The organism is Enterobacter sp. FW301-JW81, from assembly GCF_058788735.1.
Genome location: NZ_JBYTBA010000004.1, coordinates 115,344 through 173,014, shown reverse-complemented (window position 1 = coordinate 173,014; position 57,671 = coordinate 115,344). Strand labels below are relative to the sequence as shown.

The window sequence follows — 57,671 nt, the reverse complement described above, 5'->3', positions numbered from 1 at the left end:
CCATTATCTCCCGCGCGCGCGATGTGGATCACTATATCCGGCTGCGACAGGCGGGTGTAGACGCACCGGAGCGTGAAACGTTCGAGGGCGCGCTGAAGTCTGGCCGTACGGCGCTGGAAAGTCTTGGTCTTGGCGCGTATGAAGCGCGTGAGCGTGCGGACCTGTTCCGCCGCTTTAATACCGAGATGGTGGAAGAGATGGCGGCGATGGCCGGCAGTTCGGCCACGGAGCGCGCGGCGGTGTTCAAGCGCACCAGCGCGATGCTGACGGAAATCATTAACGAGGACCGTAATCACCTTTCGCTGATCCAGCGTCATGGCTGGCAGGGCACGGAAGAGGGCAAGCATACCGGCGATCCGGCTGACGAGCCCGAGAGTAAACCTTCCGCGTGAAGTGGAGTTGCCAGCAATAATAAAAAATTTCTTTATCTTTACCCTGCCGCCAGTCGACGAAAGATTAAGCTTTCCGTATAGTGGCGGCAATTTTTTGCATCCGGGAAATTTTCAATGATCAGTCTGATTGCAGCGCTGGCGGTGGACCGCGTTATCGGTATGGAAAATGCCATGCCGTGGAACCTGCCTGCCGATCTCGCATGGTTTAAACGTACTACGTTAAACAAGCCGGTAGTGATGGGCCGCCTGACCTGGGAGTCGATTGGTCGTCCATTGCCGGGCCGTAAAAATATCGTTATCAGTAGCCAGCCAGGCACTGACGAGCGCGTCGAATGGGTAAAATCAGTCGACGAGGCGATTGCCGCCTGCGGCAATGCCGAAGAGATCATGGTGATCGGCGGTGGGCGTGTGTATGAGCAGTTCCTGCCAAAAGCGCAGAAGCTGTATCTGACCCACATTGATGCGGAAGTGGAAGGCGATACCCATTTCCCGGACTACGATCCGGACGAGTGGGAATCGGTTTTCAGCGAATTCCACGACGCGGATGCACAGAACTCCCACAGCTACTGCTTTGAGATTCTGGAACGTCGTTAAGTGATTTTCCTACCCCCGACCGTCGCCCCTTTGGGGAGAGGGTCGGGGTGAGGGGCAATAGTCAGGAGGCTGCAGCCTCATTTTCACCTAAGTCCAGCTGTCGGTTGGACGGCTGAACAAAGTAAGTTTTATCTTCCCAGCGTAAGCAGGTTAACTCTCCGCCCCAGCAGCATCCGGTATCAAGGCCGTAGATCCCCTCCGGCGTTCCTTTTCCTTCCAGTGCAGCCCAGTGACCAAATACCACGCTGTACTCGCTTGTCACCGGTCCCGGAATGGCAAACCACGGCTTGAGCGGAGCGGGCGCGCTTTCCGGTGTCTCTTTGGAATACATGTCCAGCTGTCCGTTCGGGAAGCAGAAACGCATGCGGGTGAAGGCGTTGGTGATAAAGCGCAGGCGGGCCAGACCGCTGAGCTCTTCGCTCCAGTGGTTTGGCATATCGCCGTACATGGCATCGAGGAAGAAAGGATACGAGTCGCTCGCCAGCACCGCCTCAACGTCACGCGCGCAGGTTTTCGCCGTCTCAAGATCCCACTGTGGGGTGATCCCGGCATGCGCCATGACCAACTTTTTTTCTTCGTCGATCTGCAGCAGTGGCTGACGGCGCAGCCAGTTGATCAGCTCGTCCGCGTCCGGCGCATCCAGCAGTGGGGTGAGGCGATCTTTAGGCTTGTTGCGGCTGATCCCGGCGAAAACCGCCAGCAGATGCAGATCGTGATTGCCCAGGACCATGCGGACGCTGTCGCCCAGCGATTTGACGAAGCGTAATACTTCAAGGGAGCCGGGCCCACGCGCGACTAAATCGCCCGTTAGCCAGAGCGTGTCCTGTCCAGGGGTAAAGTCGACCTGCTTTAATAATGCGATCAGTTCATCGTAGCAACCGTGAACGTCGCCAATCAGATATGTAGACATTAGATTAATGAATGAGTGTTGTAACGGCGAGACGGAACACAGGAATGGCAACGCGGAAACTATTGCCATCGACGTCGACCATTTCATAATGGCCTTGCATGGTACCCATCGGCGTTTCAATCACCGCACCGCTGGTGTACTGGTACTCTTCGCCAGGGGCAATGTGCGGCTGTTCACCAACCACACCTTCCCCCTGAACTTCGATTTCACGGCCATTGCCGTTTGTGATCAGCCAATAGCGCCCGCGCAGTTGCACAGGCATCCGCCCCAGGTTGCGAATGGTCACGGTGTAAGCAAAGACAAAACGTTCTTCATCCGGTGAGGATTGCGATTCAACATAGACGCTTTGTACATGGACACATACGCGGGGCGAATCAATCATGGCTTAACTCTCCTTCGGCGGCGCATTTTCGCTGATGTAATTAGCCAGCTTGCAGTACTGCTCTACGGAAATGTTCTCCGCACGCATTGCCGGGTCGATTCCCAGCTCGGCTAACACCTCAACGGTGAACGAATTGCTCAGGCTGTTACGAATCGTTTTCCGGCGCTGGTTAAAGGCTTCCGTGGTGACGCGGCTCAGTACACGCAGATCTTTCACCGGGTACGGTTTCGTTTTGTGCGGCACCAGGCGAACAACCGCAGAATCCACTTTCGGTGGCGGCGTAAAGGCGGATGGCGGGACTTCGAGCACCGGGATCACGTTGCAGTAATATTGCGCCATCACGCTTAAACGACCATACGCTTTACTGTTCGGGCCTGCAACCAGACGGTTAACAACCTCTTTTTGCAACATGAAGTGCATGTCGGCAATGGCATCAGTATAGCTAAACAGGTGGAACATCAGCGGGGTGGAAATGTTGTACGGTAAGTTACCGAACACGCGCAGCGGCTGGCCCATTTTTTCCGACAGCTCGCCAAAGTTCATGGTCATGGCATCCTGCTGATAAATGGTCAGCTTCGGCCCGAGGAACGGGTGCGTTTGCAGGCGTGCGGCCAGATCGCGGTCCAGCTCGATGACGGTCAGTTCGTCGAGGCGTTCGCCTACCGGTTCGGTCAGGGCGGCAAGGCCCGGGCCGATTTCGACCATCGCCTGACCTTTTTGCGGGTTAATGGCCGAGACAATGCTTTCGATCACGAACTGATCGTTAAGGAAGTTTTGCCCGAAACGTTTACGGGCTAAGTGGCCCTGATGGACTCGATTAGTCATTGAGTATTAACAATCATTTTGATGGCGAGATTAAGCGCCGTAATAAAACTGCCGACATCCGCTTTCCCCTGGCCTGCCAGATCCAGCGCAGTACCGTGGTCAACGGACGTTCGAATAAAGGGTAAACCGAGGGTGATATTCACGCCGCGGCCAAAGCCCTGGTATTTTAGCACGGGCAGGCCCTGATCGTGGTACATCGCGAGCACCGCATCGGCATTATCCAGGTATTTCGGCTGGAAAAGGGTATCTGCGGGCAGCGGCCCGCTTAAGTGCATCCCTTTTGCACGCATTTCTTCAAGCACCGGAATAATGGTGTCGATCTCTTCGGTGCCCATATGCCCGCCTTCACCGGCGTGCGGATTCAGGCCACAAACCAGCACGTGTGGCTGCGGGATGCCGAATTTCGTCTGCAGATCGTGATGCAAAATCCCGATGATCTCACGCAGGAGCTCAGGGGTGATGGCATCAGGAATGGCTTTGATGGGCAGATGGGTTGTCACCAGCGCGACACGCATCTCTTCCGTCGCCAGCATCATCACCACTTTCGGGCTGTGTGAGCGCTCTTCAAAGAACTCCGTATGCCCGGTAAACGGAATACCCGCTTCGTTGATCACACCCTTGTGGACGGGGCCGGTAATCAGAGCGGCAAATTCACCCTTCAGACAACCGTCGCAGGCGCGCGCAAGGGTTTCAACGACATAATGACCGTTTTCCGTGCTGAGCTGGCCCGGGATGACAGGCGTACGAAGGGGAACAGAGAGAAGCGTGAGCGTACCGGCTTGCTGTGGTGCAGGCTGTTGGCCTTCAACGTAAGGGATGAGCGTTAAAGGCAGACCGAGCAGCGTTGCCCGGTCTTGTAACAGTGTTGCATCAGCGCAGACGACCAGTTCTACCGGCCAGCTGCGCTGGGCGAGCTGGACAACGAGGTCAGGCCCAATCCCGGCGGGTTCGCCGGGAGTGATAACAACACGATGCTGTTTCATTAGTTGCTCAGAACTTTCACGTAAGCGCTGGCGCGTTGTTCCTGCATCCAGGTTGCCGCTTCTTCAGAGAACTTACGGTTAAACAGCATACGGTAGGCTCTGTCTTTCTGCGCCGCATCCGTTTTATCAACGTTACGGGTGTCCATCAGCTCAATCAGATGCCAGCCAAACGAAGAGTGTACCGGCGCACTGATCTGGCCTTTGTTCATTTTCATCAACGCATCGCGGAACGCAGGATCGTAGATATCCGCCGCTGCCCAGCCCAGATCGCCGCCCTGGTTAGCAGAGCCTGGATCCTGAGAGAACTCTTTTGCTGCATTTGCGAACGAGGTTTTACCGCTCTTAATGTCAGCAGCAATCTGTTCCAGCTTCGCACGCGCCTGATCGTCAGTCATGATCGGTGACGGTTTCAGAAGGATGTGGCGAGCGTGTACTTCGGTGACGGAAATACTTTGGCTCTGACCGCGCAGATCGTTCACTTTCAGAATATGGAAGCCCACACCTGAACGGATCGGACCGACGATATCACCTTTCTTCGCCGTGCTCAGTGCCTGGGCGAAGATGGATGGCAGCTCCTGAATACGTCCCCAGCCCATCTGGCCGCCTTTCAGCGCCTGTTGGTCCGCGGAGTAGGTGATAGCCAGCTTGCCAAAGTCGCCGCCGTTACGCGCCTGTTCGACAATAGACCGCGCCTGGCTTTCGGCTTCCGCAGCCTGATCGGAGGTTGGGTTCTCTGGCAGAGCGATTAGAATGTGGCTCAGGTTCAGCTCCGTGCTGGCATCGTTCTGGTTACCCACCTGTTTTGCCAGCGCGTCCACTTCCTGAGGCAGGATCGTGACGCGGCGACGCACTTCGTTGTTACGCACCTCCGAAATCAGCATCTCTTTACGGATCTGGTTACGGTAGGTGGCGTAGCTGATACCGTCATAAGCCAGACGGCTGCGCATCTGGTCTAAAGACATATTGTTCTGCTTCGCGATGTTAGCGATCGCCTGATCGAGCTGCTCGTCAGTGACCTTCACACCCATTTTCTGCCCCATCTGGAGAACGATCTGATCCATGATCAGACGCTCCAGGATCTGGTGGCGCAGCGTGGCGTCATCCGGAAGCTGCTGACCTGCTTCGCCCGAATTGAGCTTCACCGATTTCATCAGACCGTCAACGTCACTTTCGAGCACAACGCCGTTGTTAACCACAGCAGCGACTTTATCAACAACCTGGGGGGCCGCGAAGCTGGTATTCGCAACCATAGCGACACCGAGCAGCAGCGTTTTCCAGTTCTTCATACTTTTTCCATTTCAATTAACCGCAAAGCGGATTACGTTGCAAATCAAGCTCATTACAAGGAAGTGCGGTACGGCAGAATGTTCGAGCGCAGCATCTGCTGCGTGCCCAGGCCGTAGTTGGAACTCAGGCCGCGCAGTTCGACATTAAAGCCAATCACGTTGTCGTATTTGCTCTGATTGTTGTCAGTATCCCAGCCGTTAAGCTTGCGTTCGTAACCGACGCGCAGCGCGTAACAGCAGGAGTTGTATTGCAGGCCCACCATCTGGTCAGCTGCTTTACTGGTGTTGGTATCAAAGTAGTAAGCGCCTACGATTGACCAGCGGTCGGCGATTGGCCAACTCGCTGCCGCACCGATCTGAGAAATACCGTCTGAATATTGTGGTAGTTTCCAGTAGTTGATGCTGCTCTGGTCATTGCTTTTCGGTAGCGTTGCCTGAATATATTCTGGGCTAGCATAACGATAACTTACCTGAATCATTCGATCTTCATCACGACGATATTCTATGGCCGCACTACTGTTAGCGACATTGTCGAGACGAGTGTCATATTGCACACCGCCACGCAAGCCCCAACGGTCAGTCATACGCCAGTAAGTATCTCCTGCCCAAACTATCGATCCTGTTTTGTTGTCTTTCTCCCACTGAATATTGTCATCGCCCGTGCGAGACTCTGTGAAATAGTAAATTTGACCAACAGAAACGTTAAAACGTTCAACGGCTGCGTCATCATATACGCGCGATGTGACCCCGGTCGTTAACTGGTTAGCGGATGCGATACGGTCCAACCCACCGTAGGTACGGTCACGGAACAGGCCGCTGTAGTCAGACTGCAGTAAAGAAGAGTCGTAGTTCTGAATATTGCTTTGATCACGGTATGGCACGTACAAATACTGCATACGCGGTTCAAGCGTCTGGGTATAACCATCCGCCAGCAGGCTCATATTTCGCTCGAAGATCAGCTTACCGTCCATTTTGAACTGAGGGAGCGTTCTGTTGACCGACTCCTCCAGATGAGCATTGTTAGCTGTGTTGTAATCATCAACATTTTTTTGCTGATAGTGAGTCGCCATCAGCTTGGCTTCGGTATTCAGGCTTGCCCAGTCGTTAGACCATGGCAGGTTGATCGTCGGCTCAAGGTGAACACGCGTGGCTTCCGGCATGTCCGAATCCGTGTTAACGAAATGCACCGCCTGAGCGTAAACATGGGTGTCAAATGGCCCCACGTCATTCTGATACCAGTTTACGTCGAGCTGTGGCTCTGCCCCATATGTAGGCGTGGACTGGTCAGAAAACACCTGGAATTGCTTGGTCGAGACGGTTGCATCAAAGTTTTGCACCGCATAGCCTACGCTGAATTTCTGCGTGGCATAGCCATCAGTGCTCGAACCGTATTTGGACGAGAAGTCATTAAAATAAGATGAGTCGCTAACTTTGGTGTAGTCAACGTTAAAACGCCACACCTGATTCATCACCCCGGCATGCTGCCAGTAATACAACCAACGGTGTTTGTCCCCTTCGGTCGGATGCTCGTCCTGGAAGACTTTATCCGACGGCAGGTAATCCAGCTCCATCAGACCTGCACCAGCCTGAGTCAGATAGCGGAACTCGTTCTCCCACATGACGTTGCCGCGCTTGTGGATATAGTGCGGCGTGATCGTGGCGTCCATATTGGGCGCGATGTTCCAGTAATACGGCAGGTAGAACTCGAAGTAGTTCGAGGTGCTGTATTTGGCATTCGGGATCAGGAAGCCGGAGCGACGTTTGTCACCTACCGGAAGCTGCAGGTAAGGGCTGTAGAACACGGGCACCGGACCGAGCTTGAAGCGGGCATTCCAGATCTCCGCGACCTGCTCTTCACGGTCATGGATCACTTCGCTGCCAACTACGCTCCAGGTATTTGAGCCCGGCAGACAGGAGGTGAAGGAGCCGTTTTCCAGGATCGTATAGCGGTTTTCACCGCGCTGTTTCATCAGGTCTGCGTCACCGCGTCCCTGGCGACCCACCATCTGGTAATCACCTTTCCAGACGTTAGTATCTTTGGTGTTCAGGTTTGACCAGGCTTTCGGACCTTTCAGGATGACCTGATTGTCGTCATAGTGCACATTACCCAGCGCATCCACCGTTCGTACCGGCTCGGCCGCACCTTCCGGCTGCTTCTGGTGCAACTGCACTTCATCTGCCTGCAGGCGGCTATTGCCCTGGTTAATATCCACATTGCCCGTAAACGTGGCATTGTCAGGATAGGTACCTTTAGAACTGTCGGCAGTAATGGTTACCGGCAAGCTATTAGTATCGCCTTTCACCAGTGGGCGATTATAACTTGGGACGCCAAGCATACACTGCGAGGCGAGATCGGCCGCCAGCCCCTGTTGACTGTACAGGGCGGTGCCAATCATTGTGGCCAGGAGGGTGGGGATACGTTTTTTCATACGTTGTATTTTATTGTTCCGTCATCAGTGGCTACGGCTTACAAACGCTCAGAGACTATCTTACTCATCTGCGCAGTACCAGCGTTAATCCTGCCCGTTTGCGTGCCAGAGTGTTAGGCTCGCTATCGAATGACGAGTATGATAAAGCAAATTATAGGCGATGTCCTTCAATTGACCGTGACTTGAACACAGTGATGATGACGTTGCGTCGGCCAGGAATATGACTATCCGGGGAGTATATGCAGTATTGGGGTAAAATAATCGGCGTTGCGTTCGCCATCATCATGGGTGCCGGGTTCTGGGGGATTGTACTTGGGCTTATTATCGGCCATATGTTTGATAAGGCGCGCAGCCGCAAAATGGCCTGGTTTGCCAATCAGCGTGAGCGTCAGTCCCTCTTTTTCTCCACCACCTTTGAGGTCATGGGGCACTTAACCAAATCCAAAGGGCGTGTAACCGAAGCCGATATTCAGATTGCCAGCGTCTTTATGGATCGCATGAACCTGCACGGTGACTCCCGTCTGGCGGCACAAAATGCGTTTCGCATCGGTAAATCGGATAACTATCCGCTTCGCGAAAAAATGCGTCAGTTCCGCAGCATCTGCTTCGGGCGTTTTGATTTAATTCGGATGTTTCTGGAAATCCAGATCCAGGCGGCCTTCGCCGACGGTTCGCTGCACCCTAATGAGCGCGACGTGCTGTACGTCATTGCGGAAGAGCTGGGCATCTCCCGCATGCAGTTCGATCAGTTCCTGCGCATGATGCAGGGCGGCGCGCAGTTTGGCGGCGGCTATCATCAGCAGTCGTCTGGCGGCACCTGGCAGCAGGCGCAGCGTGGCCCAACGCTGGAGGATGCCTGCAACGTGCTTGGCGTGAAGCCATCGGATGATGTCACCACCATCAAACGTGCCTACCGCAAGCTGATGAGCGAGCATCACCCGGATAAACTGGTCGCGAAAGGCTTACCGCCGGAAATGATGGAGATGGCGAAGCAAAAGGCGCAGGAGATTCAAAAGGCCTACGAGCTCATTAAAGAGAAGAAAGGTTTCAAATAAAAAAAAAGCCCGACGGTGTCGGGCTTTTTTTTAGAAGTCCACCGGGGCCTTAAACGTCATCGTGTTACCGAAGGCCGGATGGGTGATAGTGAGCGTCTGCGCATGAAGCTGCAGACGGGGCGCTAACGCCAGCGCTTCAGGCGGGGCGTAAAACCGGTCGCCCAGAATCGGATGGCCCAGGGCGAGCATATGTACGCGCAGCTGGTGAGAGCGCCCGGTAATCGGCTTAAGCAGGACGCGCGCGGTGTTATCCGGCGCGTACTCCAGCACTTCATACTCGGTTTGCGCCGCCTTGCCGGTTTCATAGCACACCTTCTGCTTTGGCCGGTTCGGCCAGTCGCAGATCAGCGGTAAATCGACCAGACCCTCTTCGCTTGCCGGATGGCCCCAGACGCGCGCGACGTACTGCTTTTTCGGTTCGCGCTCGCGGAACTGGCGTTTCAGCTCGCGTTCCGCTTCTTTATTCAGCGCCACCACAATCACGCCGCTGGTGGCCATGTCCAAGCGATGGACGGACTCCGCCTGCGGATAATCACGCTGAATACGCGTCATCACGCTGTCTTTGTGCTCATCCAGGCGCCCCGGCACGGACAACAGGCCGCTTGGCTTGTTGACCACCATAATATGCTCATCCTGATACAGAATGACCAGCCAGGGATCCTGCGGCGGATTGTAAGGCTCCATCACCATCTTGCGCTCCGTTTACTGATGCGTCACAACGATAAGGCGCAGGGCATCCAGACGCCAGCTTGCCTGATTCAGGCTTTCCAGCACCTGCTGACGGTTGCTTTCAATCGCCGCCAGTTCGTCGTCACGGATGTTAGGGTTGACTGCTTTTAAGGCTTCCAGACGCGACAGTTCCGCAGACAGTTTCTCGTCGGCTTCATTGCGCGCGGCATCAATCAGCGCTCTGGCTGATTTTTCAATCTGGGTTTCGCCCAATTGCAGAATGGCGTGTACATCCTGTTGTACCGCGTTGACCAGTTTACTGCCCGTATGGCGGTTCACCGCGCTCAGCTGTCGGTTGAAGCTCTCGAATTCAACCTGTCCCGCCAGGTTGGTGCCGTTTTTGTCCAGCAGCAGGCGGACGGGGGTCGGCGGCAGGAAGCGGGTGAGCTGCAGCTGTTTCGGCGCTTTCGCTTCCACAACGTAAATCAGCTCCACCAGCAGGGTACCCACAGGCAGCGCCTTGTTTTTCAACAGGGAAATAGTGCTGCTGCCGGTATCGCCGGACAGAATCAGATCCAGGCCGTTGCGGATCAGCGGGTGTTCCCAGGTGATGAACTGAGCGTCTTCGCGGGACAGCGCCACGTCACGCTCGAAGGTAATGGTGCAGCCATCTTCCGGCAGGCCCGGGAAATCCGGAACCAGCATGTGATCGGACGGGGTAAGAACAATCAGGTTCTCGCCGCGGTCGTCCTGGTTAATGCCCACGATGTCGAACAGGTTCATGGAGAAGCTGATCAGACTGGTGTCATCATCCTGTTCTTCAATGCTCTCGGCAAGCGCCTGCGCTTTTTCACCGCCGTTGGAGTGGATCTCCAGCAGGCGATCGCGGCCCTGTTCCAGCTGCGCTTTCAGCGCGTCGTGCTTCTCACGGCAGGATTTGATCAGCTCATCAAACCCTTCTGTGTTTTCCGGCGCGGCGAGGTAGCCGATCAGATCGCCATGTACCCGATCGTAAATCGTGCGGCCCGTCGGGCAGGTATGCTCAAACGCGTCCAGGCCTTCGTGGAACCAGCGTACCAGCACTGACTGGGCGGTTTTTTCCAGGTAAGGCACGTGGATCTGAATATCATGCGCCTGACCGATACGATCCAGGCGGCCGATACGCTGTTCCAGCAGGTCCGGGTTGAACGGCAGGTCGAACATTACCAGGTTGCTGGCGAACTGGAAGTTACGGCCTTCAGAACCGATCTCAGAACACAGCAGAACCTGCGCGCCGCTGTCCTCTTCACCGAACCACGCCGCGGCGCGGTCGCGCTCAACGATGGACATGCCTTCGTGGAACACGGCGGCACGAATGCCCTCGCGCTCGCGCAGGACCTGCTCCAGCTGCAGGGCGGTAGCCGCTTTGGCGCAGATCACCAGCACCTTCTGGGACCGGTGCGCGGTCAGGTAGCCCATCAGCCACTCCACGCGCGGATCGAAGTTCCACCAGGTGCCGGTATCACCTTCAAATTCCTGGTAGATTTGTTCCGGGTAGAGCATGTCGCGAGCGCGCTCTTCCTGAGTTTTGCGCGCGCCCATAATGCCGGAGACTTTAATCGCCGTCTGGTACTGCGTTGGCAGAGGCAGCTTGATGGTGTGAAGCTCGCGTTTCGGGAACCCTTTCACGCCGTTACGGGTGTTACGGAACAGCACGCGGCTGGTGCCGTGGCGGTCCATCAGCATGTCAATCAGCTCTTTGCGCGCCGATTCTGCGTTTTCGCCTTCACTGTTGGCAGCCTGCAAAAGCGGCTCGATGTCCTGCTCGCCAATCAGATCGCTCAGGGTATTGAGTTCGTCGTTAGAGAGACGCTTGCCCGCCAGCAGCATGGCGACGGCATCCGCGACCGGACGGTAGTTATTCTGTTCTTCCACGAACTGCGCAAAGTCGTGGAAACGGTTTGGATCGAGCAGGCGCAGACGGGCGAAGTGGCTTTCCAGCCCCAGCTGCTCCGGCGTTGCGGTCAGCAGCAGGACGCCAGGCACGCGCTCGGCAAGCTGCTCGATAGCCATATATTCGCGGCTCGGCGCGTCTTCGCTCCAGACCAGATGGTGCGCTTCGTCAACGACCATAATGTCCCACTCGGCATCGCACAGGTGCTCAAGACGCTGCTTGCTGCGGCGCACGAAATCCAGGGAACAAATCACCAGCTGTTCCGTTTCGAACGGGTTGTCCGCGTCGTGCTGGGCTTCGGCATAGCGCTCATCGTCGAACAGGGAGAAGCGCAGGTTAAAACGACGCAGCATTTCGACCAGCCACTGATGCTGCAGGGTTTCAGGAACCACAATCAGCACGCGCTCGGCGGCGCCGGAAAGCAGCTGCTGATGCAGGATCATGCCCGCTTCAATGGTTTTCCCCAGGCCCACTTCATCAGCCAGCAGCACGCGCGGGGCGTGACGACGGCCCACGTCATGAGCGATATTCAGCTGGTGCGGGATCAGGCTGGTGCGCTGTCCGCGCAGGCCGCTCCACGGCATGCGGTACTGTTCACTCTGGAACTTGCGCGCGCGATAGCGCAGAGAGAAGCGATCCATACGGTCGATTTGCCCGGCAAACAGGCGATCCTGCGGCTTGCTGAAAACCAGTTTGCTGTCGAGCAGCACTTCACGCAGGATGACATTGGCCTCGTCGGTGTCCAGGCGAGTCCCAATGTAGGCGAGCAGTCCATTCTCTTCTTTTACGTCTTCAATCTTGAGCTGCCAGCCGTCATGGCTGGTCACGGTGTCACCCGGATTAAACATTACGCGGGTCACAGGGGAGTCATTGCGAGCGTACAGGCGGTTTTCACCGGTGGCAGGGAAGAGGAGGGTAACCATGCGCGCATCGACGGCAACGACGGTTCCTAATCCAAGTTCGCTTTCTGTATCGCTGATCCAGCGTTGACCAAGTGTAAAAGGCATAGTTGTTCGGCTCTAATCTTTAATTGCAGGCAATAGTTCGACCCCCGTCAAAAAAGACGGTCATCGAAAAATGGGTCCGGGAATGGAAAGGGCGCTATGGTACTGGATGGCAGCCATTTCGTCACGCGTCAAAATAGGCCAAGTTGCCCTGTCACTAGTGTAGCAAAGTCGTCGTCGATGAAGGGCAAAATTCCGTCTGCGACCGGCTGAAGCTGACGCGTCAGATAGTGTTCGTAATCCAGAGGAGAATGTTGATAATCCACGGGTTCCGGGCCGTTAATCGTCCAGACGTATTTGATGGTCCCCCGGTTTTGATACTGCGGCGCGCGGCCGCGGCGAACGTTTTCTTCATCCGCCAGGCGCGCGGCGCGTACGTGCGGAGGAACGTTGCGCTGGTACTCGGCGAGCGGGCGACGCAGGCGCTTGCGATACACCAGCTGCGCGTCAAGTTCACCCGCCATCAGGCTGGCTATCGTCTCGCGCACGTAGTCCTGATACGGCTCATTGCGAAACACCCTGAGATACAGTGTTTGCTGGAACTGCTGCGCCAGCGGCGTCCAGTCGGTGCGCACCGTCTCCAGCCCTTTAAAGACCATCCGCTGCGCGTCGCTCTCCTGAATCAGCCCGGCGTAGCGCTTCTTGCTGCCCTGATCGGTGCCGCGAATGGTGGGCATTAAAAAGCGGGCAAAATGGGTTTCAAACTCCAGCTCCAGCGCGCTGGTTAACCGCTCTTTTTGCAAATGTTCCTGCCACCAGCCGTTCACGAAGGCGACCAGCGCGTTGCCGATTTGCGCGGCGTCCTCGTCTGAATGTGCGCCCTTGAGCCACACAAAGGTGGAATCCGTGTCGCCATAAATGACGTCATAGCCCCGGGATTCAATCAGCGCTTTGGTCTGGCGCATGATATCGTGCCCGCGCATGGTGATCGAGGAGGCCAGACGTGGGTCAAAGAAGCGGCAGGCGCTGGTGCCCAGCACGCCGTAAAAGGCGTTCATGATGATTTTCAGCGCCTGCGAGAGCGGCTTGTTGCCTTGCCGCTTGGCCTCGTCGCGGCCGTGCCAGATGTTGCCTACGATTTCAGGCAGACAGTGTTTTTCCCGCGAGAAGCGTGCACCGAGGAAGCCTTCGGTGCTGTGTTCATCGTCCGGCTGCGCCATGCCCTCAACCAGCCCGACGGGATCGATCAGGAAGGTGCGGATAATCGACGGGTAGAGGCTTTTGTAATCCAGGACCAGAACGGAGTCATACAATCCTGGCCGGGAATCCATGACGTAGCCGCCGGGGCTGGCCTGCGGCGGCACGTCCCCGAGGTTTGGGGCAACGTACCCTGCCCGGTGCATTCGCGGAAAATAGAGGTGGCTAAAGGACGCCACGGAGCCGCCGTGTCTGTCAGCCGCGAGTCCGTTCACCGTCGCGCGCTCCAGCAGGAACGGCATGATCTCGGTTTTGTGGAAAATCTGCGTCACCAGCTCGCAGTCTTTCAGGTTATAGGTGGCGAGCGCCGGCTTGTCTTCGTTAAAGCGCCGGTCGATCTCGTCCATTCGGTCCCAGGGATTGTCGATGGATTTGCCTTCGCCAAGCAGCTCCTGTGCGACCGCTTCAAGGGAGAATGAAGAGAAGTTCCAGAAGGCGGACTTAAGCGCCTCGATGCCGTCAATAATCAGGCGACCGTTAGCCTGTGCAAAGAAAACACCGTTCTTAAAACCGTGCTCGCGCCATTCCAGCTCGCTGTTTCCGCGCCCCAGCATCAGCGGGATGCGGTAGCGCTCGGCGTGTTTCTGCAGCACGCGCAGGTCAAACTGCACCACGTTCCAGCCGATCAGAACATCGGGATCGTAGTCGGCAAACCACTGGTTAAGCTTCTCCAGCAGCTGCGGGCGGCTGTTGACGTACTCAAGCCGGAAATCCAGCGCGGACGCATCGCCATTCGGAGGCCCGAGCATATAGACAACCCGATCGCCACACCCTTCCAGGCCAATACAGTACAGTTCACCGTGGCGGGTGGTTTCGATATCCAGCGACACCCATTTCAGCGGCGGACGATAGTGCGGATTCGGCTTCAGGCGCGCGTTGATAATTTTGCCGTTTTGCGGGGAGCCATCGATCCAGACGGGAGCGGTAATAAACCGCTCCATCAGAAAGCGTTCAGGTGGGCGGATATCCGCTTCGTAGAGCGTCACGCCTGCTTCTCGGAGCAATTTTTCATAGCGCATAAGCTGGCGATGGGCGCGGCAGTAAAGGCCGTAAACCGGCTGACGATGAAAATCTTTCAGTTCAAGCGGAGTAATACGCCAGCCGTTTTCGCCGCGCAGCAGTTGCTTCACTTTTTCGACGTGAGGTTCTGGAATAAAAGCCACGGATTCCTGCGGCGGCAGCGTGACCTGCAGCGGGCCGTTGTCCGTCGCCAGCCAGAATTCAACCTCGGTGCCCTGAGGCGTATCCCGCCAGTGTCGGGTCAGTAAAAAGCCTTCTTGCGCCTGCGCCACGCCGTTATCCCATAAAACAAAACTAGGCTTGATTATAGCCTGGTTGAATATTTTATGCTGGGTATATATACAGTTTACTGTCCGTAATAGGCCTTCGCGCCGTGCTTGCGCAGATAATGCTTATCCAGCAGGGTTTGCTGCATGTCCGGGAGCTGCGGTGCCAGCTGTCGGCAGAAGATCCCCATATAGGCGACTTCTTCGAGCACGATCGCGTTATGCACCGCGTCTTCCGCGTTTTTACCCCAGGCGAATGGGCCGTGGGAGTGCACCAGCACGCCGGGCATTTGCGCCGCGTCGATTCCCTGTTTCTCAAAGGTTTCAACAATCACGTTGCCGGTTTCCCACTCGTATTCACCATTAATCTCGGCGTCGGTCATCAGGCGCGTGCAGGGAATGGTGCCGTAAAAATAGTCCGCGTGGGTGGTGCCGGTCGCCGGGATGGACTGGCCCGCCTGCGCCCAGATGGTGGCATGGCGCGAATGGGTATGCACAATGCCGCCGATGGTCGGAAATGAGCGGTACAGCAGTCGGTGGGTTGGCGTATCGGAGGAGGGTTTTTTCTTACCTTCGACCACTTCACCGGTCTCGAGGCTGACAACGACCATATCGTCCGCCGTCATCACCGCGTAATCAACGCCGGAAGGCTTGATCACGAACACGCCTTTTTCGCGGTCAACGGCGCTCACGTTGCCCCAGGTCAGCGTCACCAGGTTATGTTTCGGCAGCGCCAGATTGGCTTCAAGTACCTGACGTTTGAGATCGTCTAACATTGTTGTCTCCTGCCGGATGGCGCTTCGCTTATCCGGCCTACAGAACCGTAGGCCCGGTAAACGTCGTGCCACCGGGCATTCAGGGCTTAGCGTTTTGAACCGTAATAAACTTCGTTCCAGCGCAGCGCGTCTTTGAACGCAGGCAGGCGGGTATCGTTATCAATCACGGTCAGTTCGATGTCGTGCAGTTCGGCGAACTGACGCATGTCGTTCAGATCCAGCGCGTGGCTAAACACGGTGTGGTGCGCGCCGCCTGCGACGATCCAGGCTTCTGACGCGGTAGGCAGGTCAGGCTGTGCTTTCCACAGGGCGTTGGCGACCGGCAGTTTCGGCAGAGAGTGTGGCGTTTCAACCGCATCGACGCAGTTCACCAGCAGGCGGAAACGATCGCCCAGATCGATCAGGCTGGCGTTGATGGCCGGGCCAGTGCGGGTGTTGAAGATCAGACGAGCCGGATCGGCTTTACCGCCAATGCCGAGGTACTGCACGTCGAGGATCGGCTTCTCTTCCACCGCGATAGAAGGGCACACTTCCAGCATGTGCGAGCCGAGCACCAGGTCGTTGCCGTTCTCGAAGTGGTAGGTGTAGTCCTCCATAAAGGAGGTGCCGCCCTGCAGACCGGTCGACATCACCTTCATGATGCGAAGCAGAGCGGCAGTTTTCCAGTCGCCTTCGCCGGCAAAGCCGTAGCCCTGCTGCATCAGACGTTGTACTGCCAGGCCCGGCAGCTGTTTCAGGCCGTGGAGGTCTTCAAAGGTGGTGGTAAAGGCGTGGAAACCACCCTGTTCCAGGAAACGCTTCATGCCCAGCTCGATGCGCGCCGCGTCCAGCACGTTCTGGCGCTTGTCGCCGTTGATTTGTGCCGCAGGCGTGAGGCGGTAGCTGCTTTCGTACTCGTCCACCAGCGCGCTCACGTCGCCATCGCTGATTTCATTGACCACCTGTACCAGGTCGCCCACGGCCCATGTGTTTACGGAGAAGCCGAACTTGATCTGCGCGGCGACTTTATCGCCGTCGGTCACGGCCACTTCACGCATGTTGTCGCCAAAACGCACCACTTTCAGGTGGCGGGTATCCTGCTTAGAGACCGCCTGACGCATCCAGGAGCCGATACGCTTCTGTGCCTGGCCGTCCTGCCAGTGGCCGGTGACCACCGCGTGCTGTTGACGCATGCGCGCGCCGATGAAGCCGAATTCGCGGCCGCCGTGCGCGGTCTGGTTCAGGTTCATGAAGTCCATGTCGATGCTGTCCCACGGCAGGGAAGCGTTGAACTGGGTATGGAACTGCAGCAGCGGTTTATTGAGGATAGACAGGCCGTTGATCCACATTTTGGCCGGTGAGAAGGTGTGCAGCCACACCACCAGACCGGCGCATTTATCGTCGTAGTTGGCGTCGCGGCAGATATGGGTGATCTCATCCGGCGTCGTGCCCAGCGGTTTCAGCACCAGTTTGCACGGCAGTTTGGCTTCTGCGTTCAGCGCATTAACGACGTGCTCCGCGTGTTTCGTCACCTGCTGCAGCGCTTCCGGTCCGTACAGGTGCTGGCTGCCAATCACAAACCACACTTCATAATTATTAAAAATGGTCATCGTCGTGTCCTTAATGGGTCAGGGTTGCCGTCGTGTCCGCGGTGTGTTTTGACGGGGCGGCGACAGGGAGATAGTGAAGTTCGGCGCTTTTTGCCCATTGCTGGTAGCGCTGATAAAGCTGTTCAAAGCGTTGTGCCTGCTGAGCCTGCGGCTGGAGCGTATTTTCAACGGCGCTTGCCATATGCTGCTGCGCGGTCGGGATATCCGCATGGACGCCTGCGGCAACCGCCGCGAAAATCGCCGCGCCCAGCGCGCAGCACTGATCGGAGGCCACAATCTGCAGCGGACGGTTCAGCACGTCGCAGCAGGCCTGCATGATGACCGGGTTTTTACGGGCGATGCCGCCCAGCGCCATCACGTTATTCACGTCGATGCCCTGCTCGGTGAAGCACTCCATAATCGCGCGGGCACCGAAGGCGGTGGCGGCAATCAGGCCGCCGAACAGCGCGGGTGCGTCGGTCGCGAGGTTAAGATCGGTAATGACCCCTTTCAGGCGCTGGTTCGCAAACGGCGTGCGGCGACCGTTGAACCAGTCCAGCACCACCGGCAGGTGATCGAGGGACGGATTTTTTGCCCAGGCCTCCGTGAGCTGGGGCAGAAGCTGTTTTTTGCTCTCTGCAATCTGGGTTTTCAGTTCAGGATGCGCGGCCGCCAGCCGATCCAGCGGCCAGCCCAGCACGCGCCCAAACCAGGCGTAGATATCGCCAAACGCGGACTGTCCGGCTTCGAGGCCGATAAAATCTGGCACCACGCTGCCGTCAACCTGGCCGCAGATGCCCTTCACCGCGCGGTCGCCGACGGTGGTTTTATCCGCCGTCAGAATGTCGCAAGTAGACGTGCCGATAACTTTCACCAGCGTATTAGGCTGTGCACCCGCGCCTACGGCACCCATATGGCAGTCAAACGCGCCGCCGGAGATCGCCACGTTCTGCGGCAGGCCGAGGCGCTTCGCCCACTCTTCGCAGAGCGTGCCGACGGGAATATCGGCGGTGAAGGTGTCGGTAAATAGGGGGTATTTCAGGTTTTTGTTGATGATCGGGTCGAGCTCGTCGAAGAACGCAGCCGGTGGCAGACCTCCCCAGCTTTCGTGCCAGAGTGATTTATGCCCGGCGCTGCAGCGGCCGCGGCGGATATCCTGCGGACGCGTGGTGCCGGAGAGCAGCGCGGGAACCCAGTCACACAGTTCAATCCAGGAGACGGCCGCCTGAGCAACCGATGCGTCCGCGCGGGTAACGTGCAGGATCTTGGCCCAGAACCATTCGCTGGAGTAAATTCCGCCGATGTAGCGCGAGTAGTCGGTTTTGCCCGGTTGATGGCATAAGCGGGTGATAGCTTCCGCTTCTTCCACGGCGGTATGGTCTTTCCACAAAACGAACATGGCGTTCGGGTTGTCGGCAAACTCAGGGCGCAGCGCCAGCACGCGGCCTTCAGCATCCACCGGGGCAGGCGTTGAGCCGGTGCTGTCGACGCCAATCCCGACAATCTCCGCCCGCTGGGCGTCCGTCAGTTCAGCGAGGACGGTTTTGATTGCCGCTTCCATCGACTCAATGTAGTCACGCGGGTGGTGACGGAACTGGTTGTTTGGCGCATCGCAGTAGCGCCCCTCTTGCCAGCGCGGGTACCACTCAACGCTGGTTGCTATCTCCTGGCCGGACGTACAGTCCACTGCCAGCGCGCGAACCGAATCGCTGCCAAAATCGAGGCCAATCGCAATTGCCATGGTGTTGCTCCATCGAAAAAACAGGTATGGAAGAACATTAGAGACTGGGGACGAAAATCGTCAGGCAGGATCCGCTAATCTTATGGATTAAATTGCTGTTACAACGGAAAGTGTGACGCCGTGCAAATATTCAATGTGGACATTTCTGCCGCACTTATAGACACTTTTGTTACTGCTTATCTGCCTGCTGTGGCGGAGAAATCAGGGGGAAAGGCTGAAACATGGCGGACGTAAAAGAGGCGTGAAGCTTTTTGGATCTTTTCGCAGACCATTTTTGACCTGCTTTTAATGATATGGACAATTGGTTTCCTTCAGGACCCTTGGGAGAACTGAATCTATGGCCGAAACGCAAAACGATCCCCTGCTGCCGGGATACTCGTTTAACGCGCACCTTGTGGCGGGACTGACCCCTATCGAGGCTGAGGGATATCTCGATTTTTACGTCGACCGACCGCTCGGGATGAAAGGATATATCCTCAACCTGACCGTGCGAGGGGAAGGGATCATCAAGAACGGTGACCAGCAGTTTATCTGCCGCCCTGGCGATATCCTGCTGTTCCCGCCGGGTGAGATCCACCATTACGGCCGTCACCCTGACGCCAAAGAGTGGTATCACCAGTGGGTCTACTTCCGTCCGCGCGCCTACTGGCAGGAGTGGCTTTCGTGGCCGGCTATTTTCGCACACACCGGTTTTTATCGCCCGGATGAGGTTCATCTGGCGCAGTTTCGCGAGCTTTTTGCCCAGATTATTGAGGCGGGGCAGGCAGGAGGTCGTTATGCCGAACTGCTGGCAATTAACCTGCTTGAACAACTGCTTCTGCGACGGATGGAAGCGATTAACGCGTCGCTGAATCCGCCGCTGGATAACCGCGTGCGCGATGCCTGCCAGTACATCAGCGACCATCTGGCCGATAGCCAGTTTGATATCGCCAGCGTCGCCCAGCACGTCTGCCTGTCGCCGTCGCGGCTGTCGCATCTGTTTCGCCAGCAGCTTGGCGTCAGCGTGCTGAGCTGGCGTGAGGATCAGCGCATCAGCCAGGCGAAGCTTCTGCTCAGCACCACCCGGATGCCGATTGCCACGGTGGGGCGCAACGTGGGCTTTGAAGATCAGCTTTATTTTTCGCGCGTATTTAAAAAATGCACCGGCGCCAGCCCGAGCGAATTCCGCGCGGGATGTGAATGAACGGTAAACATTCAGGTGAACTTCAGGAGCATCTTGTAAACTATTCAGACAATTGTTGCCTTGACGCGGTGCGGGGCGCTAAGCAGAATCGCTGATTCGTTTTCTGACCGGAATAGTTATGCAGGCATTGCTGGAACACTTTATTACCCAGTCCGTTATGTATTCGCTCATCGCCGTGGCGCTGGTGGCGTTTCTGGAATCGCTGGCTCTTGTGGGGTTAATCCTGCCCGGCACCGTGATGATGGCAGGGCTTGGCGCGCTGATTGGCAGCGGTGAGGTTAATTTCTGGCAGGCGTGGCTGGCCGGGATTATCGGCTGCCTGCTGGGCGACTGGATCTCGTTCTGGCTGGGCTGGCGCTTTAAGAAGCCGCTGCACCGCTGGTCGTTCATGAAAAAGAACAAAGCGTTGCTGGATAAGACCGAGCATGCGCTGCACCAGCACAGCATGTTTACCATTCTCGTCGGCCGCTTTGTCGGGCCTACGCGTCCGCTGGTTCCTATGGTCGCCGGGATGCTGGATCTGCCGGTCGCCAAGTTTGTGGTACCGAATATTATCGGCTGCGTTTTCTGGCCGCCGTTCTACTTCCTGCCGGGGATCCTCGCGGGGGCAGCCATCGATATTCCTGACGGTATGCAGAGCGGTGAGTTTAAGTGGCTGCTGCTGGGCACGGCGCTGCTGCTGTGGCTGGCGGCATGGCTGTGCTGGCGGCTGTGGCGCAGCGGAAAAGCGAATATCGATCGCCTGACGCGCTACCTCCCGCGTACTCGCCTGCTCTGGCTGGCCCCGCTGACGCTGGGTGTGGCCGTGGTGGCGCTGGTGGCGCTGATTCGCCACCCGCTGATGCCGGTATATGGCGAGATTTTATTAAAAGTGGTCAGCCGTTAAGGACTTTTCCCTCTCCCTGTGGGAGAGGGGCAGGGTGAGGGCATCAGGCCGCAGGAATGCCCAACAGCGAAGATGCCCCCGCTTTACCACTCAGAAGCTCTTCTGTTTTTCCATCCCACGCAATTCGCCCTTCGGCAATTACCACCGATCTCGGTGCAATCCGCGCGGCATCCTCAATACTGTGCGAAACCATCAGCATCGTTAGCTGCTGGCGCTGACAGACGTCCTGCACCAGCCCCAGCATCTCCTGGCGCAGAGCGGGGTCGAGCGCAGAGAACGGTTCGTCCAGCAGCAGGATCGGCTGCTCGCGTACCAGGCAACGCGCCAGAGCCACGCGCTGACGCTGGCCGCCGGAAAGCTCGCCCGGCAGCCTGTCAATAAGCCCGTCTATTCCCATCTGCGCGGCAATGATCGCCAGCTTCTGACGCTGGGCATCGTTAAGCTTGAGCCCCGGATCCATCCCCAGCGCGATGTTCTGCCGCACCGTCAGGTGGGTAAACAGGTTGTTTTCCTGAAACAGCATGGAGACCGGGCGTTTTGCGGGCGGCGTATGGGTATGGTCCCGGTTTTCAATGACTATCGATCCGCTTGCCGGCTGCAGAAATCCCGCCACCAAATTGAGCAGCGTGCTTTTTCCCGCACCGCTTGGGCCAAGCACGGCAATCATCTCTCCCTGGCGCACGGAGAGCGTGAAGCGCATCGGCAGATGCTGGTAGAGCCAGATTACATCAGTCAGTTTTAACATCGCGCCCCGGAAGTTTTTCGATAACGGTAAATAAAGCAAAGCACAGCAGCAGCAGTAACAGCGCGGTCACCGCGCCGTCCTGGCTGCGGTAGGAGCCGATTTGCTGATACAGCCAGTAGGGCAGCGTGCGGAAATTGTCATTTCCGAAGAGCGCCACGACCCCAAAATCACCCATTGAGAGCACGCAGGCAAACGCCAGCGCCTGCGCCAGCGGACGTTTTAGCGCGCGCAGTTCGACCACCTTCAGCCGTTGCCAGCCCTTCATCCCCAGCGACTGACAGAGCAAACCGTAGCGGCCGTTGACGTCGCGCATCGGGTTTTCCAGCACCTTGAGCGCGTAAGGAATGGCCATCAGGGCGTTGGTGAAAATCACAATGCCGTCGGCGCTTTCCGGCAGGCCTATGGTGCTGTTGAACAGCAGGAAGAAGCCCGTCGCCAGCACGATCCCCGGCATGGCGAGAATCAGCATGCCTGTCAGCTCCAGCGCGTGTCCGGCTTTTTGCGTCTGTCGGGCATGGAGTTCGCGGCTGCTCCACAGCAGCATCATGGTCAGCGTGACGCACAGCAGCCCTGCGGCCAGTGCAATACGAAGCGAGGTCCCGGTAGCCTGCCAGAGGATAGGCTGTTGCAGGACGGACAGGAGATTGAGATTAAGACCGTCAACGATAACGGCCATCAGTGGCGGCAGCAGCAGCAGGAGCGCCAGTGCGATCAGTATAAAATCGATGACGCGGCTGTGCAGGCTGTCCTGCGGATCGCGCCAGCCGGTTATTTGATTGCTGCCAGGGGGAATGGCTTTACTCAGGCGCTGGCTCAGCAGCACCAGCGCAAGACAGCACCCCATCTGCACCATCGCCAGCAGCGCGGCGCGGCCGGGATCGTAGTCGTAACTCAGCGCCTGGTAAATCGCCAGCTCAATGGTCGTCGCCTGCGGTCCGCCGCCGAGTGAAAGTACGGTGGCGAAGCTGGCAAAGCAGAGCATGAATATTAAGGCCGCAACGGGGGGGAGCTGGCGACGCAGCCACGGCCATTCGACAAAGCGGAAGAATGACGCGCCGCGCATCCCAAGCTGGGCGGCAATCTGACGCTGTTCGCCGGGAATGTTCTCCAGCGCCTGCAAAAAGAGGCGCGTCGCCATCGGCATATTGAAAAACACGTGCGCCAGCAGAATGCCCTTTAGCCCGTAGGGGGAGAATGTCCATTCAAGACCAAGCAGGCTCCACAGGGAAGCCAGCCAGCCCTGGCGACCGTAAACGCTCAGAATGCCAAATACCGCCACCAGCACGGGCAGGATCAGCGTCATGGCGCACAGGCGCAGCAGCGCCTGCCTGCCGGGGAAACGCCTGCGATAGAGCGCGCGTGCAAGAAAAATAGCCGGGATCACCGACAGCAGGGCAGAAAGAAACGCCTGCCAGAAGGAGAAACGAATGACGTGCCAGAGATAGCTGTCGTGCCAGAGTGCGGGCAGGTCACTCTCTGGCGCGTTAAACCACAACGCAAGAAAGGCCCCCAGGCTGACCGCCACCATCACTATGGCGGCGAGCAGCCCGGGCAGTAACCAGCCGGGAATCAGCGGCTGACGGCGCGTTGCCATTCACTTACCCATGCTGCACGCTGCGCGGCGACCTGCTGCGGCGTAAATTCCAGCGAGGTTTTTGGTTTGGTTAGCTGCTCGAAACCTGCTGGCAGCGCAACGTTCGTGACGGGATACATCCAGTTACCTGCCGGGATGGCGTTCTGGAACGCGGGCGAAACCATAAATTTCAGGAACTTTTCTGCGAGTTCCGGCTGTTTGCTGGCGACGGTGCGCGCGGCCACTTCCACCTGCAGATAATGCCCTTCAGCAAAATCAGCAGCCGCGTAGTTGTCTTTCTTCTCGGCGATAATGTGATAGGCCGGAGAGGTGGTGTAGCTCAATACCAGGTCGCTTTCGCCTTTCAGGAACAGGCCATAGGCTTCACTCCACCCTTTGGTCACCGTCACGGTTTTGGCGGCCAGCTTCTGCCACGCTTCGGGCGCTTTATCCCCGTAGACCTTCTGCATCCACAGCAGCAGGCCCAGGCCCGGCGTACTGGTGCGTGGATCTTCATAAATGACGCGCCATTTCTGGTCGCTTTCTACCAGCTCTTTCAGGCTTTTCGGCGGGTTTTTCAGCTTGTTTTTGTCGTAAACAAAAGCAAAGTAGCCGTAGTCGAACGGCACAAAGGTGTCGTTTTTCCAGCCGCCAGGCACGTTAACGGCCTCTGCCGCTACGCCGCTTTTGGCAAACAGTTTGGTTTGCGAGGCGGCGTCCAGCAGGTTGTTGTCCAGGCCGAGCACCACATCGGCTTTACTGTTTTTACCTTCCATGCGCAGACGGTTGAGCAGCGAGACGCCATCTTCCAGCGCCACGAACTTCAGTTCGCAGTTACAGTCAGCTTCAAAGGCTTTTTTGACGACCGGGCCAGGGCCCCAGTCGGCAGAAAAAGAGTCGTAGGTGTAGACCGTCAGAACGGGCTTAGCAAAAGCAGGCAGCGCAAACAGCGCCAGCAGGGGAAGAGCTTTTTTTAACACTTTGCACCTCAAAGTTGAGTGGCAAAGGATTTTGAGCGACAGCCTCAAATCCCTTCGCCGGCGTTATCCGGATCAGGTTCGACGGGTATTATCTCAGCGCACATCTGTGATGCAGCACCCCGTTGAGAACGGCGCTATTGTAATGATTTGGTGAATATTACGAAAGCGTTATGGTTCCGGCGGCGCAAACCAGGCCGATTTGAAATCAAACCAGCCCAGGGTGTTCATCCGCAAACCGCGCATACTGCGCTGTCCCTGGATCATCAGCCAGTGGTGTATCAAGGGGACGATCGCCTGTTCAGACAGCAGCTGCTGGCACCATACGGCAAGATTCATTTCGCCCGCACGCCACAGGGCTGCATCCTGCTGCCAGTCGCGGTGGATGCAGTGCTGGATCAGCGGGACCTCATACAGGTGTGAGAATAATGAAAAATCTAGCGGCAGGGTGAAGTTGGCGCTGTTCAGCCAGATATCGCTGGTCAGTTCCCCCTGATGCCATTCGTCATAGTCTACTTCCCGGATCTCCAGCCTGACCCCCTGCGCTGCCAGCAGTCTGGTCATGATCCTGGCGATAAAACGATGCTCCACGTGTTCGCGGTAGTAGGTCAGGGTGATGGACTCCAGCCCTGCGGGTTTATCGCAGTGCGCCGGGCGGGCGTGGTGCCAGCGCGGAAGCAGGCCGTACGCCGGGAACCAGTAGGTCTGGTACTGCTCTTCCGCATGGTAGATGAGATTGGAGGGGGATAAAACGTGGCTGATCCACTTACGTACCTCATGGTTTGCCCCGTGATGGGTGCGGCCATCAAACAGAAGATAGTAGCATCCCTCCTCCAGGCGACTCTCCACGGCTTTTTCTCCCGTGGTAGGGCCTTCCAGCGTCAGGCCTGCACTCAGCTCTTCATTCAGATCCGGCAATACCCACACGTTCACTTCGTCGATCAGCGCCCGATAGCCAAAATAGTCGTCGAACGCGCGGATTTTCAGCTGGCTGTTGTTATTACGGGAGACGGAGTAGGGGCCGGTGCCAACCGGCAGGCTGGCAAAATTGTTCATCGACTCCCACTCGCCGGGCAAAATCATTGACGGCACATAGCCCAGCAGCCAGGGAAGCCACTTGTCCTGCTGGGACAGCTCAATATCCAGCGTCCATGCCGTTGGGGAGTGCACGCGCGAAATATGCGAGTAGAGCGGCAGCTTGCGGACGCGTTCCAGAGAGGCGATGACGTCGCGCATTTCCAGCTCGCGTCCATGGTGAAAGTGGATGCCGGGGCGTAAAAAGAATCGCCAGTGAAGCGGGGAAAGCTGCTGCCAGTGGTGCGCTATATCCGCTTCCAGTTCCCCATTTTCCTCATTTATCCGCGTCAGCCCGCTGAAGATTTGCCGGGCCATATGGGTTTCTGAGCGGCGTAAGGCCGTGCCGGGCAACAGATTTTTCATCGGCCGATAGTAGAGGACCCGCAGGATGTGGCGGCCCTGGCGGAAACTGCGTCCGAGGTGCGAAACCAGCATCTGGCGCACGGCGGCTTTGTCACCCACCAGCTGTACCAGCTGGTCAATTCGGTCCTGCTCCAGCAGATCTTCGGCGCGCTGCTGCTGCAGCGCCAGCCCGGTATACAGGAAGGTCAGGCGCGAGCGTTTGCCGCGTCCCGCTTCCGCTTCCCAGCTTAACCAGCCCTGCTGCTGCATGGTGTTGAGCAGCGTGCGCATATGGCGTCGGGAACAGCTAAGCAGGTCGGCCAGCTCGTTCAGCGTGGTCTCCTGCGATTGCCCCTCACAGCACTGCCAGAGGCGGATGAATTGTTGTTGCAGTCGACCGGAAGGCATAAAAGGGGAACTCCTGACAAAAAATCAGCAATTTATTAATCCCTATATTAAGCCAATAATCCTTACCGATGAAGTGAGGAGGTAAATTATGAAGAGGTCTACCGCACGTCAGTTTTATCAGCACTATTTTTCAGCGACAAAAGGAACGTCCTGGCTGGCCCGCCAGTGTGCAGAGCAACGGCTGAAAATTCTGGAAGACCTGATGCAGTGGGACGTTACGAAACCGACCTCTTCTCGCTAACTCGCCTCGATCATGTGTGACTGAGTATTGGTGCTAATCACCCGCCAGCAAAATGTTTTTGCTGGCTTTTTTCGTTTATTCTTTCACCCTGTTTCGATTCGCTTTCACAAGGACTTGCGCATGCTCTGGTTGATGACGATGGGGCGACGCCTGAACGGCGTCTATGCCGCTTTTATGCTGGTGGCCTTTATGATGGGCGTGGCGGGGGCGCTACAGGCGCCGACGCTGAGCCTGTTCCTCAGCCGCGAGGTGGGCGCGCAGCCGTTTTGGGTGGGGCTGTTTTATACCGTCAACGCCATTGCCGGGATCCTCGTTAGCCTCGCGCTGGCGAAACGATCGGACAGCCAGGGCGATCGCCGCAAGCTGATCCTCTTTTGCTGCGCCATGGCCGTAGGCAACGCGCTGCTCTTTGCGTTCAATCGTGATTACCTGACGCTCATTACCTGCGGCGTGCTGCTGGCGTCGCTGGCGAATACCGCCATGCCGCAGCTTTTCGCCCTGGCGCGTGAATATGCGGATAACTCGGCGCGGGAAGTGGTGATGTTTAGCTCGGTGATGCGTGCCCAGCTCTCGCTGGCGTGGGTCATCGGCCCGCCGCTGGCCTTCATGTTGGCGCTGAACTATGGCTTTACCGCCATGTTTTCCATTGCGGCAGGGATTTTTGTCATCAGCCTGGCGCTGATTGCTTTTGCGCTGCCGTCCGTGGCCCGGGTCGAGCAAACGACGGATAAACCGATTACTCAGGTGAGCGGCTGGCAGGACAAAAACGTCCGCATGCTGTTTATTGCCTCCACGCTGATGTGGACCTGCAACACCATGTACATCATCGACATGCCGCTGTGGATCAGCAGCTCACTGGGCTTACCGGACAAGCTCGCCGGGATCTTAATGGGTACCGCGGCCGGGCTGGAGATCCCGGCGATGATCCTGGCGGGTTATTACGTTAAGCGTTTCGGAAAGCGTCGGATGATGATCGTCGCGGTGGCGGCTGGGGTGCTGTTTTACGCGGGGCTGATCTTTTTCCATTCGCGCGAAGCGCTGCTGGCGCTGCAGCTGTTCAACGCTGTGTTTATTGGCATTGTCGCCGGGATAGGCATGCTTTGGTTCCAGGACCTCATGCCAGGTCGCGCCGGCTCGGCGACCACACTTTTTACCAACAGTATTTCGACGGGGGTCATTCTGGCGGGGGTGATTCAGGGGGCGCTGGCGCAAAGCTATGGCCATGCCTCGGTTTACTGGATGATTACGGCGATTTCGGTGGTTACGCTTGGGCTGACCTGCCGGGTCAAGGACGTTTGATTCTGGAAGACGGCTTCACGAAATGGAACAACTTTCTGACAGGTATAAAGAAGGGGAATAGAGTGCGTGGCGGGTGCTTGAGGCTGTTTGCCTCAGGCTTTCGCAAGAGGCAAACAGTGGAGAGTTCCACATCAAAAAAACTGATGGGGAGACCAACTTCACAACCCACATTGCGAGGTTAGTCTCTTCATTGCCGAAAAGCAATAAGGAGGCTGGAATGCCAAAACGTAGTCAAATCAATGGCCCGCTTTTTGCGGGCCATTGCCTTTAGCTCATAAACGCAGGCTGTTTTTTCTCGTACGCTGAGATGGCGTCTTCGTGCTGGAGCGTCAGGCCAATACTGTCGAGACCGTTCAGCATGCAGTGACGACGGAACGCATCAATGCTGAAGCTGTAGGTCTTATCTCCGGCCTTCACCACTTCTGCTTCCAGATCCACTTCAAACGTAATACCCGGATTCGCCTGCACCAGGGCAAACAGCTCATCAACCTGTTCGTCGCTCAGCGTGACGGGCAGAAGCTGGTTGTTGAAGCTGTTGCCGTAAAAGATATCGGCGAAGCTCGGTGCGATAACCACTTTAAAACCGTAGTCGGTCAGGGCCCACGGCGCGTGTTCACGGGATGAACCGCAGCCAAAGTTTTCCCGCGCCAGCAAAATGGATGCGCCTTTGTATTCCGGGAAGTTCAGAACGAACTCCGGATTAGGCACTTCACCTTTGTCATCCAGGAAACGCCAGTCGTTAAACAGATGTGCACCAAAACCGGTACGCGTGACTTTCTGCAAAAACTGCTTAGGAATGATTGCATCAGTATCGACGTTAGCGGCGTCCAGGGGGACAACCAGGCCCGTATGTTGGGTAATTTTCTCTGCCATGATTGTCTCCTTATTTCAGGCTGCGAATATCGGCGAAATGGCCGGTGACTGCCGCAGCGGCGGCCATTGCCGGGCTGACCAGATGGGTGCGCCCACCGCGGCCCTGACGGCCTTCAAAGTTACGGTTACTGGTGGAGGCGCAGCGTTCGCCAGGGTTCAGGCGATCGTTGTTCATGGCCAGACACATGGAGCAGCCTGGCAGGCGCCACTCGAAGCCCGCGTCGATAAAGATCTTATCCAGGCCTTCGGCTTCCGCCTGGGCTTTCACCGGACCGGAGCCTGGAACCACCAGAGCCTGCACGCCCGGTGCCACTTTACGGCCTTTTGCAATTTCAGCGGCGGCGCGCAAATCTTCGATACGGGAGTTGGTGCATGAGCCGATGAAGACTTTATCAATGGTGACGTCGGTCAACGGGATGCCCGGCTTCAGTCCCATATAGGCCAGCGCTTTTTCCGCACTGGCGCGTTCGACCGGATCGGCGAACGAGGCAGGGTCAGGGATGCTGTCGTTGACGGAAATCACCTGGCCCGGATTAGTCCCCCAGGTCACCTGCGGGGCAATCTCTTCTGCCTGCAGGGTAACCACGGTATCAAAGCTGGCACCGTCGTCGGTTTTCAGGGTTTTCCAGTACGCGACAGCATCGTCAAAATTCTGACCTTTCGGCGCGTGCAGACGGCCCTTCACATAGTTGAAGGTGGTGTCGTCTGGCGCGACCAGACCGGCTTTTGCGCCCATCTCAATGGCCATATTGCAGAGGGTCATGCGGCCTTCCATGCTCAGCGCCTGGATGGCCTCGCCGCAGAATTCCACCACGTGGCCGGTACCGCCTGCGCTGCCGGTTTTACCAATGATCGCCAGTACGATGTCTTTTGCGGTGATACCCGGCGCGGCTTTTCCCTTCACTTCAATCTTCATGGTTTTGGCGCGTCCCTGTTTCAGGGTCTGCGTAGCCAGCACGTGTTCCACTTCGGAAGTGCCAATCCCGAACGCCAGGGCACCAAACGCGCCGTGCGTCGCGGTGTGGGAGTCACCGCAGACGATGGTCATGCCCGGCAGGGTAATCCCTTGCTCCGGCCCCATCACGTGGACGATACCCTGATAAGGGTGATTCAGATCGTACAGCTCAACGCCAAACTCGTTGCAGTTCTTAATCAGCTCCTGCATCTGGATACGCGCCATCTCACCGGACGCGTTAATGTCTTTGGTCTGGGTGGAAACGTTGTGATCCATCGTTGCGAAGGTTTTGCCCGGCTGACGAACCGGACGCTTGTGTGCGCGCAGGCCGTCAAACGCCTGAGGAGAGGTCACTTCGTGCACCAGATGTCTGTCGATATACAGCAGTGGGGTTTCGTTTGGTGCCTCGTAAACAACGTGCGCATCAAACAATTTTTCATATAAGGTTTTGGCCATGATTACACCCCTTGCGCGACATAGCGGGCAATAATGTCGCCCATTTCATCAGTACTGACTGCCGCCGTGCCGCGTGCTAAATCACCGGTACGGACGCCTTCTTCTAACGCCCGGTTAATGGCGTTTTCAATTGCGGTTGCTGCATCACCTGCATCCAGGCTGTAGCGCAGCAGCAGGGCCAGAGAGAGGATCTGCGCAATCGGGTTAGCAATGTTTTTACCTGCGATATCCGGCGCGGAGCCGCCTGCCGGCTCGTACAGGCCAAAGCCCTCTTCGTTCAGGCTTGCCGATGGCAGCATGCCCATGGAGCCGGTAATCATTGCGCATTCGTCCGAGAGAATATCGCCGAACAGGTTGGAGCACAGCAGGACGTCAAACTGGGACGGATCCTTGATCAGCTGCATCGTCGCGTTGTCGATGTACATGTGCGACAGCTCAACGTCAGGGTATTGCTTAGCGACTTCGCTGACGATCTCGCGCCACAAAATGGAAGACTGCAGGACGTTCGCTTTATCAATAGAGGTCACTTTATGGCGGCGCTTGCGCGCAGACTCAAAGGCGATATGGGCGATACGTTCAATTTCGAAGCGGTGATACACCTCGGTATCGAACGCTTTTTCATGCTGGCCGCTGCCTTCGCGTCCTTTTGGCTGACCGAAATAGATCCCGCCGGTCAGTTCACGCACGCACAGAATGTCGAAACCGTTGGCGGCGATATCGGCGCGCAGCGGGCAGAACTCTTCCAGACCCTGATACAGCTTCGCCGGACGCAGGTTGCTGAACAGCTTGAAATGTTTACGCAGCGGCAGCAGCGCGCCGCGCTCTGGCTGCTCTGCTGGCGGCAGGTGCTCCCATTTTGGGCCACCTACGGAACCAAACAGGACGGCATCGGCATTTTCGCAGCCTTCAACGGTGGCTTTCGGCAATGGCGTACCGTGGTTATCAATCGCAATACCGCCTACATCGTAGTGGCTGGTGGTGATTTTCATCGCAAAACGCGCGCGAACGGCTTCCAGTACTTTCAGCGCCTGTGCCATCACTTCCGGGCCAATACCGTCGCCCGGTAACACAGCAATATGGTAATTCTTCGACATTACACGGTTTCCTTGTTGTTCTCTTTATTCTGAGCTTTGCGTTGCAACTCTTTTTCGACTTCGGCGGCGCGCCAGATGTTGTTCAGAACATGCACCATCGCTTTTGCGGAGGATTCGACGATATCGGTCGCCAGACCCACGCCATGGAAACGACGGCCATTGTGGGTAACAACAATGTCGACCTGACCCAGTGCATCTTTACCGTGGCCTTTGGCCGTCAGGTCATATTTCACCAGCTCAACGTCGTACTCAGTGACGCGGTTGATCGCCTGGTAGATGGCATCGACAGGGCCGTTACCGTTAGCGGCTTCTGCTTTAATTTCATCACCGCAGGCCAGTTTGACCGAGGCGGTGGCGATGTTGCTGGAGCCGGACTGCACGTTGAAATAATCCAGACGGAAATGCTCTGGCTCTTCCTGCTGCTTGTTAATAAAGGCCAGCGCTTCCAGGTCATAGTCGAACACCTGACCTTTTTTGTCGGCCAGCTTCAGGAACGCGTCGTACAGCTGATCCATGTTGTAATCGCTGTCCTTATAACCCATCTCTTCCATACGGTGTTTTACCGCCGCACGGCCGGAACGGGAGGTCAGGTTCAGCTGCACCTGGTTCAGGCCGATGGATTCCGGGGTCATGATTTCGTAGTTTTCGCGGTTCTTCAGCACGCCGTCCTGGTGAATACCGGAGGAGTGCGCGAAGGCACCAGTACCAACAATTGCTTTGTTGGCCGGAATCGGCATGTTGCAAATCTGGCTGACGGTCTGGCTGGTGCGCCAGATTTCGTTGTGATTGATGCGGGTGTGCACGTCCATAATATCTTTGCGCACTTTGATCGCCATGATCACTTCTTCCAGCGAGCAGTTACCTGCGCGTTCGCCGATACCGTTCATCGCGCCTTCTACCTGACGTGCACCAGCGTGTACCGCGGCGATGGCATTCCCCACGGCCAGGCCCAAATCGTCATGGGTATGAACGGAGATAATCGCTTTATCAATATTCGGTACGCGGTCATACAGACCGGTAATGATATTGGAGAACTCAAACGGCATGGTATAGCCGACGGTGTCCGGAATGTTGATGGTTTTTGCGCCCGCGTTGATCGCGGCTTCCACAACACGCGCCAGATCGTCAATCGGCGTACGGCCTGCATCCTCACAGGAGAATTCAACGTCATCGGTATAGTTGCGTGCGCGCTTTACCATATACACCGCACGTTCAATAACCTCATCCAGCGTGCTGCGCAATTTGGTTGCGATATGCATAGGCGAGGTCGCAATAAAGGTATGAATACGGAAGGCTTCGGCGACCTTCAGCGACTCAGCCGCAACGTCGATGTCTTTCTCTACACAGCGTGCCAGGGCACAAACGCGGCTGTTTTTGATGGTGCGGGCGATAGTCTGGACGGATTCGAAATCACCCGGAGACGAAACCGGGAAACCGACTTCCATCACGTCGACACCCATACGTTCAAGAGCCAGCGCGATCTGCAGTTTCTCTTTTACACTCAGGCTTGCCTGTAATGCCTGTTCACCGTCACGTAAAGTTGTATCGAAAATAATGACTTGCTGGCTCATGGGTTAGGTCCTTGTCAGTCTTAGGGCGCCTTGCTACGAGCATAAAAAAACCCGCGCAGTGGCGCGGGTTTTTAGTCTTACTGGTGACGATTCAACGCTGAATTTCGCCCGCCAGTCTACCGCGCACAGTGGATGCGTTTAGTAGTAGTAGACCGGTGAAACGAATGGTGCGAATCATGAATCGTGCTCCGTTAAATTCAATATACTTTTAGTGGTACTGGATACGGCCGTTCATGTCAACCCCTAAGGATAAAAACGGCCCCGGCAGGCTGAACACACAGGCTGTCTGCTTTAGCGAATTGTGCTGGTTTTTACTTTTACGACCCGACTAATTGTCTAATTTTGGACTGGGAAAAAGGTTGCAGAAATAAATTAATATAATTCGTTTAAATTGAGCAAAGTACGTTGCCACGAATGCTTTATGCTTAAAGGGTTTTAATATCATTAAGTTGTAAGTTCAGTGAATCATTTTAGACTCTCTAAAAAATGAGCAGAGATAACAGATTGTTAACTTACTGTAGAGCGTCAGTTATAACAGTTTAATAATACTTAAGTCATCATTAACCAAGGGGTAATTGTATATTTGTTTGGTTTATGGTTTCATCTCAATCCTAAAGTTAATCATATCATTTACGTGTTTTTATTTTTCATTGTTTTAGTGTCTTTATATATTCCGAATTTTAAACAATTCTCTTTCGCTGGTCATATTTGCATGATAAATCATATTTTTCGCGATTGTTACAATACGTTGGCAAAGGGAGTGTAGCGTGACAGTGGAGTCTGAAGTGCCAGAAAATAATATTAAACAACCTCAAACTACGGATGGGATTAAACCACAGTTACGCACGGTGGACCTTAATCTTCTGACGGTGTTTGATGCTGTCATGCAGGAACAGAATATCACCCGCGCGGCACAAACGTTGGGAATGTCACAGCCCGCCGTCAGTAATGCCGTCGCCAGGCTTAAGGTCATGTTTAACGATGAACTGTTCGTTCGTTACGGGAGGGGGATCCAGCCCACGGCGCGTGCATTCCAGCTATTCGGCTCAATCCGCCAGGCGCTGCAGTTAGTACAAAATGAACTGCCAGGGTCGGGTTTTGAACCTTTAAGCAGCGAGCGAGTCTTTCATCTCTGTGTCTGTAGCCCATTAGATAATTATTTAACATCGATTATTTATAATAAAGTTGAAGAGATCGCGCCAAATATCAATCTGGTTTTTAAATCATCCCTCAATCAAAACACGGAACATCAGTTGCGCTATCAGGAGATCGAATTCGTCCTGGGATATGAAGAGTTCCGTCGACCTGAATTTTCCTGCGTACCGCTGTTTAAAGATGAAATGGTTTTGGTCGCCAGTAAAAAACATCCGCGCCTGACTTCTCCGTTACGAGAAAGTGATGTTTATAATGAGCAGCACGCCGTTGTTGCACTCGACAGATATGCATCCTTTAGCCTGCCGTGGTATGACACAGCGGACAAACAGGCGTGTGTGGCCTATCAGGGAATGGCAATGGTCAGCGTATTAAACGTGGTCTCCCAGACGCAGCTGGTGGCGATTGCGCCGCGCTGGCTGGCAGAAGAGTTTTCAGAATCGTTAAATCTGCAAATTCTGCCTCTGCCGCTCAAGCTAAATAGCCGTACCTGTTACCTTTCCTGGCATGAAGCGGCGGGCCGGGATAAAGGGCATCAGTGGATGGAAGAGCTGCTGGTTAGCATCTGTCGCCGATAAACGCATCAGGATAAATCGCATTGGTTTATGTGGTTTATCCTGAGTTTTTTTAGATAATTGCTATTTTATTCTATTGTGATTTTTTTAGGGCTGCTATCCGGTGCGCAAAAATAGATGATTTTCTGTGTTGTCGTGCTTTTCAGCGATGATTAATCATCCCATCCTCTATTCTCAGATGAATTAACCATATCTTCTGTTAACCGCTGCTTTTTCTGCTTTACGCACCGTTTCTCTCCCCGGGTTTGCTAATTGCCTGCCTCATAACGAGCGGTTAAGGTAAAGAACACTCTGCAAAATATAAGATTCGTAAGACGGTGCGGAAATGAGTTCGGCAGTCCGTCTATAACAAAATGCCTGGAGGCAAAGCATGGAGATGTTGTCTGGCGCGGAAATGGTCGTTCGGTCACTGATCGATCAGGGCGTGAAGCAAGTGTTCGGCTACCCTGGCGGCGCGGTCCTTGATATTTATGATGCGCTTCATACGGTAGGGGGCATTGACCATGTTCTGGTTCGTCACGAGCAGGCGGCAGTACACATGGCTGACGGCCTTGCGCGTGCAACGGGTGAAGTGGGAGTAGTCTTAGTCACGTCTGGTCCCGGCGCGACAAACGCGATTACCGGCATTGCCACGGCTTATATGGACTCTATCCCGCTAGTGATCCTCTCCGGGCAGGTGGCGACCTCACTGATTGGCTACGACGCGTTTCAGGAATGCGACATGGTCGGGATTTCGCGTCCCGTTGTGAAGCACAGCTTCCTGGTCAAGCAAACCGAAGACATCCCTGGCGTGCTGAAAAAAGCCTTCTGGCTGGCGGCAAGCGGGCGTCCGGGACCGGTGGTGGTCGATCTACCCAAAGATATACTGAACCCGGCAAACAAGCTGCCTTATGTCTGGCCGGAATCGGTGAGCATGCGTTCTTACAACCCAACCACGCAGGGCCATAAAGGTCAGATCAAGCGTGCGTTGCAAACGCTTCTGTCAGCCAAAAAGCCGGTCGTCTATGTCGGCGGTGGGGCGATCAATTCTGCCTGTGAAGTCCAGCTTCGTGAACTGATTGAAAAGCTGAACCTTCCTGTTGCGTCATCGCTGATGGGGCTGGGGGCGTTTCCCGCCACCCACCGTCAGGCGCTAGGTATGCTGGGTATGCACGGTACCTATGAAGCCAACATGACGATGCACCATTCTGATGTGATCTTTGCCGTTGGCGTGCGTTTTGACGATCGCACCACTAATAACCTGGCGAAGTATTGCCCGAACGCCACCGTGCTGCACATTGATATCGATCCCACATCCATTTCAAAAACGGTGTCGGCGGATGTGCCGATCGTCGGTGATGCCCGGCAGGTTCTGGAGCAAATGCTGGAGCTGCTGGCCCAGGAGAGTGCAACCCAGCCGCTGGATGAGATCCGCGACTGGTGGCAGCAGATTGAACAGTGGCGTGCGCGCCAGTGTCTGAAATATGACACGCAAAGCGAAAATATTAAGCCGCAGGCGGTTATCGAAACCGTGTGGCGACTGACGAAGGGTGAAGCGTATGTGACCTCAGACGTGGGTCAGCACCAGATGTTTGCCGCTTTGTATTACCCGTTTGATAAACCGCGACACTGGATCAACTCAGGTGGTTTAGGAACGATGGGCTTTGGTCTGCCCGCCGCGCTGGGCGTGAAGCTGGCGCTGCCGAATGAAACCGTCGTCTGCGTAACCGGTGATGGCAGTATCCAGATGAACATTCAGGAGCTCTCTACCGCGCTGCAGTATGAACTGCCCGTTCTCGTGCTGAACCTGAATAACGGCTACCTTGGTATGGTGAAGCAGTGGCAGGATATGATCTATTCTGGCCGTCATTCACAGTCATATATGAAATCGCTGCCGGATTTTGTTCGTCTTGCTGAAGCTTACGGCCATGTTGGCATGCGGGTGACCGATCCGGCCGAGCTGGAAACGAAGCTCGCAGAAGCGCTTGAGCACGTTAAAAACAAACGCCTCGTCTTTATGGATGTGATAGTTGATGGAACTGAACACGTTTATCCGATGCATATTCGTGGTGGTGGTATGGATGAAATGTGGTTAAGCAAAACGGAGAGAACCTGATATGCGCCGGATATTATCTGTTTTACTGGAAAACGAGTCTGGCGCACTGTCTCGCGTCATCGGGCTCTTTGCGCAGCGCGGCTATAACATTGAAAGCCTGACCGTTGCTCCTACTGAGGATCCAACGCTGTCGCGCATGACGATCCAAACCGTCGGCGACGCCAAGGTGCTTGAGCAGATTGAGAAACAGCTGCATAAGCTGGTCGACGTGCTGCGCGTGAGCGAACTGGGGCAGGGGGCCTACGTTGAACGTGAGGTCATGCTGGTGAAAATTCAGGCCAGCGGCTACGGGCGTGAAGAAGTCAAACGCAATGCGGATATTTTCCGCGGACAGATTATCGACGTCACGCCTTCTCTTTATACGGTTCAACTGGTCGGGACAAGCGACAAGCTGGATGCCTTCCTGGCGTCCGTGCGGGATGTAGCAAAAATTGTTGAGGTGGCGAGATCGGGTGTCGTGGGTCTGTCACGCGGCGAGAAAATCATGCGTTAGTTGTCAAAAAGGTTCGCCTCTTTCTGCCCGGTCACCAAAGCCGGGCTTTTTTTTGCGTAATCAGCCGACAACGCAGATAAAAGCGGTTGCCGCGGAGGCTTTTCTGCGTTTAGATGTTAAAAGATTTAACCATAACCTTGACAGGGCCATGGACTCTTTTCTTTTTTTAAGGGGCAATTGTGAAACTGGATGAAATCGCCCGGCTAGCCGGCGTGTCACGAACAACGGCCAGCTATGTGATTAACGGTAAAGCAAAGCAGTACCGTGTCAGCGATAAGACCGTTGAAAAAGTTATGGCGGTGGTTCGTGAACATAACTACCATCCGAATGCTGTCGCAGCCGGCCTGCGTGCCGGGCGCACCCGCTCTATTGGTCTGGTGATCCCGGACCTGGAAAACACCAGCTATACCCGCATCGCCAACTATCTTGAGCGTCAGGCGCGCCAGCGCGGCTATCAATTGCTGATTGCCTGCTCGGAAGATCAGCCGGATAACGAGATGCGCTGCATTGAGCATCTGCTCCAGCGTCAGGTGGATGCCATTATCGTGTCGACCTCCTTACCGCCAGAGCATCCGTTCTACCAGCGCTGGGCGAACGACCCGTTCCCAATCGTGGCGCTGGATCGCGCGCTGGACCGCGAGCATTTCACAAGCGTAGTGGGTGCCGATCAGGATGACGCAGAAATGCTGGCCGCAGAGCTAAGAACGTTCCCGGCGGAAACCGTGCTTTATCTTGGCGCGTTGCCTGAGCTTTCTGTGAGCTTCCTGCGTGAGCAGGGCTTCAGAACTGCCTGGAAAGACGATCCGCGCGAGGTTCACTACCTCTATGCCAACAGCTACGAGCGAGAAGCCGCTGCGCAGCTGTTCGAGAAATGGCTGGAAACGCATCCGATGCCTCAGGCACTGTTCACCACCTCGTTTGCGCTTCTGCAGGGCGTGATGGATGTGACCTTACGTCGTGAAGGTAAACTCCCTTCCGACCTGGCCATCGCCACTTTCGGGGATAACGAGCTGCTCGACTTCCTCCAGTGCCCGGTGCTGGCGGTAGCACAGCGTCACCGTGACGTGGCTGAACGCGTACTGGAGATTGTGCTGGCGAGCCTGGATGAACCCCGTAAACCGAAGCCGGGCCTGACGCGTATCAAACGCAATCTTTACCATCGCGGAATTTTAAGCCGTCATAAATGAAAATGACCGGGGCGGCGAAATCTGCCCCCGTTTTGCCGCAATAATTCGTGTGAATAATTCCCGGAGAGAAATTAGGATAATTCTTGAGGGTTCATAATCACCTAATTTTCTTAATTTGTTTTGGCTTCAAAATTGTTCTTTAAAGAACGTCTAAGCAATTTTGAACAGCTATTTTTGTATTGTTTTGTTACAAACCCTCTCCGGTCGATGAATATTCAGACGTTTTTCCTCCTTCTTTGCCAGCTAACATGGCAACCACCGCGCTTACCGGGTGCCTGAGTGAATCTGGCGCTGTTATCCCCTGAGAATCTGTCATAAAATGCTGCCCGCGTCGCAAACTGACACTTTATATTTATCTGCGATGAAATTGAGTGAGCTTTAACGCTAGTGTGCATATTCGGTTTTTTTCTTACAAATATTCATAACGTTAATTTTGCCTCGCCAGTTGTGCAGTTATTAACCAGGACTGTTTATCTCTGTAAATAGAGGGCTTCCGGGTCCTTACAGGGAGAGTCCTGGCTTGACAAGCTTTTCCCTCGCTCCGTAAACTCCTTTAGGTGGGAATTTGTGGGTTAAAGTGGTGAGGAGGGGTGAGACTGGCATGTTCCGTGGAGCTACGTTAGTCAATCTCGACAGCAAAGGGCGTTTATCGGTACCAACCCGATACCGCGACCAGCTGATTGAGAACGCTGCGGGTCAAATGGTTTGCACCATTGACATTAACTCCCCCTGCCTGCTGCTTTACCCCCTGCCTGAATGGGAAATTATTGAGCAAAAGCTGTCGCGACTGTCGAGCATGAACCCGCAGGAACGCCGCGTGCAGCGGTTGTTATTGGGACATGCCAGTGAATGTCAGATGGATAACGCAGGGCGATTACTGATTGCGCCTGTGTTACGGCAACATGCCGGTCTGACCAAAGAAGTGATGCTGGTCGGGCAGTTCAACAAGTTTGAACTGTGGGATGAAACGACCTGGTATCAACAGGTCAAGGAAGATATCGACGCTGAGCAGTCTGATTCCGCGACATTATCGGAACGGCTGCAGGACTTGTCTCTATAAATATGATGGAAAATTATAAACACAAAACGGTGTTACTGGACGAGGCCGTTAACGGCCTGAATATTCGTCCGGATGGCATCTACATTGATGGCACTTTTGGTCGCGGTGGTCACTCGCGTTTGATTCTCTCTCAGCTTGGAGAGGAAGGACGTCTGCTGGCAATCGATCGCGATCCGCAGGCGATTGCCGTTGCGCAGACCATCAATGACCCACGCTTTTCCATCGTGCATGGACCTTTCTCTGCGCTCGCGGCATATGTTGCCGAGCGCGGCCTGACGGGCAAGATCGACGGGATTCTTCTCGATCTTGGCGTCTCTTCACCTCAGCTTGATGATGCTGAACGCGGCTTCTCCTTTATGCGCGATGGTCCGCTGGATATGCGGATGGACCCGACGCGCGGTCAGTCTGCCGCCGAATGGTTACAGACCGCAGACGAAGCGGATATTGCATGGGTAATCAAAACCTTTGGCGAAGAGCGCTTTGGCAAACGTATTGCGCGCGCCATCGTTGAGCGCAACCGCATTGAGCCCATGACCCGCACCAAAGAGTTAGCCGAGGTGATCGCGGCGGCGACGCCGGTGAAGGATAAGCACAAACATCCCGCGACCCGTACCTTCCAGGCGGTTCGCATCTGGGTAAACAGTGAACTGGAGGAAATAGAGCTGGCGCTAAAAAGCTCGCTCGACGTGCTGGCCCCGGGTGGGCGGTTATCCATCATCAGCTTCCATTCGCTGGAAGACCGTATTGTGAAACGCTTTATGCGTGAACAAAGCCGCGGTCCACAGGTGCCAGCGGGGCTGCCGATGACGGAAGAACAACTCAGGAAGCTGGGTGGCCGTCAGTTGCGAGCATTAGGCAAGTTGATGCCGGGCGAAGAAGAGGTGGCAGAGAATCCACGCGCCCGTAGTTCAGTGCTGCGTGTTGCAGAGAGGACGAACGCATGATCGGCAGAGTGACAGAGACCCTAAGCAAAGTTAAGGATTCGTTAGGAAGCAACGAGCGCCATGCCTTGCCTGGCGTGATCGGCGACGATCTTTTGCGGTTTGGGAAACTGCCACTCTGTCTGTTCATTTGCATCATTGTTACGGCCGTTACGGTGGTGACCACAGCCCACCATACGCGTTTATTGACTGCGCAACGCGAGCAGATGGTACTGGAACGCGATGCGCTGGATATTGAATGGCGAAATCTGATCCTTGAAGAAAACGCGCTCGGCGATCACAGCCGGGTTGAACGGATCGCAACGGAAAAGCTGCAACTGCAGCATGTTGATCCTTCCCAGGAAAATATCGTAGTACAAAAATAAGGGAAATCGCGACGCATGAAAGCAGCGGCAAAAACGCTTAAACCAAAACGTCAGGAAGAACAGGCCAACTTTATCAGTTGGCGTTTTGCGTTGCTTTGCGGCTGCATTTTACTGGCACTGAGTTTCCTGCTGGGACGCGTGGCCTGGTTGCAAATCATCGCCCCTGACATGCTGGTGCGCCAGGGCGATATGCGATCTCTGCGTGTCCAGGAGGTCTCCACCTCCCGCGGGATGATCACCGACCGCTCAGGCCGTCCGCTGGCGGTGAGCGTGCCGGTGAAAGCCATATGGGCTGACCCGAAAGAGCTGCACGACGCCGGAGGCATTACGCTTGATAACCGCTGGAAGGCGCTTGCGGATGCACTGAAGATGCCGCTGGACCAGCTGGCTTCACGCGTGAATACGAACCCGAGAGGGCGTTTTATCTATCTGGCACGTCAGGTGAATCCTGACATGGCGGACTACATCAAAAAATTGAAGCTACCGGGGATTCATCTGCGTGAGGAATCACGTCGTTACTATCCATCCGGCGAAGTGACTGCTCACCTCATTGGCTTTACCAACGTCGATAGCCAGGGGATTGAGGGCGTTGAAAAAAGCTTTGATAAATGGCTCACCGGCCAGCCCGGCGAGCGCATTGTGCGTAAAGACCGCTATGGTCGCGTGATCGAAGATATTTCCTCAACGGACAGCCAGGCCGCACACAACCTTGCGCTGAGTATTGACGAGCGGTTACAGGCACTGGTTTATCGCGAACTGAACAATGCCGTGGCCTTCAACAAAGCGGAATCGGGCAGTGCTGTGTTAGTGGATGTCAACACGGGTGAAGTGCTGGCGATGGCCAATAGCCCGTCCTACAACCCTAACAATCTTACCGGTACGCAGAAGGATGTTATGCGTAACCGTACCATCACCGACGTGTTCGAACCGGGTTCGACTGTGAAGCCGATGGTGGTCATGACTGCACTTCAGCGCGGTATCGTCAATGAAAACACCGTACTGAATACCATTCCTTACCGGATTAACGGCCACGAAATCAAAGACGTGGCGCGCTACAGCGAATTGACCCTGACCGGGGTGTTACAGAAGTCGAGTAACGTCGGTGTTTCAAAGCTGGCGTTAGCGATGCCGTCCTCAGCGTTAGTAGAAACTTACTCACGTTTTGGGCTAGGAAAGGCGACCAATTTGGGGTTGGTCGGAGAACGCAGTGGCTTATATCCTCAAAAACAACGGTGGTCTGACATAGAGAGGGCCACCTTCTCTTTCGGCTACGGGCTAATGGTAACTCCCTTACAGTTAGCGCGAGTCTACGCAACGATTGGCAGCTATGGCGTCTATCGCCCGCTGTCTATCACCAAAGTTGATCCACCGGTTCCGGGCGAGCGTATCTTCCCGGAATCCACCGTTCGTACCGTGGTGCATATGATGGAAAGCGTGGCGCTGCCGGGCGGCGGCGGCGTGAAGGCGGCAATCAAAGGCTACCGCATCGCCATTAAAACCGGTACAGCGAAAAAAGTGGGGCCAGACGGCCGCTACATCAACAAATACATTGCCTATACCGCAGGCGTTGCGCCTGCAAGCAATCCGCGTTTTGCGCTGGTGGTCGTGATAAACGATCCGCAGGCGGGTAAATACTATGGCGGCGCCGTCTCCGCGCCTGTGTTCGGGGCCATCATGGGCGGCGTACTGCGTACCATGAACATCGAACCGGATGCGCTGGCGACGGGCGAAAAAAGTGAATTTGTAATTAATCAAGGCGAGGGTACAGGTGGCAGATCGTAATTTGCGCGACCTTCTCGCTCCGTGGGTGCCAAATGCACCGGAGCGAGCACTGCGAGAGATGGTACTGGACAGCCGGGCGGCTGCTTCTGGCGATCTTTTTGTGGCGGTGGTCGGTCATCAGGCGGACGGGCGTCGTTATATCCCGCAGGCGATTGCGCAAGGTGTTGCTGCCATTATTGCTGAGGCCAAAGATGAGGCAACCGACGGTGAGATCCGTGAAATGCACGGCGTGCCGGTTATCTATCTCAGCCAGTTAAACGAGCGTCTTTCCGCACTGGCAGGACGTTTCTATCACGAACCCTCCGACCAGCTGCGTCTGGTTGGCGTGACGGGGACAAACGGAAAAACGACCACCACGCAGTTGATGGCGCAATGGGCCCAGTTACTGGGGGAAACCGGTGCGGTCATGGGCACAGTGGGTAACGGCCTGCTGGGTAAAGTAAGCCCGACGGAAAACACCACCGGCTCTGCGGTTGACGTACAGCACGTGCTTGCTGGTCTGGCAGGGCAGGGGGCAACCTTTGCGGCGATGGAAGTTTCTTCGCACGGTCTGGTTCAGCATCGCGTAGCGGCACTAAAGTTTGCCGCCTCTGTGTTTACCAACCTGAGCCGCGATCATCTTGATTATCATGGTGATATGGAGCATTACGAAGCCGCGAAATGGCTACTCTACTCCACGCACCATTACGGACAAGCCATCATCAACGCCGACGACGAAGTCGGCCGCCGCTGGCTGGCAAACCTGCCGGATGCGGTTGCGGTGTCGATGGAAGATCGTATTAACCCGAACTGCCACGGCCGCTGGCTGAAGGCCGTTGACGTTAACTATCACGACAGCGGGGCGACGATCCGCTTTGCCTCTTCATGGGGTGAAGGCGAAATTGAAAGCCGCCTGATGGGCGCGTTTAACGTCAGTAATTTGCTGCTGGCGCTGGCGACGCTGCTGGCGCTGGGTTATCCGATGGCTGAACTGCTGAAAACCGCCGCGCGTTTGCAGCCGGTTTGCGGCCGTATGGAAGTGTTTAGCGCGCCGGGCAAGCCGACCGTCGTCGTCGATTACGCCCACACGCCGGATGCGCTGGAAAAAGCGCTGGAGGCGGCGCGTCTGCACTGTACCGGTAAGCTCTGGTGCGTGTTTGGCTGTGGCGGCGATCGCGACAAAGGCAAGCGTCCGCTGATGGGCGCTATTGCGGAACAGTTTGCGGATATTCCGGTTGTCACCGATGACAATCCGCGTACGGAAGAGCCGCGCGCCATCATCAATGACATTCTGGCGGGCATGCTGGACGCGGGCCGTGCTCGCGTCGTGGAAGGTCGTGCGGAAGCCGTGACCAACACCATCATGCAGGCTCAGGAGAATGATGTTGTCCTGCTGGCAGGTAAAGGCCATGAAGATTATCAGATTGTTGGCAATCGCCGTCTGGACTACTCGGACCGCGTAACGGCAGCACGTCTGCTGGGAGTCGTGGCATGATTAGCCTCTCGTTAAGCCATGCCGCTGAAATCCTGCAGGGTGAGCTGCACGGTCAGGATCTGACCATTGATGCGGTGACGACGGATACCCGCAAAGTGACGGCGGGTTGTCTGTTCGTGGCGCTGAAAGGCGAGCGTTTTGACGCGCACGATTTTGCGGATAATGCCAAAGAAAATGGCGCCGGTGCGCTGCTGGTCAGCCGCAGGCTCGGCACCGACCTGCCGCAGATTGTCGTGAAAGATACGCGTCTTGCATTTGGTGAGCTGGCTGCCTGGGTTCGTCAGCAGGTGCCGACTCGCGTCGTCGCCCTGACCGGATCATCTGGCAAAACGTCCGTGAAAGAGATGACGGCGGCGATCCTCAGCCAGTGCGGAAACACGCTCTATACCGCGGGTAACCTCAATAATGATATCGGCGTGCCGATGACATTACTTCGCCTGACCAAAGAGCATGAATTCGCGGTGATTGAGCTAGGGGCAAACCACCAGGGCGAAATCGCCTGGACCGTAAGCCTGACTCGCCCGGAAGCGGCGCTGGTGAATAACCTGGCGGCTGCGCATCTGGAAGGGTTTGGCTCGCTGGCAGGCGTGGCGAAAGCGAAAGGTGAGATCTACACCGGTCTTCCCGCTGACGGCATTGCCATTATGAATGCCGACAACAATGACTGGCTGAACTGGCAGAGCATCATTGGCTCGCGTAAAACCTGGCGCTTCTCGCCGAATGCGGCCAACAGTGATTTTACCGCGACCAATATCCATGTGACGTCCCAGGGTACGGAATTCACGCTTACTACCCCAACGGGTGGCGTAGACGTGCTTTTACCGCTTCCGGGCCGCCATAATATTGCCAATGCCCTTGCGGCGGCGGCGCTGTCGACGGCGGTGGGTGCGTCGCATGAGGCGATTAAAAACGGGCTGGCAAATTTACAAGCCGTGCCGGGGCGCCTGTTCCCAATCCATCTTGCCGAAAACAAACTGCTGTTGGATGACTCCTACAACGCGAACGTTGGCTCAATGACGGCGGCGGTGCAGGTGTTATCTGAAATGCCGGGCTACCGCATCATGGTGGTCGGCGATATGGCAGAGCTGGGCGACGAAAGTGAAGCCTGCCATACCCAGGTCGGTGAAGCGGCGAAAGCGGCGGGGCTGGATTGTGTCCTGAGCGCAGGAAAACTGAGCCAGGCGATTAGCCATGCGAGCGGCGTTGGCGAACATTTTGCCGATAAAGCCGCGTTGATTGAGCGCCTTAAGGCATTAATTACAGAAAAACAAATTGTGACAGTGTTAGTGAAAGGTTCACGTAGTGCCGCCATGGAAGAGGTTGTGCACGCATTACAGGAGAACGGGACATGTTAGTTTGGCTGGCCGAACATTTGGTCAAATATTATTCAGGCTTTAACGTCTTTTCCTATCTGACGTTTCGCGCCATCGTCAGCCTGCTGACTGCGCTGTTCATCTCGCTGTGGATGGGCCCGCGCATGATTGCCCGTCTGCAAAAACTCTCTTTCGGTCAGGTTGTGCGTAACGACGGTCCGGAATCGCACTTCAGCAAACGCGGCACGCCGACCATGGGCGGGATTATGATCCTGACCGCCATCGTCGTTTCCGTGCTGCTGTGGGCTTATCCGTCTAACCCTTACGTCTGGTGTGTCCTGACGGTACTAGTGGGGTACGGGATCATCGGTTTTGTGGATGATTACCGCAAAGTCGTACGCAAAGATACCAAGGGCCTGATTGCCCGCTGGAAGTATTTCTGGATGTCGGTCATTGCGCTGGGCGTGGCCTTCGCGCTGTATCTGGCAGGCAAAGACACGCCAGCTACCGAACTGGTCGTGCCGTTCTTTAAGGACGTGATGCCGCAGCTGGGGCTGTTCTACATCCTGCTGGCGTACTTTGTGATCGTCGGTACCGGTAACGCCGTCAACCTCACTGACGGTCTTGATGGCCTGGCCATTATGCCAACCGTCTTTGTGGCCGCCGGTTTTGCACTGGTGGCGTGGGCGACCGGTAACATGAACTTTGCTAACTATCTGCACATTCCTTACCTGCGTCATGCGGGTGAGCTGGTGATCGTCTGTACGGCGATTGTCGGTGCGGGGCTGGGCTTCCTGTGGTTCAACACCTATCCGGCGCAGGTCTTTATGGGTGACGTCGGTTCACTGGCTTTGGGCGGCGCGCTCGGCATCATTGCCGTGCTGCTGCGTCAGGAGTTCCTGCTGGTGATCATGGGCGGCGTGTTTGTGGTTGAGACCCTGTCGGTGATTTTGCAGGTCGGCTCCTTCAAGCTGCGCGGTCAGCGCATCTTCCGTATGGCGCCGATCCACCACCACTATGAACTGAAAGGCTGGCCGGAACCGCGCGTGATTGTGCGCTTCTGGATTATTTCGCTGATGCTGGTGCTGATTGGCCTGGCAACGCTGAAGGTACGTTAATCATGGCAGATTACCAGGGCAAAAAAGTCGTTGTCATCGGGTTGGGCCTCACGGGTCTTTCCTGCGTGGACTTTTTCCTCGCACGCGGCGTGACGCCATGCGTGATGGATACGCGTGTCTCTCCGCCGGGTCTGGACAAACTGCCGGAACAGGTTGAACGCCACCTTGGTGGTCTGAATGATGACTGGCTGCTGGCAGCCGATCTGATTGTCGCAAGCCCGGGTATGGCGCTGGCGCATCCTTCGCTGAGCGCTGCCGCGGATGCAGGCGTTGAGATTGTCGGCGATATCGAGCTGTTCTGCCGCGAAGCGCAGGCACCCGTTGTCGCGATTACCGGTTCTAACGGCAAAAGCACCGTCACTACCCTGGTCGGTGAGATGGCAAAAGCCGCAGGCATGAACGTAGGGGTAGGCGGCAATATCGGCCTGCCCGCGCTGATGCTGCTGGACAAAGGTTGTGAGCTGTATGTCCTTGAGCTTTCAAGCTTCCAGCTGGAAACAACCTCCAGCCTGCATGCTGCCGCTGCGACGATCCTTAACGTGACCGAAGATCATATGGACAGGTATCCCTTTGGTTTGCAGCAGTATCGTGCCGCCAAGCTGCGCGTTTATGAAAATGCAAAGGTCTGCGTCGTTAACGCTGATGACGCGCTGACCATGCCGGTACGCGGCGCGGACGAGCGCTGCATCAGCTTCGGTATCACGATGGGGGATTACCACCTGAACCGTCAGCTGGGCGAAACCTGGCTGCGCGTGAAAGGTGAGAAAGTGCTGAACGTGAAAGAGATGAAACTGTCTGGTCAGCACAACTATACCAATGCCCTGGCGGCGCTGGCGCTGGCGGATGCGGTAGGTCTTCCGCGCTCTTCCAGCTTGAAGGCGTTGACAACGTTTTCCGGTCTGGCGCACCGTTTCCAGCTGGCGCTGGAGCATAACGGCGTGCGCTGGATTAACGACTCCAAAGCCACCAACGTGGGAAGCACGGAGGCCGCGCTGAACGGCCTGCACGTTGACGGTACTCTGCATTTACTGCTGGGCGGCGACGGTAAATCAGCTGATTTCTCTTCCCTGAAGCCGTATCTCTCCGGAGATAAAATCCGCCTGTACTGCTTTGGCCGTGACGGCAGCGAGCTGGCTGAACTGCGCCCTGACGTTGCGGAGCAAACCGAAACCATGGAACAGGCGATGCGGCTGATTGCCCCTCGCGTGAAGCCTGGCGATATGGTGCTGCTCTCTCCGGCGTGTGCCAGCCTCGATCAATTCAAGAATTTCGAACAGCGTGGCGATGTCTTTACCCGCCTGGCGAAGGAGTTAGGCTGATGCGTTTATCTCTCCCTCGCCTGAAAATGCCGCGTCTGCCAGGGTTTGGGATCCTGGCATGGCTGTTTGCGGCACTCAAAGGCTGGGTGATGGGCTCTCGTCAAAAAGATAACGATAGCCTGATCATGTACGATCGCACGCTGTTCTGGCTCACGATGGGGCTGGCGGCGGTCGGTTTTATCATGGTGACGTCGGCTTCAATGCCCGTCGGCCAGCGCCTGGCGAACGATCCTTTCCTGTTTGCCAAGCGTGATGGCCTGTACATCATCCTGGCGTTCTGTCTGGCGCTGATCACCTTGCGTCTGCCAATGGAGTTCTGGCAGCGGCACAGTACGGCGATGCTGATTGCCTCGATCATTATGCTGCTGATCGTACTGGTGGTGGGGAGCTCCGTTAACGGGGCATCCCGCTGGATCGCCTTTGGCCCGCTGCGAATTCAGCCTGCGGAATTTACCAAGCTCTCCCTGTTCTGCTACCTGGCTAACTACCTGGTGCGTAAAGTGGATGAGGTGCGTAACAACCTGCGCGGCTTCTTAAAACCGATGGGTGTGATTCTGGTGCTGGCCGTGTTGCTGCTGGCACAGCCTGACCTCGGTACCGTTGTCGTGCTGTTTGTTACCACTCTGGCCATGCTGTTCCTGGCGGGCGCGAAGCTGTGGCAGTTCATTGCGATTATCGGGATGGGCATTTCGGCGGTTGTGCTGCTGATCCTTGCCGAGCCTTACCGTATTCGCCGTGTGACCTCGTTCTGGAATCCGTGGGAAGACCCGTTCGGCAGCGGTTATCAGCTGACGCAGTCGCTGATGGCTTTTGGCCGCGGTGAAGTCTGGGGCCAGGGGCTGGGTAACTCGGTACAGAAACTGGAGTATTTACCGGAAGCGCATACCGACTTCATCTTCTCCATTATTGCGGAAGAACTGGGTTATATCGGTGTGGTATTAGCGCTATTAATGGTATTCTTCGTCGCTTTCCGCGCCATGTCCATCGGCCGGAAAGCGCTGGAGATCGATCACCGCTTTTCAGGCTTCCTGGCCTGCTCAATTGGTATCTGGTTTAGTTTCCAGGCATTGGTTAACGTCGGGGCCGCAGCGGGTATGCTGCCGACCAAAGGTCTGACGTTGCCGTTGATCAGTTATGGTGGTTCCAGTCTGTTGATTATGTCGACGGCCATCATGCTGTTGTTGCGCATAGATTATGAAACGCGTCTGGAAAAAGCCCAGGCGTTTACACGAGGTTCACGATGAATCAACCGAAGCGGTTAATGGTGATGGCAGGCGGTACCGGCGGACACGTGTTCCCGGGGCTGGCGGTTGCGCACCATTTAATGGATCAGGGCTGGCAGGTACGCTGGCTGGGAACCGCAGACCGCATGGAAGCTGACCTGGTACCGAAGCACGGTATTGAGATCGACTTTATCCGTATTTCTGGCCTTCGTGGTAAAGGCCTCAAGGCAATGCTGCTGGCGCCGGTGCGTATTTTTAACGCCTGGCGTCAGGCGCGCACCATCATGAAGCGCTTTAAGCCTGATGTGGTACTGGGCATGGGCGGCTATGTCTCGGGTCCTGGTGGGCTGGCAGCATGGTCGTTAGGTATTCCCGTCGTGCTGCATGAGCAGAACGGTATTGCCGGTCTGACCAACAAGTGGCTGGCGAAAATCGCCACCAAAGTCATGCAGGCGTTTCCCGGCGCGTTCCCGAAAGCGGACGTGGTCGGTAACCCGGTGCGTGTGGACGTGCTGGCGCTGCCGCTGCCGGACGCTCGCCTGATAGGCCGTGAAGGGCCTGTTCGTGTGCTGGTCGTCGGCGGTTCTCAGGGCGCGCGCATTTTAAACCAGACGATGCCGCAGGTTGCTGCAAAGCTGGGAAATGCCGTAACCATCTGGCATCAGAGCGGTAAGGGCGCTCAGCAAACCGTTGAGCAGGCTTACGCAGACGAAGGTCAGCTGCAGCATAAAGTCACAGAGTTTATCGACGACATGGCGGCAGCATACGCCTGGGCCGATGTCGTCGTTTGTCGCTCAGGGGCGCTGACGGTGAGCGAGATCGCTGCCGCCGGTTTACCTGCCCTTTTTGTGCCGTTCCAGCACAAAGACAGACAGCAGTACTGGAATGCGCTGCCGCTTGAGAAAGCCGGTGCCGCGAAAATTTTTGAGCAGCCACAATTTACCGCCGACGCGGTCGCTACCACCCTGGCGGGCTGGAACAGAGACGTATTGCTGGAGATGGCAGAACGCGCGCGCGCGACCGCTATCCCTGATGCGACGGAACGGGTGGCAAAAGAAGTGAGCCTGGCAGCCCAGGCTTAACCCTCGCAGCGCGTGAAGCGCGGCACGAATTTTTAAGTAGTCGATGGCGTTTAGAGAATGAATACACAACAACTGGCAAAACTGCGTTCAATCGTGCCCGAGATGCGTCGCGTCCGGCACATTCACTTTGTTGGCATCGGTGGTGCTGGCATGGGCGGTATTGCCGAAGTGTTAGCTAACGAAGGCTATCAGATCAGCGGGTCTGACCTGGCGCCAAACCCTGTTACGCAGCAGCTGGCGTCGCTTGGGGCGACTATCTATTTTAACCATCGCCCGGAAAACGTGCGCGATGCGAGCGTGGTGGTGGTATCAAGCGCCATCTCCTCTGACAACCCGGAAATCGTTGCCGCGCATGAAGCGCGCATTCCGGTGATCCGCCGTGCGGAGATGCTGGCGGAACTGATGCGTTTCCGCCACGGCATTGCCATTGCCGGGACCCACGGTAAAACCACGACCACGGCGATGGTTTCCAGTATTTATGCGGAAGCGGGTCTCGACCCGACGTTCGTTAACGGCGGTCTGGTAAAAGCCGCGGGCGTTCATGCACGCCTGGGGCACAGTCGTTATCTGATTGCTGAAGCGGATGAAAGCGATGCGTCGTTCCTGCACCTGCAGCCGATGGTGGCGATTGTCACTAACATCGAAGCCGACCATATGGATACCTACCAGGGTGACTTTGAGAACTTAAAGCAGACCTTTATCAACTTCCTGCACAACCTGCCGTTCTATGGACGCGCGGTGATGTGCGTAGACGATCCGGTTATTCGCGAGCTGCTGCCGCGCGTGGGGCGTCAAATCACCACTTATGGCTTCAGTGAAGACGCTGACGTCCGCGTGGAAGAGTACAAACAGATTGGCGCGCAGGGACATTTCACGCTGGCGCGCCAGGACAAAGAGCTGCTGCACGTGACGCTGAACGCGCCAGGGCGCCATAACGCCCTTAACGCCGCAGCAGCCGTTGCCGTTGCGACGGAAGAAGGCATTGATGACGACGCGATCCTGCGCGCGCTGGAAAGCTTCCAGGGGACCGGGCGTCGTTTCGACTTCCTCGGTGAATTCCCGCTGGACGCCGTAAACGGTAAAGCCGGGACCGCTATGCTGGTGGACGACTACGGTCATCATCCAACCGAAGTGGATGCCACCATTAAAGCCGCCCGTGCAGGCTGGCCTGACAAGAATCTGGTAATGGTCTTCCAGCCGCACCGCTACACGCGTACGCGCGATCTGTATGACGATTTCGCCAGCGTCCTGTCACAGGTAGATACCCTGTTAATGCTGGATGTTTATGCCGCAGGCGAGGCGCCAATTCCGGGGGCAGACAGCCGTTCACTGTGTCGTACCATTCGCGGACGCGGTAAAGTTGATCCTATTCTGGTTTCTGACCCGGCTGAGGTGGCGGAAATTCTGGCTCCGGTCCTGACAGGTAACGATTTGATTCTGATTCAGGGTGCGGGAAATATCGGCAAAATCGCCCGTACCTTATCTGAAATCAAGCTGAAGCCGCAAACCCAGGAGGATGAGCATCATGGCTGATAAGATTGCCGTCCTGTCTGGCGGCACCTCCGCAGAGCGTGAGGTTTCCCTGAATTCCGGCGCTGCGGTTCTGGCGGGCCTGCGTGAAGGGGGCGTCAATGCGCACCTGGTCGACCCAAAAGAGGTCGACGTGACGCAATTAAAGGCGCTGGGATTTGATAAAGTCTTTATCGCTTTACATGGCCGCGGCGGTGAAGACGGAACCCTACAGGGGCTTCTGGATTTAATTGGCATGCCATACACCGGTAGCGGCGTGATGGCATCCGCTATTTCAATGGATAAACTGCGCAGTAAGCTGCTTTGGCAGGGCGCGGGATTACCGGTTGCGCCGTGGGTGGCACTGACGCGTCGCGAATTTGAATTGGGCCTGCCGGATAGCGTTAATACACGCATTGCCGAACTGGGCTTACCGGTTATTGTAAAGCCGAGCCGGGAAGGGTCGAGCGTGGGGATGTCAAAAGTCGACAAAGCTGACGATTTATCCTCCGCTTTAGCGCTGGCATTTCAACATGATGAAGAAGTTCTGATTGAAAAATGGCTCAGCGGGCCGGAATTTACCGTCGCGATGCTTGGTGAAGAAATTTTACCGTCAATCCGTATCCAACCGGCCGGAACCTTCTATGATTATGAGGCAAAGTATCTCTCTGATGAGACGCAATATTTCTGCCCTTGTGGTCTTGATGCTGAGCGTGAAGCGGATTTGCAGTCCCTGGTGCTTAAAGCCTGGCATATTCTGGGTTGCCAGGGCTGGGGGCGCATCGACGTGATGCAAGACAGTGATGGACAATTTTATCTGCTGGAAGCGAATACTTCTCCGGGAATGACCAGCCACAGCCTTGTGCCGATGGCCGCTCGTCAGGCGGGGATGAGCTTCTCGCAATTAGTCGTACGCATTCTGGACCAGGCGGGCTGATATGTCTCAGGCTGCATTGAACACGCGCAACCGCGATGACGAAGAAGAATACGCTTCTTCACGCCGGAGTAATGGAACGCGTCTTGCAGGTATTATTTTCCTGCTCGGGGTGCTGTGCACCGTGTTTATCAGCGGCTGGATGGTCCTGGGCTGGATGGAAGATGCGCAGCGGTTGCCACTTTCTAAGCTGGTGCTTACCGGTGAGCGCCACTACACGCGTAACGATGATATTCGCCAGTCAATTCTGGCGCTGGGATCGCCCGGCACCTTTATGACTCAGGACGTCAATATTATCCAGAGCCAGATTGAACGTCTGCCATGGATAAAACAGGCGAGTGTAAGAAAGCAATGGCCTGATGAATTGAAGATTCATCTGGTTGAATATGTGCCCATTGCGCGTTGGAATGATCAGCACATGGTTGACGTAGACGGAAATTCCTTCAGCGTCCCGGCCGATCGTGTCAACAAGCAAAATTTACCGATGTTGTATGGCCCTGAAGGCAGCGAAAATGAAGTATTACAGGGTTTTCGCGAAATGGGTCAGGTGCTGGCGAAGGACAGGTTTACGCTAAAAGATGCTGCAATGACGGCGCGCCGTTCCTGGCAGCTGACGTTAACGAACGGCATTAAGCTCAACCTGGGTCGCGGGGACACAATGAAGCGTCTGGCGCGTTTTGTAGAACTTTACCCGGTTTTACAGCAGCAGGCACAGACTGACGGCAAACGGATAAGCTACGTTGATTTGCGCTATGACTCAGGCGCAGCAGTCGGTTGGGAACCGGCTCCGGTCGAGGAACCTAATCAGCAACAGAATCAGGCACAGGTACAGGCAGAACAACAATGATCAAGGCGACGGACAGAAAACTGGTAGTTGGACTGGAGATTGGCACCGCGAAGGTTGCTGCTTTAGTAGGGGAAGTTCTGCCCGACGGTATGGTCAATATCATTGGCGTAGGCAGTTGCCCGTCCCGTGGTATGGATAAAGGTGGGGTAAACGATCTTGAATCGGTGGTGAAATGCGTCCAGCGCGCCATCGATCAGGCTGAATTGATGGCAGATTGCCAGATTTCTTCTGTCTATCTGGCCCTTTCTGGTAAGCACATTAGCTGCCAGAACGAAATCGGTATGGTGCCGATTTCCGAAGAAGAAGTGACGCAGGAAGACGTTGAAAACGTTGTGCATACGGCGAAGTCCGTGCGCGTGCGCGATGAGCATCGCGTGCTGCATGTGATCCCGCAGGAATATGCGATTGACTACCAGGAAGGGATTAAGAATCCGGTCGGTCTTTCTGGCGTACGTATGCAGGCAAAAGTGCACCTGATCACATGTCACAACGATATGGCGAAGAACATTGTAAAAGCCGTTGAACGTTGTGGCCTGAAAGTTGACCAACTTATTTTCGCTGGTCTGGCAGCAAGTTATTCCGTGCTGACCGAAGACGAACGTGAACTGGGCGTCTGTGTGGTCGATATTGGTGGTGGTACAATGGACATGGCCGTCTATACCGGCGGTGCGCTGCGCCACACCAAAGTGATCCCTTATGCCGGGAACGTGGTGACCAGCGATATTGCTTACGCTTTTGGTACGCCACCGAGCGATGCAGAAGCGATTAAAGTGCGCCATGGCTGTGCGCTGGGTTCTATCGTTGGCAAAGATGAGAGCGTTGAAGTGCCAAGCGTCGGTGGTCGTCCACCGCGCAGCCTGCAGCGCCAGACGTTGGCAGAGGTGATTGAGCCGCGCTATACCGAGCTGCTCAACCTGGTCAACGAAGAGATTTTACAGTTACAGGAACAGCTTCGTCAGCAGGGTGTTAAACATCATCTTGCAGCGGGGATTGTATTAACCGGCGGTGCAGCGCAAATTGAAGGTCTTGCGGCCTGTGCACAGCGCGTGTTCCATACGCAAGTGCGTATTGGCGCGCCGCTGAATATCACCGGTTTAACGGATTATGCTCAGGAGCCGTATTATTCAACGGCAGTGGGCCTGCTCCACTACGGGAAGGAATCTCATCTCAGTGGTGAAGCAGAAGTGGAAAAACGCGTCTCAGTGGGGTCGTGGGTCAAACGACTGAACAACTGGTTGCGAAAAGAGTTTTAATTTTTTTAAGAGACCGGAGAGAATTAGCGGTCTCGGGCGACAGGCACAACGGAGAGAGAAATTATGTTTGAACCTATGGAACTGACCAACGACGCGGTGATTAAAGTCATCGGCGTCGGTGGCGGCGGCGGTAACGCCGTAGAGCATATGGTGCGTGAACGCATCGAAGGTGTTGAATTCTTCGCAGTTAACACCGATGCGCAGGCACTGCGTAAGACGGCTGTAGGCCAGACTATCCAGATCGGCGGTGGTATCACCAAAGGGCTGGGAGCCGGGGCTAACCCGGAAGTGGGTCGCAACGCGGCTGAAGAAGATCGTGAAGCGCTGCGCGCTGCACTGGAAGGTGCGGACATGGTCTTCATCGCGGCAGGTATGGGTGGCGGTACGGGTACCGGCGCAGCACCTGTTGTGGCTGAAGTGGCTAAAGATTTAGGTATCCTGACCGTTGCTGTCGTGACCAAGCCTTTCAATTTTGAAGGCAAGAAGCGTATGGCCTTTGCGGAGCAGGGTATCACCGAGCTGTCCAAGCATGTGGACTCCTTGATCACCATCCCGAACGATAAACTGTTGAAAGTTCTGGGGCGCGGTATCTCTCTGCTGGACGCTTTCGGTGCAGCAAACGACGTGCTGAAAGGCGCGGTGCAGGGTATCGCTGAACTGATTACCCGTCCTGGCCTGATGAACGTTGACTTTGCTGACGTTCGCACCGTGATGTCCGAAATGGGCTACGCGATGATGGGCTCTGGTGTGGCGAGCGGTGAAGACCGTGCAGAAGAAGCGGCTGAAATGGCTATCTCTTCTCCGCTGCTGGAAGATATCGATCTGTCTGGCGCGCGCGGCGTGCTGGTCAACATTACCGCTGGCTTTGACCTGCGTCTGGATGAGTTCGAAACCGTGGGTAATACCATCCGTGCGTTCGCCTCTGACAACGCTACCGTGGTAATCGGTACTTCTCTTGACCCTGAAATGAACGACGAACTGCGTGTGACTGTTGTTGCGACCGGTATCGGCATGGACAAACGTCCTGAAATCACCCTGGTAACCAACAAACAGACTCAGCAACCGGTAATGGATCGTTACCAGCAGCACGGTATGTCTCCTCTGACTCAGGAGCAGAAACCGGCCGCGAAAGTGGTGAACGACCCAACGCCGCAAACGGCGAAAGAGCCAGATTATCTGGACATCCCGGCGTTCCTGCGTAAGCAAGCTGACTAAGAATTGGCTGGAATTTGGGGATTTGCGCTCTTTGTGCTAAACTGGCCCACCGTTAGTGATATACACTCTCGGTTGGATAGTTAATTTGGCGAGATTATACGATGATCAAACAAAGGACACTTAAACGTATCGTTCAGGCGACGGGTGTCGGTTTACATACCGGCAAGAAAGTCACACTGACGTTACGCCCTGCGCCGGCCAATACCGGGGTCATCTATCGTCGCACCGACTTGAATCCACCGGTAGATTTTCCGGCCGATGCCAAATCTGTGCGTGATACTATGCTCTGTACTTGTCTGGTGAACGAGCATGACGTGCGGATTTCTACCGTAGAGCACCTGAACGCCGCCCTGGCGGGTCTGGGTATCGACAACATTATTGTTGAAGTCGATGCGCCAGAAATCCCGATTATGGATGGCAGTGCTGCTCCGTTCGTTTATCTGTTGCTGGATGCCGGCATCGAAGAACTGAACTGCGCGAAGAAATTTGTTCGCATTAAAGAGACCGTTCGCGTCGAAGATGGCGACAAATGGGCTGAATTCAAACCGTACAATGGTTTCTCGTTGGACTTTACCATCGACTTTAACCATCCGGCGATTGATGCAAGCACCCAACGCTATGCGATGAACTTCTCTGCCGATGCGTTTATGCGTCAGATCAGCCGAGCCCGTACATTTGGCTTCATGCGCGATATCGAATATCTGCAGTCCCGCGGCCTGTGCCTGGGGGGCAGCTTCGATTGTGCCATCGTTGTTGACGATTATCGCGTACTGAACGAAGACGGCCTCCGTTTCGAAGATGAATTCGTTCGTCACAAAATGCTGGACGCTATTGGCGACCTGTTCATGTGTGGTCACAACATCATTGGTGCATTTACCGCGTTCAAATCCGGTCATGCACTGAACAACAAACTGTTGCAGGCCGTCCTGGCAAAACAGGAAGCCTGGGAATACGTGACCTTCGAAGACGAAGCTGAACTGCCGCTGGCTTTCAAAGCGCCAAGCATGGTTCTGGCGTAACGGTTCAAACCGTTTCGTAAAAAATCGACTGGTTAACCTGGTACTCTCTCCGACCAGGAAGACCAGTCGTTTTTATTTTTGCCTTTCTTTACTCGCCCCAGCCTTACCTCTTGTTTACCTTGCACAGAAAATGGGTGCGTTAGCTGCATTCTTGACCGTTTTTCCCCGCGGCGACACCTCATTCCTGCTGATGTGTATTGGCTTTAGTGGTAATATCTGGGCGCTTAAAAAAATAACTGAATTCAGCCTGTACCAGGCTGGCTTATGTGGTGGAGCAAGTGAGCGGAATACTGACGCGCTGGCGACAATTTGGCAGACGTTACTTCTGGCCGCATCTCTTATTAGGGATGGTCGCGGCGAGTTTCGGCTTGCCTGCGCTCAGCAACAGTGCCGAAGCGGCTACGCCGGCGAAGACCTCCACAACCAAACACGATCTCAACACGCGGGTTAACTTTACTAACCTCGCGTGGCTTGAGGCCAATCGTCGTCCGAATTTCTCCGTTGATTACTGGCACCAGCACGCTATCCGCACGGTTATTCGCCATCTGTCATTTGCGATGGCACCGCAGGCCATGCCTGTTGCTGAAGAGACGCTGCCGGTGCAGGCGCAGCATCTTGCCCTGTTGGACACGCTCAATGCGCTGCTCACGCAGGACAGCCAGCCGCCGGTCATGGTTCGCCAGACTGCGCAACGTGCACTCGTTTCTCCAGCCTCTTTCTCTGTTTCAACATGGATTAGCCAGGCTCACGGCATTCGCGCCGGGCCTCAGCGCCTCAGCTAAATTAACTTTTTCAATACTTTAATTTATCTGCCCACGATGGGGCGTTTGAGAATTTATTATGCTAATCAAATTATTAACAAAAGTTTTTGGTAGTCGTAACGATCGTACCCTGCGCCGTATGCGCAAAGCCGTTGCCGTTATCAACGGTATGGAACCGGCGATGGAGAAGCTCTCTGATGACGAGCTGAAAGCGAAAACGGCGGAATTCCGTGCCCGTCTCGAA

Annotated in this window: 50 protein-coding genes and 1 riboswitch (2 of these 51 cut by a window edge); of the genes, 29 read left to right on the top strand and 21 right to left on the bottom strand. The window is 55.7% G+C overall.

Going from position 1 to position 57,671, the window contains the following annotated elements; genetic code table 11:
* Positions 1-392 carry the final stretch of a glutathione-regulated potassium-efflux system protein KefC gene (gene kefC / locus AC3WOK_RS14230; protein WP_429055049.1) on the top strand. It extends 1,474 nt beyond the left edge of the window, so the window shows 392 of its 1,866 coding nt (coding positions 1,475-1,866); its start codon lies off the left edge, out of view; it ends in the stop codon at positions 390-392.
* A gap of 114 nt (positions 393-506) precedes the next feature.
* A complete protein-coding gene (folA, locus tag AC3WOK_RS14225; protein ID WP_063429523.1) occupies positions 507-986 on the top strand; it encodes a type 3 dihydrofolate reductase in 480 nt (159 codons plus the stop codon).
* Between the two features lie 61 nt (positions 987-1,047).
* On the opposite strand, the gene apaH is transcribed toward folA, so the two are convergent.
* From apaH to lptD, 6 genes are read right to left on the bottom strand one after another with little or no spacing between them, the layout of a single operon-like run.
* Entirely contained in the window at positions 1,048-1,896 is an 849-nt protein-coding gene (gene apaH, locus AC3WOK_RS14220; protein ID WP_492354703.1) for a bis(5'-nucleosyl)-tetraphosphatase (symmetrical) ApaH, read from the bottom strand.
* Positions 1,897-1,900: 4 nt separating this feature from the next.
* Positions 1,901-2,278 carry a Co2+/Mg2+ efflux protein ApaG gene (gene apaG, locus AC3WOK_RS14215; protein ID WP_047346321.1) on the bottom strand — a complete coding sequence of 126 codons (378 nt, stop codon included), beginning with the start codon at positions 2,276-2,278 and terminating at the stop codon, positions 1,901-1,903.
* 3 nt (positions 2,279-2,281) lie between these two features.
* Positions 2,282-3,103: a 16S rRNA (adenine(1518)-N(6)/adenine(1519)-N(6))-dimethyltransferase RsmA gene (gene rsmA, locus AC3WOK_RS14210; RefSeq protein WP_010427042.1), complete on the bottom strand. Its 822-nt coding sequence runs from the start codon at positions 3,101-3,103 to the stop codon at positions 2,282-2,284.
* On the bottom strand, positions 3,100-4,086 hold the full coding sequence (gene pdxA, locus AC3WOK_RS14205; RefSeq protein ID WP_492354702.1) for a 4-hydroxythreonine-4-phosphate dehydrogenase PdxA: 987 nt from the start codon (positions 4,084-4,086) through the stop codon (positions 3,100-3,102). Before pdxA ends, rsmA begins: the two co-directional genes overlap by 4 nt.
* Positions 4,086-5,372, bottom strand: a complete 1,287-nt coding sequence (gene surA / locus AC3WOK_RS14200) for a peptidylprolyl isomerase SurA (RefSeq protein ID WP_492354701.1) — start codon at positions 5,370-5,372, stop codon at positions 4,086-4,088. Before surA ends, pdxA begins: the two co-directional genes overlap by 1 nt.
* A 53-nt stretch (positions 5,373-5,425) precedes the next feature.
* A complete protein-coding gene (lptD, locus tag AC3WOK_RS14195) occupies positions 5,426-7,801 on the bottom strand; it encodes an LPS assembly protein LptD (RefSeq protein WP_492354700.1) in 2,376 nt (791 codons plus the stop codon).
* A 239-nt stretch (positions 7,802-8,040) separates the two neighbouring features.
* On the opposite strand from lptD, the gene djlA reads away from it, so the two are divergent.
* Positions 8,041-8,856 carry a co-chaperone DjlA gene (gene djlA / locus AC3WOK_RS14190; RefSeq protein ID WP_047346325.1) on the top strand — a complete coding sequence of 272 codons (816 nt, stop codon included), beginning with the start codon at positions 8,041-8,043 and terminating at the stop codon, positions 8,854-8,856.
* A 30-nt stretch (positions 8,857-8,886) separates the two neighbouring features.
* Here djlA and rluA read toward each other — a convergent pair whose 3' ends face one another.
* The 6 genes from rluA to araB all read right to left on the bottom strand — a co-directional run bounded on the left by rluA (position 8,887) and on the right by araB (position 19,030).
* The gene (gene rluA, locus AC3WOK_RS14185; RefSeq protein ID WP_063429517.1) at positions 8,887-9,546 is read right to left on the bottom strand and encodes a bifunctional tRNA pseudouridine(32) synthase/23S rRNA pseudouridine(746) synthase RluA; all 660 of its coding nucleotides are present in this window, start codon (positions 9,544-9,546) and stop codon (positions 8,887-8,889) included.
* A 12-nt stretch (positions 9,547-9,558) separates the two neighbouring features.
* Positions 9,559-12,465 (bottom strand): RNA polymerase-associated protein RapA, encoded by a 2,907-nt coding sequence (gene rapA / locus AC3WOK_RS14180; RefSeq protein ID WP_047346327.1) that lies wholly within the window; start codon positions 12,463-12,465, stop codon positions 9,559-9,561.
* 128 nt (positions 12,466-12,593) lie between these two features.
* Entirely contained in the window at positions 12,594-14,951 is a 2,358-nt protein-coding gene (polB, locus tag AC3WOK_RS14175; protein WP_492354699.1) for a DNA polymerase II, read from the bottom strand.
* 74 nt (positions 14,952-15,025) lie between these two features.
* A complete protein-coding gene (gene araD / locus AC3WOK_RS14170) occupies positions 15,026-15,721 on the bottom strand; it encodes an L-ribulose-5-phosphate 4-epimerase (RefSeq protein ID WP_059310614.1) in 696 nt (231 codons plus the stop codon).
* Between the two features lie 86 nt (positions 15,722-15,807).
* Positions 15,808-17,310 carry an L-arabinose isomerase gene (gene araA / locus AC3WOK_RS14165; RefSeq protein WP_047346330.1) on the bottom strand — a complete coding sequence of 501 codons (1,503 nt, stop codon included), beginning with the start codon at positions 17,308-17,310 and terminating at the stop codon, positions 15,808-15,810.
* Between the two features lie 10 nt (positions 17,311-17,320).
* Positions 17,321-19,030 (bottom strand): ribulokinase, encoded by a 1,710-nt coding sequence (gene araB / locus AC3WOK_RS14160; RefSeq protein ID WP_492354698.1) that lies wholly within the window; start codon positions 19,028-19,030, stop codon positions 17,321-17,323.
* Between the two features lie 337 nt (positions 19,031-19,367).
* On the opposite strand from araB, the gene araC reads away from it, so the two are divergent.
* Both araC and AC3WOK_RS14150 read left to right on the top strand, forming a co-directional pair.
* Positions 19,368-20,213, top strand: a complete 846-nt coding sequence (araC, locus tag AC3WOK_RS14155) for an arabinose operon transcriptional regulator AraC (protein WP_047346332.1) — start codon at positions 19,368-19,370, stop codon at positions 20,211-20,213.
* 118 nt (positions 20,214-20,331) lie between these two features.
* Positions 20,332-21,099, top strand: coding sequence for a DedA family protein (locus tag AC3WOK_RS14150; RefSeq protein ID WP_047346333.1), 768 nt, complete (start codon positions 20,332-20,334; stop codon positions 21,097-21,099).
* A gap of 43 nt (positions 21,100-21,142) precedes the next feature.
* Here the strand turns inward: AC3WOK_RS14150 and thiQ are convergent, their stop codons facing one another.
* From thiQ to sgrR, 4 genes are all read right to left on the bottom strand, one after another.
* Positions 21,143-21,844, bottom strand: a complete 702-nt coding sequence (thiQ, locus tag AC3WOK_RS14145) for a thiamine ABC transporter ATP-binding protein ThiQ (protein WP_063429509.1) — start codon at positions 21,842-21,844, stop codon at positions 21,143-21,145.
* Positions 21,828-23,438 carry a thiamine/thiamine pyrophosphate ABC transporter permease ThiP gene (gene thiP, locus AC3WOK_RS14140; protein ID WP_447855097.1) on the bottom strand — a complete coding sequence of 537 codons (1,611 nt, stop codon included), beginning with the start codon at positions 23,436-23,438 and terminating at the stop codon, positions 21,828-21,830. The genes thiQ and thiP overlap by 17 nt, the downstream gene beginning before the upstream one ends.
* Positions 23,414-24,397, bottom strand: a complete 984-nt coding sequence (thiB, locus tag AC3WOK_RS14135; RefSeq protein WP_492354697.1) for a thiamine ABC transporter substrate binding subunit — start codon at positions 24,395-24,397, stop codon at positions 23,414-23,416. The genes thiP and thiB overlap by 25 nt, the downstream gene beginning before the upstream one ends.
* Before the next feature lie 31 nt (positions 24,398-24,428).
* A riboswitch (TPP riboswitch) is annotated at positions 24,429-24,529 on the bottom strand.
* Positions 24,530-24,565: 36 nt separating this feature from the next.
* Positions 24,566-26,221 carry an HTH-type transcriptional regulator SgrR gene (gene sgrR, locus AC3WOK_RS14130; protein WP_492354696.1) on the bottom strand — a complete coding sequence of 552 codons (1,656 nt, stop codon included), beginning with the start codon at positions 26,219-26,221 and terminating at the stop codon, positions 24,566-24,568.
* Positions 26,222-26,309: 88 nt separating this feature from the next.
* Between sgrR and sgrT the strand changes: the two genes are divergently transcribed.
* Positions 26,310-26,462, top strand: coding sequence for a glucose uptake inhibitor SgrT (gene sgrT, locus AC3WOK_RS14125; RefSeq protein WP_032672519.1), 153 nt, complete (start codon positions 26,310-26,312; stop codon positions 26,460-26,462).
* Between the two features lie 120 nt (positions 26,463-26,582).
* Positions 26,583-27,761 carry a sugar efflux transporter gene (locus tag AC3WOK_RS14120; RefSeq protein WP_492354695.1) on the top strand — a complete coding sequence of 393 codons (1,179 nt, stop codon included), beginning with the start codon at positions 26,583-26,585 and terminating at the stop codon, positions 27,759-27,761.
* A 267-nt stretch (positions 27,762-28,028) separates the two neighbouring features.
* On the opposite strand, the gene leuD is transcribed toward AC3WOK_RS14120, so the two are convergent.
* The 5 genes from leuD to leuL all read right to left on the bottom strand — a co-directional run bounded on the left by leuD (position 28,029) and on the right by leuL (position 32,888).
* Entirely contained in the window at positions 28,029-28,634 is a 606-nt protein-coding gene (leuD, locus tag AC3WOK_RS14115; RefSeq protein WP_492354694.1) for a 3-isopropylmalate dehydratase small subunit, read from the bottom strand.
* Between the two features lie 10 nt (positions 28,635-28,644).
* A complete protein-coding gene (gene leuC / locus AC3WOK_RS14110; RefSeq protein ID WP_063429498.1) occupies positions 28,645-30,045 on the bottom strand; it encodes a 3-isopropylmalate dehydratase large subunit in 1,401 nt (466 codons plus the stop codon).
* A gap of 2 nt (positions 30,046-30,047) precedes the next feature.
* On the bottom strand, positions 30,048-31,139 hold the full coding sequence (leuB, locus tag AC3WOK_RS14105) for a 3-isopropylmalate dehydrogenase (protein ID WP_025758003.1): 1,092 nt from the start codon (positions 31,137-31,139) through the stop codon (positions 30,048-30,050).
* On the bottom strand, positions 31,139-32,710 hold the full coding sequence (leuA, locus tag AC3WOK_RS14100; RefSeq protein ID WP_047346342.1) for a 2-isopropylmalate synthase: 1,572 nt from the start codon (positions 32,708-32,710) through the stop codon (positions 31,139-31,141). The genes leuB and leuA overlap by 1 nt, the downstream gene beginning before the upstream one ends.
* A 91-nt stretch (positions 32,711-32,801) precedes the next feature.
* On the bottom strand, positions 32,802-32,888 hold the full coding sequence (gene leuL / locus AC3WOK_RS14095; protein WP_071530973.1) for a leu operon leader peptide: 87 nt from the start codon (positions 32,886-32,888) through the stop codon (positions 32,802-32,804).
* Positions 32,889-33,495: 607 nt separating this feature from the next.
* Between leuL and leuO the strand changes: the two genes are divergently transcribed.
* From leuO to secA, 22 genes are all read left to right on the top strand, one after another.
* The gene (gene leuO / locus AC3WOK_RS14090) at positions 33,496-34,440 is read left to right on the top strand and encodes a transcriptional regulator LeuO (RefSeq protein ID WP_447856626.1); all 945 of its coding nucleotides are present in this window, start codon (positions 33,496-33,498) and stop codon (positions 34,438-34,440) included.
* A 367-nt stretch (positions 34,441-34,807) separates the two neighbouring features.
* The gene (gene ilvI, locus AC3WOK_RS14085) at positions 34,808-36,532 is read left to right on the top strand and encodes an acetolactate synthase 3 large subunit (RefSeq protein ID WP_492354693.1); all 1,725 of its coding nucleotides are present in this window, start codon (positions 34,808-34,810) and stop codon (positions 36,530-36,532) included.
* A gap of 1 nt (position 36,533) precedes the next feature.
* Positions 36,534-37,025, top strand: a complete 492-nt coding sequence (gene ilvN / locus AC3WOK_RS14080) for an acetolactate synthase small subunit (protein ID WP_008501994.1) — start codon at positions 36,534-36,536, stop codon at positions 37,023-37,025.
* Positions 37,026-37,204: 179 nt separating this feature from the next.
* Complete coding sequence (gene cra, locus AC3WOK_RS14075) at positions 37,205-38,212, top strand: catabolite repressor/activator (RefSeq protein WP_014168621.1); 1,008 nt, start codon at positions 37,205-37,207, stop codon at positions 38,210-38,212.
* Between the two features lie 601 nt (positions 38,213-38,813).
* A complete protein-coding gene (gene mraZ / locus AC3WOK_RS14070; RefSeq protein WP_021240528.1) occupies positions 38,814-39,272 on the top strand; it encodes a division/cell wall cluster transcriptional repressor MraZ in 459 nt (152 codons plus the stop codon).
* 2 nt (positions 39,273-39,274) lie between these two features.
* Entirely contained in the window at positions 39,275-40,216 is a 942-nt protein-coding gene (rsmH, locus tag AC3WOK_RS14065) for a 16S rRNA (cytosine(1402)-N(4))-methyltransferase RsmH (RefSeq protein ID WP_059310626.1), read from the top strand.
* Positions 40,213-40,578, top strand: coding sequence for a cell division protein FtsL (ftsL, locus tag AC3WOK_RS14060; RefSeq protein WP_008501989.1), 366 nt, complete (start codon positions 40,213-40,215; stop codon positions 40,576-40,578). Before rsmH ends, ftsL begins: the two co-directional genes overlap by 4 nt.
* Positions 40,579-40,593: 15 nt before the next feature.
* Positions 40,594-42,360 carry a peptidoglycan glycosyltransferase FtsI gene (locus AC3WOK_RS14055; RefSeq protein ID WP_047346345.1) on the top strand — a complete coding sequence of 589 codons (1,767 nt, stop codon included), beginning with the start codon at positions 40,594-40,596 and terminating at the stop codon, positions 42,358-42,360.
* The gene (gene murE, locus AC3WOK_RS14050; protein WP_048339027.1) at positions 42,347-43,834 is read left to right on the top strand and encodes a UDP-N-acetylmuramoyl-L-alanyl-D-glutamate--2,6-diaminopimelate ligase; all 1,488 of its coding nucleotides are present in this window, start codon (positions 42,347-42,349) and stop codon (positions 43,832-43,834) included. Before AC3WOK_RS14055 ends, murE begins: the two co-directional genes overlap by 14 nt.
* Positions 43,831-45,189: a UDP-N-acetylmuramoyl-tripeptide--D-alanyl-D-alanine ligase gene (murF, locus tag AC3WOK_RS14045; protein WP_492354692.1), complete on the top strand. Its 1,359-nt coding sequence runs from the start codon at positions 43,831-43,833 to the stop codon at positions 45,187-45,189. Before murE ends, murF begins: the two co-directional genes overlap by 4 nt.
* Entirely contained in the window at positions 45,183-46,265 is a 1,083-nt protein-coding gene (gene mraY / locus AC3WOK_RS14040; protein ID WP_008501985.1) for a phospho-N-acetylmuramoyl-pentapeptide-transferase, read from the top strand. The genes murF and mraY overlap by 7 nt, the downstream gene beginning before the upstream one ends.
* Before the next feature lie 2 nt (positions 46,266-46,267).
* Positions 46,268-47,584: a UDP-N-acetylmuramoyl-L-alanine--D-glutamate ligase gene (murD, locus tag AC3WOK_RS14035; RefSeq protein WP_492354691.1), complete on the top strand. Its 1,317-nt coding sequence runs from the start codon at positions 46,268-46,270 to the stop codon at positions 47,582-47,584.
* The gene (gene ftsW, locus AC3WOK_RS14030; protein WP_047346349.1) at positions 47,584-48,828 is read left to right on the top strand and encodes a cell division protein FtsW; all 1,245 of its coding nucleotides are present in this window, start codon (positions 47,584-47,586) and stop codon (positions 48,826-48,828) included. The genes murD and ftsW overlap by 1 nt, the downstream gene beginning before the upstream one ends.
* Positions 48,825-49,889, top strand: coding sequence for an undecaprenyldiphospho-muramoylpentapeptide beta-N-acetylglucosaminyltransferase (gene murG / locus AC3WOK_RS14025; protein ID WP_492354690.1), 1,065 nt, complete (start codon positions 48,825-48,827; stop codon positions 49,887-49,889). Before ftsW ends, murG begins: the two co-directional genes overlap by 4 nt.
* 57 nt (positions 49,890-49,946) lie before the next feature.
* The gene (gene murC, locus AC3WOK_RS14020; protein ID WP_059310631.1) at positions 49,947-51,422 is read left to right on the top strand and encodes a UDP-N-acetylmuramate--L-alanine ligase; all 1,476 of its coding nucleotides are present in this window, start codon (positions 49,947-49,949) and stop codon (positions 51,420-51,422) included.
* Entirely contained in the window at positions 51,415-52,335 is a 921-nt protein-coding gene (locus tag AC3WOK_RS14015; RefSeq protein WP_059310632.1) for a D-alanine--D-alanine ligase, read from the top strand. The genes murC and AC3WOK_RS14015 overlap by 8 nt, the downstream gene beginning before the upstream one ends.
* A gap of 1 nt (position 52,336) precedes the next feature.
* A complete protein-coding gene (gene ftsQ / locus AC3WOK_RS14010) occupies positions 52,337-53,179 on the top strand; it encodes a cell division protein FtsQ (protein ID WP_047346353.1) in 843 nt (280 codons plus the stop codon).
* Positions 53,176-54,432 (top strand): cell division protein FtsA, encoded by a 1,257-nt coding sequence (ftsA, locus tag AC3WOK_RS14005; protein WP_006173845.1) that lies wholly within the window; start codon positions 53,176-53,178, stop codon positions 54,430-54,432. The genes ftsQ and ftsA overlap by 4 nt, the downstream gene beginning before the upstream one ends.
* Positions 54,433-54,495: 63 nt before the next feature.
* Entirely contained in the window at positions 54,496-55,647 is a 1,152-nt protein-coding gene (gene ftsZ / locus AC3WOK_RS14000) for a cell division protein FtsZ (protein WP_008501978.1), read from the top strand.
* 101 nt (positions 55,648-55,748) lie between these two features.
* Positions 55,749-56,666: a UDP-3-O-acyl-N-acetylglucosamine deacetylase gene (gene lpxC, locus AC3WOK_RS13995; protein ID WP_059310633.1), complete on the top strand. Its 918-nt coding sequence runs from the start codon at positions 55,749-55,751 to the stop codon at positions 56,664-56,666.
* A 278-nt stretch (positions 56,667-56,944) separates the two neighbouring features.
* Positions 56,945-57,448 carry a secA translation cis-regulator SecM gene (secM, locus tag AC3WOK_RS13990; protein WP_072250578.1) on the top strand — a complete coding sequence of 168 codons (504 nt, stop codon included), beginning with the start codon at positions 56,945-56,947 and terminating at the stop codon, positions 57,446-57,448.
* A gap of 58 nt (positions 57,449-57,506) precedes the next feature.
* Positions 57,507-57,671, top strand: partial view of a preprotein translocase subunit SecA gene (secA, locus tag AC3WOK_RS13985; protein ID WP_059310634.1) — the start only. The gene runs 2,541 nt beyond the window's last position; the window shows 165 of its 2,706 coding nt (coding positions 1-165); it begins with the start codon at positions 57,507-57,509; the stop codon falls past the right edge of the window.

Excerpts from the sequence above, each read along its gene's own strand:
- folA (WP_063429523.1), top strand. The coding sequence starts at position 507 with ATGATCAGTCTGATTGCAGCGCTGGCGGTGGACCGCGTTATCGGTATG.
- apaH (WP_492354703.1), bottom strand. The coding sequence starts at position 1,896 with ATGTCTACATATCTGATTGGCGACGTTCACGGTTGCTACGATGAACTG.
- apaG (WP_047346321.1), bottom strand. The coding sequence starts at position 2,278 with ATGATTGATTCGCCCCGCGTATGTGTCCATGTACAAAGCGTCTATGTT.
- rsmA (WP_010427042.1), bottom strand. The coding sequence starts at position 3,103 with ATGACTAATCGAGTCCATCAGGGCCACTTAGCCCGTAAACGTTTCGGG.
- pdxA (WP_492354702.1), bottom strand. The coding sequence starts at position 4,086 with ATGAAACAGCATCGTGTTGTTATCACTCCCGGCGAACCCGCCGGGATT.
- surA (WP_492354701.1), bottom strand. The coding sequence starts at position 5,372 with ATGAAGAACTGGAAAACGCTGCTGCTCGGTGTCGCTATGGTTGCGAAT.
- lptD (WP_492354700.1), bottom strand. The coding sequence starts at position 7,801 with ATGAAAAAACGTATCCCCACCCTCCTGGCCACAATGATTGGCACCGCC.
- djlA (WP_047346325.1), top strand. The coding sequence starts at position 8,041 with ATGCAGTATTGGGGTAAAATAATCGGCGTTGCGTTCGCCATCATCATG.
- rluA (WP_063429517.1), bottom strand. The coding sequence starts at position 9,546 with ATGGTGATGGAGCCTTACAATCCGCCGCAGGATCCCTGGCTGGTCATT.
- rapA (WP_047346327.1), bottom strand. The coding sequence starts at position 12,465 with ATGCCTTTTACACTTGGTCAACGCTGGATCAGCGATACAGAAAGCGAA.
- araD (WP_059310614.1), bottom strand. The coding sequence starts at position 15,721 with ATGTTAGACGATCTCAAACGTCAGGTACTTGAAGCCAATCTGGCGCTG.
- araA (WP_047346330.1), bottom strand. The coding sequence starts at position 17,310 with ATGACCATTTTTAATAATTATGAAGTGTGGTTTGTGATTGGCAGCCAG.
- araB (WP_492354698.1), bottom strand. The coding sequence starts at position 19,030 with ATGGCAATTGCGATTGGCCTCGATTTTGGCAGCGATTCGGTTCGCGCG.
- araC (WP_047346332.1), top strand. The coding sequence starts at position 19,368 with ATGGCCGAAACGCAAAACGATCCCCTGCTGCCGGGATACTCGTTTAAC.
- AC3WOK_RS14150 (WP_047346333.1), top strand. The coding sequence starts at position 20,332 with ATGCAGGCATTGCTGGAACACTTTATTACCCAGTCCGTTATGTATTCG.
- thiQ (WP_063429509.1), bottom strand. The coding sequence starts at position 21,844 with ATGTTAAAACTGACTGATGTAATCTGGCTCTACCAGCATCTGCCGATG.
- thiP (WP_447855097.1), bottom strand. The coding sequence starts at position 23,438 with ATGGCAACGCGCCGTCAGCCGCTGATTCCCGGCTGGTTACTGCCCGGG.
- sgrR (WP_492354696.1), bottom strand. The coding sequence starts at position 26,221 with ATGCCTTCCGGTCGACTGCAACAACAATTCATCCGCCTCTGGCAGTGC.
- sgrT (WP_032672519.1), top strand. The coding sequence starts at position 26,310 with ATGAAGAGGTCTACCGCACGTCAGTTTTATCAGCACTATTTTTCAGCG.
- AC3WOK_RS14120 (WP_492354695.1), top strand. The coding sequence starts at position 26,583 with ATGCTCTGGTTGATGACGATGGGGCGACGCCTGAACGGCGTCTATGCC.
- leuD (WP_492354694.1), bottom strand. The coding sequence starts at position 28,634 with ATGGCAGAGAAAATTACCCAACATACGGGCCTGGTTGTCCCCCTGGAC.
- leuC (WP_063429498.1), bottom strand. The coding sequence starts at position 30,045 with ATGGCCAAAACCTTATATGAAAAATTGTTTGATGCGCACGTTGTTTAC.
- leuB (WP_025758003.1), bottom strand. The coding sequence starts at position 31,139 with ATGTCGAAGAATTACCATATTGCTGTGTTACCGGGCGACGGTATTGGC.
- leuA (WP_047346342.1), bottom strand. The coding sequence starts at position 32,710 with ATGAGCCAGCAAGTCATTATTTTCGATACAACTTTACGTGACGGTGAA.
- leuL (WP_071530973.1), bottom strand. The coding sequence starts at position 32,888 with ATGATTCGCACCATTCGTTTCACCGGTCTACTACTACTAAACGCATCC.
- ilvI (WP_492354693.1), top strand. The coding sequence starts at position 34,808 with ATGGAGATGTTGTCTGGCGCGGAAATGGTCGTTCGGTCACTGATCGAT.
- ilvN (WP_008501994.1), top strand. The coding sequence starts at position 36,534 with ATGCGCCGGATATTATCTGTTTTACTGGAAAACGAGTCTGGCGCACTG.
- mraZ (WP_021240528.1), top strand. The coding sequence starts at position 38,814 with ATGTTCCGTGGAGCTACGTTAGTCAATCTCGACAGCAAAGGGCGTTTA.
- rsmH (WP_059310626.1), top strand. The coding sequence starts at position 39,275 with ATGATGGAAAATTATAAACACAAAACGGTGTTACTGGACGAGGCCGTT.
- ftsL (WP_008501989.1), top strand. The coding sequence starts at position 40,213 with ATGATCGGCAGAGTGACAGAGACCCTAAGCAAAGTTAAGGATTCGTTA.
- AC3WOK_RS14055 (WP_047346345.1), top strand. The coding sequence starts at position 40,594 with ATGAAAGCAGCGGCAAAAACGCTTAAACCAAAACGTCAGGAAGAACAG.
- murF (WP_492354692.1), top strand. The coding sequence starts at position 43,831 with ATGATTAGCCTCTCGTTAAGCCATGCCGCTGAAATCCTGCAGGGTGAG.
- mraY (WP_008501985.1), top strand. The coding sequence starts at position 45,183 with ATGTTAGTTTGGCTGGCCGAACATTTGGTCAAATATTATTCAGGCTTT.
- murD (WP_492354691.1), top strand. The coding sequence starts at position 46,268 with ATGGCAGATTACCAGGGCAAAAAAGTCGTTGTCATCGGGTTGGGCCTC.
- ftsW (WP_047346349.1), top strand. The coding sequence starts at position 47,584 with ATGCGTTTATCTCTCCCTCGCCTGAAAATGCCGCGTCTGCCAGGGTTT.
- murG (WP_492354690.1), top strand. The coding sequence starts at position 48,825 with ATGAATCAACCGAAGCGGTTAATGGTGATGGCAGGCGGTACCGGCGGA.
- murC (WP_059310631.1), top strand. The coding sequence starts at position 49,947 with ATGAATACACAACAACTGGCAAAACTGCGTTCAATCGTGCCCGAGATG.
- AC3WOK_RS14015 (WP_059310632.1), top strand. The coding sequence starts at position 51,415 with ATGGCTGATAAGATTGCCGTCCTGTCTGGCGGCACCTCCGCAGAGCGT.
- ftsQ (WP_047346353.1), top strand. The coding sequence starts at position 52,337 with ATGTCTCAGGCTGCATTGAACACGCGCAACCGCGATGACGAAGAAGAA.
- ftsA (WP_006173845.1), top strand. The coding sequence starts at position 53,176 with ATGATCAAGGCGACGGACAGAAAACTGGTAGTTGGACTGGAGATTGGC.
- ftsZ (WP_008501978.1), top strand. The coding sequence starts at position 54,496 with ATGTTTGAACCTATGGAACTGACCAACGACGCGGTGATTAAAGTCATC.
- lpxC (WP_059310633.1), top strand. The coding sequence starts at position 55,749 with ATGATCAAACAAAGGACACTTAAACGTATCGTTCAGGCGACGGGTGTC.